Below are 56,988 nucleotides of genomic sequence, written 5' to 3'. Positions count from 1 at the left end.
CGAACCGGATCCGGCTGTTCACCAGCCTGCCACTGGACAGCCTGGACCGCATGAGCCTGCAGAACCGCCTAGAGGAAATAGGTCGAGAGATGGACGAGGCGGCGATAACCTGAGTCCTTTCCTGCCTGGAGGATCAGCGTACATGGAGCTGTTCACTTGCACGGGCAAATCTGTATGATGCCGCCCGCCTGACTGGTGCCCCGTTTGACCGGGGCGACGTCAGGAGGGAAGATCATGACAGACAGGAAGGACTGATGAACCGACGCAAGTTCCTGACATCCGCGGGCCTTGGTGCTGCGGCCAGCACGACCCTTGCCGCCCCCGCCATTGCCCAGAGCCGGCCGCAGATTCGCTGGCGCATGGCCTCCAGCTTTCCGCACAGCCTGAAGATTCTCTATCAGGGTGCGGAGCAGATGGCCCGGCGCGTCTCGGAGGCCACCGACGGCAATTTCGACATCCGTGTCTTCGGGGCCGGCGAGCTGGTGCCAGCCTTCGAGGTGCTGGATGCCGTCAGCAACGACACTGTCGAATGCGGCCATTCCGCGAGCTATTACTACGTGGGCAAGAACCTGGCCTTCGGTTTCGACTGCGCGGCCCCCTTCGGCCTGACCGCGCGCCAGCAGAACGCCTGGATGTACGAAGGCGGCGGCCTCGAACTGGTGCGCGAGGTGCTGTTCGACGACTACAACATCATCAACCTGCCCATGGGCAACACCGGGGCCCAGATGGGCGGCTGGTTCCGTCACGAAGTCGATTCGGTGGAGGATCTCAAAGGCCTGAAGATGCGCATCAGCGGCTTCGCCGGCGCCGTGCTGGAGAAGCTGGGTGTCGTGCCCCAGCAGATCCCCGGTGGGGATATCTATCCGGCGCTGGAGCGCGGCACGATCGACGCCTCGGAGCTGGTCGGGCCGTATGACGACGAGAGCGTCGGGCTGTACGAAGTTGCCGAGTACTACTACTACCCCGGCTGGTGGGAGGCCGGGCCGCAGACGACCCTCTACATCAACAGGGACGCCTGGAACGAGCTGACGCCCGAATACCAGTCGATCGTCCAGGCCGCTGCCGCCGAGGCCAACATAAGGATTACCGCGCGCTATGATGCCGAGAATCCGCCGGCCCTGCGCCGTCTGGTGTCCAAGGGCACGAAGCTGCGCGGTTTCAACCGCGAGATCCTGATGGCCTGCTACAAGGCGACGGAAGAGCTCTACGAGGAGCAGGTGGAGACCAACGACAAGTTCCGGGCCATCTACGAGGAGTGGCGCAAGTTCCGCGACGAGCAGTATCTCTGGTTCCGGGTCGCCGAGAACAGCTTCGACAACTTCGCCTTCACCGCCGACGCCCGCCTGGAGCAGCAGGAGGACAACTGAGGCTGCGCGTTGGCCGATACCCGTGCTGGACGGTCTCGATGCGGCGGGGCTGTCCCCCCGCTCTGCCGTGCCACGCATTTTCTCTATCCTGACAAAGCGCTTTGTGTATCATGCCCGCAAGGGTAGACCGGATTGCTCCGGATCTGCTCAAGCCACACAGGGAGGAAAACCCATGAATCGACGCAAGTTTCTGACATCCGCCGGTGTCGGCGCGGGAGCCGCGGCCGCGACCAGTTTTGCCGCCCCCGCCATCGCCCAGAGCCAACCCCAGGTGCGTTGGCGCCTGGCCTCCAGTTTCCCGCAGGCCCTGGACACCATTTACGGCACGGCCGAGATGATGGCCCAGCGCGTTTCGGACGCCACGAACGGCAACTTCGACATCCGTGTCTTCGCCGGCGGCGAGATCGTGCCGCCCTTCGAAGTCCTGGATGCGACCAGCGAGGGCACCGTGGAATGTGGCCATTCCGCGAGCTACTACTATGTCGGCAAGAACCTGGCCTTCGGTTTCGACTGTGCAGCCCCCTTCGGCCTGACGACGCGTCAGCAGAATGCCTGGATGTACGAAGGCGGCGGCATCGAGCTGGTGCGCGAGGTGCTGTTCGACGAATACAACATCATCAACTTCCCCATGGGCAACACCGGGGCCCAGATGGGCGGCTGGTTCCGCAACGAGATCAATTCCGTCGAAGACATCGACGGGTTGAAGATGCGCATCAGCGGCTTTGCCGGCGCGGTCATGGAGAAGCTGGGCCTGGTGCCGCAGCAGATTCCCGGCGGTGATGTCTATCCGGCGCTGGAGCGCGGCACGATCGACGCCACCGAGTGGGTGGGGCCCTACGACGACGAGAAGCTGGGCTTCCATCAGGTGGCCGAGTACTACTACTACCCCGGCTGGTGGGAAGCCGGCCCGCAGCTGACCCTCTATATCAACAAGGACGCCTGGAACGAGCTGACGCCCGAATACCAGTCGATCGTCCAGGCCGCCGCGGCGGAAGCGAACATCCGCATGACCGCCCGCTATGATACCCTCAATCCGGTTGCGCTCCGCAGCCTGATCTCCAAGGGCACGAAGCTGCGCGGTTTCAACCGCGAGATCCTGATGGCCTGCTACAAGGCGACGGAAGAGCTCTACGAGGAGCAGGTGGAGACCAACGACAAGTTCCGGGCCATCTACGAGGAGTGGCGCAAGTTCCGCGACGAGCAGTATCTCTGGTTCCGGGTCGCCGAGAACAGCTTCGACAACTTCGCCTTCACCGCCGACGCCCGCCTGGAGCAGCAGGAGGACAACTGAGCGTCAAGTCATCAGGCGATTGCGTTGAAAGGCCCCGCTTCGGCGGGGCCTTGCTTTTGTGGCTGCCCAATCAAAGGTGATAGGTGGTGGTTCATCGCCCCTATTGGTCCATAGGCGACGGCTGTGTGTCCGTCTTCAGGACAGCTCCGTGCGGAAAAGCTCCATCAGGTCTGCTTTGTCCTCGAATCCGATACCAGGATGCTCGGAAGTGCGGACCCGTCCATTCTCGATAGGTGTGGAATCAGCGAACCCGCCAAAAGGTGCGAACACACGCGGATAGGATTCGTTGCCGCCGAGCTTCAGGCCAGCAGCGATGTTCAGGGCGAACTGATGCCCGCCGTGTGGGATGCAGACGCGCGGCGAGATGCCGCGCAGGCGAAGCTCGTCGAGCATCCGCATATACTCGACCAGGCCATAGGAGAGAACCGGATCCATCTGGAGGATATCGCGATCAGGGCGGATTCCGCCGTAGCGTAGAAGATTGCGGACGTCCTGATGGGAAAAGAGGTTTTCGCCTGTCGCCATCGGCTCTGCATAGTTTTCAGCCAGAACGCGCTGAAGATCGTAGTCGAGTGGATCGCCTGCTTCCTCATACCAGCGCAGGCCGTAAGGGGACAGGCCGTGTGCGTACGCCAGCCCGGTCTCGAGGTCGAAGCGGCCATTGGCATCCACCGCCAGGCGGTCACCGCTGCCGCCGACCTCCAGTGCAGCCTCGACCCGGCGCAGATCCTTGTCCAGTGGCAAGCCGCCGATTTTCATCTTTGTCTCGGTATAGCCCGCGTCCAGATAACTGCGCATTTCGGCCTGCAATGTACTGAGATCAGAATCGGGATAGTAGTATCCGCCCGCGGCATAGACGGGGACGCTTTCATCGGGTGTGCCATCGCCGAAGCGTTCGGCGAGAAGTGTGGCGAGTGGCTTTTCCTCGACCTTTGCCACAATGTCCCAGATGGCCATATCGATCACGCCGACAGCAACCGATCGCTCCCCGTGTCCGCCGGGCTTTTCGTTGCGCATGAGCGTCTGCCAGATGCGGAACGGATCAAGATTGCTGCCCGAAGTGTCGACCAGGCTGGTCGGATCCGCTTCCATCAACCGCGGCAGGAAGCGGTGCTGCAAAAGGCCGCTGGGCGCATAGCGGCCATTGGAATTGAAGCCATAGCCCACGACAGGCTGCCCATCGACGATCGTGTCGGTGGTGATGGCCAGGATGGAGACATCCATGCCAGCGAAACTGATATAGGCGTTCTCAATGTCGGAAGCGATCGAGACGCGTCGCTCCTGAACGTCGGTGATCTTCATGACGGTTTGCTCCGGGGCTGGTTGGATCTTTTCGTGGCCGGAATGTTGCGCGATGTCAGCTTACGGGGTCAGTTGGGCGAGCATACGACCGGCGAAATGCCGGATCGAGACTGTACCGCCAAGTTCGGGTGCAAGTGTCTTCCCCTCGGCCGTAACGCGGATGCCACTCCAGTCAGGGGCAATCTTGTAGCTTATACTCGGACTCTCTTATGAGTATGTGATCCGGATATCACAACGGCTAGATGAACAGGCCGGTTGAGAGCCTGCTGTTGCGCAGCACATATACCCTCAGGATTTATCTTCGAAGCAATCAATCGAAGGTAATGGGTGGCGGCTCGTCGCCGTCCATCCCCATGTCGCTGGCAGGAATATCGATCTCCACGTCGGCCGGATCCACGGCCTGTTCGGCAGCGATGCCAGTGACCAGGTCAGGGAAGGCGATGATCAGGCCCACCATGATAAGCTGCAGCACCAGGAAGGGCAGGACCCCGAGATAGATGCGCTCGGTGGGAATGTACTTCACCAACCGTCCCGTGATCCGGTCGGTATAGTCCTCGCGCGGGGCGACGCTGCGCAGGTAGAACAACGCGAAGCCGAACGGCGGGGTCAGGAACGAGGTCTGCAGGTTCACAGCCAGAAGCACGCCGAACCAGACCAGGTCGATGCCCAGGACTTCGGCCACCGGGGCCACCAGGGGCACGATGATGAAGGCCAGCTCGAAGAAGTCCAGGAAGAAACCGAGCACGAAGATCAGCAGGTTGACCGCGATCAGGAATCCGAGCGGGCCGCCGGGCAGGCTGGTCAGCAGGTGCTCGACCCAGAGATCGCCGTCCACCGCCCAGAAGGTCAGGCTGAACACACTGGCGCCCACCAGGATGAAGATCACGAAGGAGGTCAGCTTGGCCGTGGAATCCATGGCCTGCTTCAGGATCGACAGGGTCAGGCGGCGCTTGACGATGGCCAGGCCCAATGCGCCGACGGCGCCCATGGCGCCCGCCTCGGTGGGGGTGGCCAGGCCCATCAGGATCGTGCCCAGGACCAGGAAGATGAGGGCCAGCGGCGGGATCAGCGAGATGAGGATCCGCTTGGCCAGCTCGAAGCCCCTCAGGGTGCGCGCCTCCGGCGGCAGGGCCGGCACGGCGTTGGGGCGCAGGATCGCGATGACCAGGACGTAGAGGGCGTAGAGTGTGATCAATCCCAGGCTTGGGACCAGGGCGCCGTGGTACATGTCGCCCACGGAGCGGCCGAGCTGGTCGGACAGGACGATCAGGACCAGGCTGGGCGGGATGATCTGGGCCAGTGTGCCCGAGGCCAGGATGGTGCCGGTGGCGATCTTCTGGTCATAGCCGTAGCGTTGCATGATCGGCAGCGAGATCAGGCCCATGGAAATCACCGAGGCGGCGGTGACGCCGGTGGTCGCCGCCAGGATGGCGCCGACGAAGACGACGGCGAAGCCCAGGCCGCCGCGAACCGGCCCGAAGAGCTGGCCCACCGTATGCAGCAGGTCCTCGGCCATGCGGCTGCGTTCCAGGATCAGGCCCATGAAGGTGAAGAAGGGAATCGCGAGCAGGGTGTCGTTGCTCATGATCCCGAAGATCCGGTTGGGCAGGGCCTGCAGCAGGGCCGTGGTCAGCATGCCCAGCTCGATGCCGACGAAGGCGAAGATCAGGCCCGTGATGGCGAGCGCGAACGCCAGCGGATAGCCGGACAGCAGGAAGACGACCAGGCCCGCGAACATGATGGGGGCCAGATAGCTTTGCAGGAGTTCGATCATGGCGGCTTACCCGGTTCCCTGTCAGACGTCGCGGATGACTTCGCTGTGCGTCTGCCCACGACCGGGATAGGGCGCACGTCCGGCGAGGTAGGCGATACGCTTGATGACTTCCGATACCCCCTGGAGGCTGAGCAGGAAGAAGCCCACGGGCATCAGCAACAGCACCGGCCAGCGGATCAGCCCGCCGGTGTTGCCCGACATCTCCATGCGCACGAAGGCGGTGTGAAACATGGGCCAGGACAGGACCATGATGAAAATGGTCACGGGCAGCAGGAAGAACAGCCCGCCGATGATGTCGACCCAGGCCTTGCGGCGTGGGGAGAGGCGCGCATAGAGCACGTCGATGCGGACGTGCTCGTTGTTCAGCAGGGTATAGCCGGCACCCAGCAGGAAGACGGCCGAGAAGAGATACCACTGGATCTCGAGCCAGGCATTGGAACTGAGGCTGAACAGGTAGCGCGAGATGGCATTGCCGGCCGAGATCAGAACGACGATCAGGATCAGCCAGTAGACGCAGCGCCCGACAAAGTCGTTTAGCCTGTCGATGGCGCGGCTCAGGCCCATCAGAAAACCCATCTTGTGCGCCCTCCCTATGGCGCCGGCTCACGCCTGTGTCTGCATCTTGTCTCCGGATAGATGCCGCGTTTGGACCGGCCCCTGAATGCGGCGCGAAGCTACAGGAAGCCGAATCCTTTCGCAACCGCTTTGCCGGGTGTTTCAGGGGGCGCACGGCAGGGTCCTGCCCAACGGGTCGGCATCAGGAACAGGCTGTTGCCGCCACCCGTTTCAGCTGTCTGGAGCCGGCCTCATGCTTGCGCAAGCAGAAGGGTATCTGTAGACAGAATCAAAGGGTTACCGTACGGTCCTTGCGGATAGTCCGTCAGGTTCGGGGGCATCGGCCACGCAGTCCCTGCATCAAGATAACACCGGCCGATACCAGGAGGGAGCATGTCGCGCACGATAGCCGAAACCGTCATCGATATACTGGCGGAGTCCGGGGTCAAGCGTCTCTACGGAGTCACGGGGGACAGTCTCAACCTGTTGAACGATGCCCTGCGCCGCGACGGGCGCATCGAGTGGGTGCATGTCCGCCACGAGGAAGCCGGGGCCTACGCCGCGATGGCCGAGGGCGTGTTGGGCGGCCTCGGTTGCTGCGCGGGCAGTTCCGGCCCGGGCCACGTGCACCTGATCAACGGGCTTTACGACGCACACCGCTGGGGCGCACCGGTCGTTGCCCTGCCGTCGACGATCAGCCGGGGCGACTACGGCATGGAGTCCTTCCAGGAAACCGACCTGCGCATGTTCGACGGCTGCAGCTGGTACAACCAGCTGGCCCAGACCCCGGAGCAGGCGCCGCGCATGCTGCAGCAGGCGATCCAGCATGCGCTCACCCGCAAGGGGGTGGGCATCTTCGGGTACGGCGGGGATCTGTTGCCGGAGACGCTGCCCGAGACGGCCATCGTCTCTCCGGTCTATCGGCCGGAGACAATCGTGCGCCCCGCCGATGGCGATCTCGAGGCGCTGGCCCGGATGCTGTCGGAGGCCGAGCGCCCCATGATCTACGGCGGCATGGGCTGTGACGGCGCGCACGAGCTGGTCACGGCCCTGGCGGAACGCCTGAAGGCGCCTGTGGGCTGGACCCTGAAGGGCAAGATGTTCCTGGAGCATGACAACGACCACGGCATCGGCATGACGGGGTTCATCGGCGGCAAGGCCTGTGCCGATGCCATCGCCCAGTGCGATGCCCTGCTGCTGCTGGGCACGGATTTCCCCTGGAAGGATTTCCTGCACACCAAGGCCCGGGTGGCGCAGGTGCTGACCCATGGCGAACGTCTCGGACGCCGGACCCACGTGGACATGGGCCTGATCGGCGACGTGCGCGCGACGCTGGAGGCCTTGCTGCCGCATGTTCGCGAGCGCGCCGACGACAGTTTCCTGAAGGATCGCCGCAAGGTCTACCACGCCGATCTCGACTCCTTGGCCCGCCACGAGGGCGAGCAGGGAAGCCGGGGGGCGATCGGTCCGGACTACCTGGCCGGCGTGGTAAATGCTCATGCCGATGACGACGCGATCTTCTGCACCGATACCGGAATGACCACCGTGTGGGCGGCCCGCCACCTGCGGAGCACGGGCAAGCGGAGCCTCATGGGCTCCTATTCCCACGGCTCCATGGCCAGTGCCATGCCCCAGGCCATCGGCGCGGCCTTTGCCGGCGAGGGCCGGCAGACCGTGGCGCTCTGCGGCGACGGCGGCCTGTCCATGCTGATGGGCGATCTCGCCACCATCGGCCAGTACCAGCTGCCGGTGAAGGCGATCGTCTTCAACAACGGCACGCTGGGCATGGTCGAGATCGAGATGCAGCTGGCCGGCATCCCGAACTACCAGACGGAACTCTACAATCCCGACTTCGCCAAGGTGGCAGAGGCCTGCGGCATCAAGGGTGTGACGGTGGAGGAGCCGGACAAGGTGGATGCCGCCGTCAAGCAGGCCATGGACCATGACGGGCCCGTCCTGCTCGACGTCAAGACGGACCGCCATGCCGTGGCCATGCCCCCGCACACCGCCCTGAAGCAGCTGGAAAGCTATGCCCTCAGCGAAGCCAAGATGGTCCTGGAGGGGCGCGGCGCCGAAGTTCTGAAGCAGGTCAAGGCGAACCTGAAGTACCTGCGCGATCTCTAGGCGCGCGAAGACACGGAAACGATCGCAAGACAAGGCGGGACAGACATCATGACGGACTCCGAAAATCTCCTGGCCGCCTTCCGGGGCCTCTCGGGCTATCGACGCGGCATCGTGCCAATCGTGGCCTTTGTGCTGGGGCTGCTGTTCCTCGGGCTCGGGCTGTTTGTCGAGGGGGCCTGGCTGTGGGGTCTCGTGCCCTGCCTGGCCGTTCTGGCCTTGGCGGCCCACGATGTGCGGCAGAGGGGCTATGCCATCCTGCGCAACTACCCCGCCGCCGGCTGGGCGCGCTATTGCTTCCAGGCGCTCAGGCCCTACCTGCGTTCCTACATCGTCGAGGGAAACCGGGAGGGACGTCCCTTCAACCGCGAGCAGCGCAAACTGGTCTATCAGCGTGCCCGCGATCAGGTGGACAACCACCCCTTTGGGACGGAACTGGATGTCTATTCCAGCGAATACCGCTGGGTGACCCACTCCATCGCGCCGGCGGAACCCGAGACACGGGATCCGCGCATCGAGATCGGCGGACCGGAGTGCAAGAGCCCCTACAACAGCTCGATCCTGAACATTTCGGCCATGAGCTTCGGAGCGCTGTCGGCGCGCGCCATCGAGGCGCTCAATACCGGGGCCCGGCTGGGTAACTTCGCCCATGATACGGGCGAGGGGGGAATCAGCCCCTATCACCGGAAAGGCGGCGGCGACCTGATCTGGGAGGTTGGTTCGGGGTATTTCGGCTGTCGTGACGACCAGGGACAGTTCGATCCCGGCCTGTTTCAGGAGGCTGCCAGTTCGGATCAGGTCCGGATGATCGAGATCAAGCTCAGCCAGGGGGCCAAGCCCGGGCATGGCGGCGTTCTCCCCGGCGCCAAGGTCACCCAGGAAATCGCCGATACCCGCAAGGTGCCCACCGGCGTGGACTGCGTGTCCCCGGCGGGGCACTCGGCCTTCTCGACGCCGCGCGAGATGCTCGAGTTCGCGGCCCGCCTGCGCGAGCTGTCGGGCGGCAAGCCCCTGGGAGTGAAGCTCTGTGTCGGCCATCCACACGAGGTCTTCGCCGTGGTCAAGGCGATGCTGGCCTCGGGCATCCATCTCGATTTCATCGTGGTGGACGGAGCCGAGGGCGGCACCGGCGCGGCGCCGATCGAGCTCAGCAACCATGTGGGCCTGCCGCTCAACGACGGGCTTGTGATCGTGCGCAACGCCCTGATCGGCGCCGGGTTGAAGGATCGCGTCAGGCTGGGAGCCAGTGGCAAGGTCCATTCCGGCTCGGGCATCACCCAGGCCATCGCCCTGGGCGCCGACTGGACCAACGCCGCGCGCGCCTTCATGTTCTCGGTGGGCTGCATCCAGTCGATGCGCTGCCATACCGACACCTGCCCCACTGGCGTGGCGACCCAGGACCCGGGGCGCCAGCGCGGCCTCGTCGTGGAGGACAAGGCCCAGCAGGTGGCGCGCTTTCACGAGAAGACAGTGGCGGCCGCGGTCCAGGTCGCCAGCTCGGCCGGCCTGACGCGGATTCACGACCTGGAGCCGCACCACATGTTCCATCGGATCAGCCCGACGGCCGCGCGCACGGCGGATGCGATCTATCCCTTCGTGGCTAGGAACCAGTTGATCGATGCGCCGGCAGAGACGCCCTATGCCCTGTGGTGGCAGGCGGCCGATCCCGACAGCTTCGCCATCTCCAGCGACATCGGCGATGCGCATCGCCAGCAGGCGCTGCGGGGCCTGGCCTGAACCCGGTCCAAGGGTGTGGCTTCACTGCTCCCCCTTGTTCAAAGCCGGCCTGTGTGGCGGTGCAGCGAAGCCGAAGATTGACACCGCCGGTCTTGGCGCTAACCTAAGGGCAGATGCCGATACGTTTCGTATGGGAGAGATCGGGACATTACGATGCCCCGGCGCCGAAGGAGCAACCGCCCCGGAAACTCTCAGGTATCCAGGACCGTACGGAACAGGCACCTCTGGAAAGCTGGAACGGGATCGGACAGGGTTCCCGATCACGTTTCACACCGATGGGGAAAGCCGTGCGCTGAGATTTCGCGCCGGCCAATCTCTCAGGTCCGAGGACAGAGGGGGCAATGTCGTCGAAAGGCGGCCGGGCTCACTGTCATGAAGGATCTGAAGTGACGGATAACAAGGACACCCTCGCCACAACTCCGCTCCACGCCCTGCACGTCGAACTGGGGGGCCGCATGGTGCCCTTCGCCGGTTATGACATGCCGGTGCAATATCCCGACGGCATCATGAGCGAACACCTGCACTGCCGCAGCGCGGCGGGCCTTTTCGACGTCTCGCACATGGGCCAGGTCCGGGTGAAGGGCAAGGACGTCCGCCAGGCCGTGGAGACGCTGCTGCCAGCCGACCTCGTCAACAGCGAGGCGGGGCGCATGCACTACAGCTTCCTGCTGAACGACAAGGGCGGCATCCTGGATGACCTGATGGTCACGCCCTTCGAGGATCATGTCTTCATGGTGCTGAATGCCGCCTGCAAGCAATCAGACATCGCCCACCTGAAGGCGCGATTGCCGGCCGGTTGCGAGGTCATCGAGGAGGACGACAAGGCGCTGCTGGCCCTGCAGGGCCCCGAAGCGGCCAACGTGCTCTCGGCCTTGGCGCCGGACGTGGCCGAGATGCGCTTCATGACCATGCGCGATCTGGACATCGCCGGCGTGCCCTGCCGCATCAGCCGCTCGGGCTACACCGGCGAGGACGGCTACGAGATTTCCGTGCCGGGCGCGCAGGCCGATGCCTTTGCCCGCAAGCTGCTGGCCGACGCGCGTGTGAAGCCGATCGGGCTGGGCGCACGCGACTCGCTGCGCCTGGAAGCCGGGCTGTGCCTCTACGGACACGATATCGACGAAACGACGACGCCGATCGAAGCGGCACTCACCTGGGCCGTGGCCAAGAGCAGGCGCGAAGCCGGTGGCTTTCCGGGTGACAGCATCATCCTGAAACAGATTGCCGAAAAGACGCCGCAGCGCCGTGTGGGCCTGATCGGCGAGGGACGGGCACCGGTGCGCGAGGGCGCAGAGCTGGTGAACGACGCCGGCGAGGTGATCGGCAAGGTGACCAGTGGCAGCTATGGCCCCTCGGCGGAGGCGCCGGTGGCCATGGGGTATCTGCCGCGTGAGCTGTCCGAGCCCGGCACGAAGGTGAAGGCCCTGGTCCGGGGCCGCGAACGCCCGATGACGGTGGCGAAGATGCCCTTCGTCGAACACCGCTACTATCGGGGCTGATTTCAACAACAGGGGAACTCCCGGGGAGACGTTACAATGAGCAAGACGTATTACAGCGACGAACATGAATGGATCGCCGTCGACGGCGACAAGGCCACCATCGGAATCACGAACTACGCCCAGGAACAGCTGGGCGACGTGGTCTTCGTGGAACTGCCGGAGGTCGGCAAGACCCTGTCCCAGGGTGACGAGGCTGCCGTGGTCGAATCCGTGAAGGCGGCCAGCGAGGTCTATGCCGCAGTGTCCGGCGAGGTGACCGAGGTGAACGGAGCCGTCGAGGAAGAGCCCAGCAAGGTCAACGAGGATCCGGAGAATGAAGGCTGGTTCTTCAAGCTGACGCTTTCCGACAGTTCCGAGCTGGACAAGCTGATGGATGCAGAAGCCTACAAGAAGTTTATCGAAGGGCTCGACTGAGCCGTTTGGGACTGTCCCCATCCGGCTGAGCGCCCCTCGGATCGGCCCACGGCAAACCAAAAGGCGAAAAGGCCGGGGCCGCGATCCCTATTGAAGAATGGCTAGCGCCTGCTCCGCCGATTGCCAGGCGGAACAGGCAGGCCACAGGAGAACTGGAATGACAGACACGCGCCCGACTCTGAGCGAGCTGGAAGCCGCAGACGACTTCGCAAATCGGCACATCGGTCCGGACGAAGCCGAAAGCATTGCCATGCTGAAGACACTCGGGCTGTCGTCGCTCGACGAACTGGTCGAGAAGACGGTCCCCGGAAAGATCCGTTCCGACCTGCCGGACCTGCCGGAGGCACGCAGCGAAGCCCAGGTGCTGGCCAAGCTGCGCGAACTGGCCGGGCGCAACCAGCCGCTCACCTCCCTGATCGGCCTGGGCTATCACGACTGCATCCTGCCACCGGTCATCCAGCGCAACCTGCTGGAAAATCCGGGCTGGTACACCGCCTATACCCCCTATCAGGCCGAGATTGCCCAGGGCCGCCTGGAAGCGCTGATCAATTTCCAGCAGATGGTCATCGACCTGACGGGCCTGGACCTGGCCAATGCCTCCATGCTGGACGAGGCGACGGCTGTGGCCGAGGCCATGACGCTGATGCGGCGTGTGGGCAAGAACAAGTCTGCGCGCTGCTTCGTCGCCGAGGACATGCATCCGCAGACGCTGGCCGTGCTGGAAACCCGGGCGAAGCCGCTGGGCATCGAGCTGGATTTCGGCGATCCGGCCAGCGATTTCGATGCCGCGCAGTACTTCGGGGTCATCCTGCAGTATCCGAACACCTACGGCAGCATCGACGATCATGCCAAGCTGGCGGAGCGTTGCCACGAGGGCGGGGCCCAGGTCACCGTGGCCAGCGACCTGCTGAGCCTGCTGAAGCTGACGCCGCCGGGCGAGTGGGGCGCCGACCTGGTGGTCGGCAGCGCCCAGCGCTTCGGCGTGCCCATGGCCTATGGCGGTCCGCATGCGGCCTTCTTCGCCACGCGCGATTCCTACAAGCGCTCGGTGCCGGGCCGCATCGTCGGCGTGTCCACCGACAGCAACGGCGACCCGGCCTTCCGCCTGGCGCTGCAGACGCGCGAACAGCATATCCGGCGCGAGAAGGCGACCAGCAACATCTGTACCGCGCAGGTGCTGCTGGCCGTGATCGCCGGCTTCTATGCCGTGTGGCACGGGCCGCAGGGGCTGAAGCGCATCGCCGATCGCGTGCACCGCTTTACCGGCATCCTGGCCCAGGGCCTGGGCAAGCTCGGCTACGAGGTGGTGAATGACAGCTGGTTCGACACCCTGACGGTCAAGGCCGGCCCCGAGGTCCTGAAGCGCGCCCGCGAAGCGGGGATCAACCTGCGCCAGGTGGACGAGGCCCATGTGGGCCTTGCGCTGGACGAGACGACGACGCGTGAGACTCTTCGGACGGTCCTGGCGGTCTTTGCCGGCAAGGAGGATCATGGCCTCGAGTTGCTGAAACTCGATGAGGAAGCGGCCAGCGGCATACCCAAGAGCCTGCAGCGCAAGAGCGACTATCTGACCCATCCGGTCTTCAACAGCTATCACTCGGAGACCGAGATGCTGCGCTACCTGCGTCGCCTGCGCGAGAAGGACGTTGCGCTCGACCGCTCGATGATTCCGCTCGGCTCCTGCACCATGAAGCTCAATGCAGCGGCCGAGATGATGGCCATCACCTTGCCCGGTTTCGCCGCCATGCATCCCTTCGCGCCCACCGACCAGGCACCGGGCTACATGGAGCTGATCGGCGACCTGGAGGACTGGCTGGCCCGCATCACCGGCTTCGACGCCATCTCGCTGCAGCCCAATGCCGGCAGCCAGGGCGAGTACGCCGGCCTCTTGGCCATCCGCGCCTATCACGACAGCCGCGGCGACGATCAGCGCACCGTCTGCCTGATTCCCAGTTCGGCTCACGGCACCAACCCGGCCAGCGCCATCATGGCCGGCATGGACGTGGTGGTCGTCGGCTGCGACGAGGAAGGCAACATCGACCTGGCCGACCTGGAGAAGAAGGCCGGCGACAAGGCCGACAGCCTGGCCGCGCTGATGGTCACCTATCCCTCGACCCACGGCGTGTTCGAGGAAGAGATTCGCCGTATCTGCGAGATCGTTCACGAGAACGGCGGCCAGGTCTACATGGACGGGGCCAACCTGAACGCCATGGTCGGCCTCTGCCAGCCGGGGCAGTTCGGTCCCGACGTGGCCCACCTGAACCTGCACAAGACCTTCTGCATCCCCCACGGCGGGGGCGGGCCGGGTGTTGGCCCCATCGGGGTGCGCGATCATCTGGCGCCCTTCCTGCCCAACCATCCGGTGGTCAAGGAATGCGGACCGGAAAGCGGTGTCGGGCCCGTGGCGGCCGCGCCCTGGGGGTCGGCCGGCATCCTGCCGATCACCTGGGCCTACCTGGCCCTGATGGGGCCGGAAGGCCTGAAGAAGGCCAGCCAGGTGGCGATCCTGAACGCCAACTACATGGCCAAGCGGTTGGAGGGGCACTACGACGTGCTCTACAAGGGGCGCAACGGCCTGGTTGCGCACGAGTGCATCCTGGATACCCGCGATTTCAAGGAGACGGCCGGGATCTCCGTGGACGACATCGCCAAGCGCCTGATGGACTTCGGCTACCACGCACCCACCATGTCCTGGCCGGTGGCCGGGACACTGATGGCCGAGCCGACGGAATCGGAGTCCCGGGCCGAACTTGACCGCTTCTGCCAGGCCATGATCACCATCCGCAAGGAGATCGCGGCCATCGAGAAGGGCGAAGCGGACAAGGAAGACAATCCCTTGCGCAACGCCCCGCATACCGCCGAGGCCGTGCTCGCGGACGACTGGAACCACGCCTACAGCCGGGATGAGGCGGCCTATCCGCTGAACAGCCTGCGCGAGGCCAAGTACTGGCCGCCGGTGGGTCGCATCGACAACGTGGCCGGCGACCGCAACCTGGTTTGCACCTGCCCGCCGCTCAGCGCCTACCAGGAGGCCGCCGAATAACACGGGCCACAAGTGCCACGTGTATCGCTGGCGGTTTCTTGTCGTTTGCAGACTGATGGATTACTCTGCGTTGCACCATGCCGCGGACGCACGGGGTTTGCGGCATGGTCCTCGCTCGGGCATGCAGGTGATCCATGGTCTACACCCCCTCGATCCAGAACAACCAGATGGTCTGGAAAGGCTCCCGTCAGGTCGAGGACCTGACGGACGCGGTGGCGCGGGAAATGAGCGCCGACCAGTGGATGACCCTGACGTACTGGTATCGGATGCTGCCGGCGGAGGGCCTGCCGGCGCGGAACCGATTCGATCCCCTGGAGGTCTGGTCTGCAGTTGCCAGAATCGTGCTCTTCGAGATCGTCGGACAGGGCGAGGACGTCATCTTTCGCCTCGTCGGTGAGGACTTCGAGATGCGCGCCGGCTCCGGTCTGCGCGGACAGCGGTTCAGCGAGATCGGAAATCCGGCCCAGGTGCCGCCGACGCTGGCCATAGTGGAAGAGATGTACCGGGATGGGCGACCCATCCTGAGTGCCGGGTCGCTGGCAACCCTGGATCGCGGCTATGTGGGGTACCGTCGCCTTGCCATGCCGTTCGCCGAAGAGGACGGCGGACCGGCACGCTATATTCTCTGCTGCTACGCTTTCGATCGCTGACCTGCGGCCCACTGCGGGCGCGGGCGCTGCCAGGAAGATACTGGCGTGGCCCCATTGATGGGGCCACGCCAGCTCGGCCGGTCATGGACAGGTCAGGCCTTCCGGTACTCCTCGGCCAGTTCCGCGGGCACGGGGCGGGTCAGCAGGCTGACCGCCACGAAGACCACGATGTTGCAGATCAGGCCGATGAAGCCCTCGTTCATGTCCAGCGGCGTGGAATCGGCGATCATCTGGTAGTAGTAGTTGACGGCAATGCCGACGATCAGGCCGGCAATGGCCCCGGCCTTGGTGGCTCGCCGCCAGATGAGGGCGCCGTAGACGGCCGGCACGAACTGGGAGATGGAGCCGTAGGCCCCGACCAGCAGCGCGATAATGCCCTCCGAGCCGAATATCGACAGCAGGTAGGCCGCCAGCCCGATGACGACCACGCCGATGCGCATGATCCAGATCTGGGCGCGATCGGAGAGGTCCGTCTTCAGCGGATAGATGACGTCGCGTCCCAGCGACACCGCACCGCCATGGGTGATGGCGTCGGACGACGACATGGCCGCGGCCAGCGCACCCGCGCCGATCAGGCCGTAGAGCAGGCCGCTTGCCCCCAACTCGTTGGTGATCATGTAGGGCAGCAGTTCGTCCGAGCTGTCCAGCGCCTCCGGATCGACCACGCCGATGCCGGAAAAGCCGATGAACAGCACCGGTACCATGAAGATCCCGAAAATCGGGAAGGCCAGGGTGGTCAGCTTGATGCGCTTTTCCGTCGTCGAGTAGGACTTGGTGAAAAGGTGCGGCCACATGAGGAAGCCCAGCGCCGAGATCAGGATCACGGTGGAATAGGCCATGGCCGACATCGAGGAGCCCTCGTGCCCGATGGTCAGGAGATCGGGATTCTCCCTGTTGATCTCCGTGAACATCTCACCCGGGCCGCCATGCAGGGCATAGACGAGATAGAACCCGATGGCCCAGGCCACGATCAGCATCATTGCCCCCTGGAGCACGTCACTCCAGGCAGCGCCACGCACGCCGGAAGTGGCCACATAGGCGAGCACGATGCCGTAGGCGAGCAAGGCGCCCAGCCAATAGGGGATAAAGCCCTCGGTCAGGATATTGAAGATGAAGGCCATGCCCTTGATCTGCAGTGTCAGGTACTGGATGAAGGCCAGCACGGCGATCACGCCCACGATGACGGTGAGGGCCTTGGATTGATAGCGGTCGCCCAGGAAATCCCCCATGGTGAAGAAGTTCTTGCGCGCACCGATGCGGCCCACCTTGGGGCCCAGCAGATACCAGGGCAGCATGCCCAGGGTGACGTAGGCGGGCACGAAGAAGGCCGCCGCCCCCTGGGAGAAGGCCATGCCCGGTCCGCCGAGGAACGAGAAGGCACTGAAGATGGTGCCGCCCATCATGAACCAGACGACGATCAGACCCAGGCCGCGGTCGGCGACCGCGAATTCGGAGACCGACCAGAAGGAATGCCGACGCCCGGCCAGGATGCCTATGAGAAAGGCAACCCCCAGGTAGACCAGCATGGTGACAAGGGCGAAGATCCAGTTACTCATGGGTCCCGTCCTCCTGCCTGTGCTCGATCAGGTAGAAGACGCAGAGGCCAAGGAACGCGATGACCTCGACCAGCGCGATCCAGAAGAGCCCGAAGGGCAGTCCCAGAACCAGCGGCATGACGCTGTTGGCGATGCCGTAGACCGGAAAGATCAGGGACAGAAAGAGTATGATCGTGAATATGATATAGGGTTTGGCGATTTTCTGCTCGTTGTCACCGGACATCCTCCTCCCTCCTTCCTTTCGGATGGAATGGATATATCTCCGGAGCCTTCAGAGCGGAGCTTCAGGTGTTCCTGTTCTGTTTGCCGAGCGATTCCAGGGCCAGACCCGTCAACAACTGCACGCCATAGGGAATGATCTTGTCGTTGAAGTCATAGCCGGGATTGTGCAGGCCGTGGGTATGCTCGTCGTCGCCGGCCCCCACATGCACGTAGGCACCGGGGCAGGCGGCCAGCATGTAGGAAAAATCCTCGCCACCCATGCTGGGCTTGTGGCCCTCGGCCAGGGCGTCTCCTCCGAAGGTCTCGCGGATCACCTTCGTCGCGGACTCCGTTGCACCCGCTTCATTGAAGGTGACATCGAACTTGTCCTCTATCTGCAGTTCGATTGTACAGCCGTAATAGGCCTCCAGGCTCTTGGCCAGGCGTTCCAGGGCCGCAACCATGACGTTGCGGGTGTCCTTGTCGAGGCTGCGCAACGTGCCGCTCATGCGTGCGGTGTCGGGAATGACGGCGAAGCCGCTGATGTCGCCGCTCTCAATGGCGCAGATACTGAGCACCGCCGGGTTCAGCGGATCGACCTCGCGCGAGATGATGGTGTGCGCACGGTTGATGAAGTCCGCGGCGATGCGCACGGGATCGATGCAGCCATGCGGATTCAGCCCGCCGTGGCCGCCCTTGCCGTGGATCGTGACATCGATGCGATCACCGCTGGCCATCAGCGGGCCGGGGATCAGGCCGAACGTGCCCACCGGCAAGCCTGGCCAGTTGTGCAGGCCATAGATCTCGTCCATGGGAAAACGCTCGAACAGGCCGTCGTCGACCATGGCCTTGCCACCACCGACGCCCTCCTCGGCCGGCTGGAAAACGAAATAGATCGTGCCGGCGAAATCGCGGTTTGCATGGAAATGCTCGACGGCTCCCAGCAACATGGTGGTGTGGCCGTCATGGCCGCAGGCATGCATGCAGCCCTTGTTCTTCGAGGAATAGTCGACGCCGCTGGTCTCCTCCAGCGGCAGGGCATCCATGTCGGCACGCAGGCCGACCGTACGATCGCTGCCCTCGCTTGTGCCCTTGATCCAGGCCACGACGCCGGTCTTGCCGATGCCCGAGACATAGTCGATGCCCAAGTCGTCCAGGTAGCCCTGGACCTTGCGTGAGGTCTCATGCTCGCAGAACCCCAGCTCCGGATGCTGGTGAATGTCGTGTCGGAACTGAACGAGTTTATCCAGGTTCTGCATTTCCATGACGATCTTCCTTCCACGTGACTAATTTATTTGGGCATTTTGAGCGGACAGTAAAGCAGCGCCGCGCAGAATGTAAAGCCAAGGCCTGTCCATGAAGCCAGACGCAAGAGGCTCTTGGTGAGAGGAAAGCGCAGCGAAAGGCCGATCATGGAAAGAGGAAAATTTCATTAAGGGCTTTTTCAGTATTGATATATAAAATACGAGACAAGTCTTGCGTTTCCAACTTCGGCGAGCGTTGCATGGACAGTCTTGAGAGCGAGTCTTCCTCCTCCCACAGCCAGCGCGTGGTCTGGTCGGGCCCGTCCCAGAGCGAGGGCGAAGCCGACGAACCCACCGGATTGCTGACCCAGCGCCAGCAGACCCTGCTGTCCTATTGGCAGGAACTGCTGCCTGAGGGCAAAAGCGGGAACCTGCCCCTTTGGGCGGACTTCGATCCGCTGCGCATCTGGACGAGCATCACGCGGCTGGTGGTCTATGAAGTGCTGGATGAGGGCAAGGATCTGTTCTTCCGGCTCGCCGGGGCGGAATTCGAACGGTATTTCGGACAGGGGGTCCGCGGTCGACGCTTCAGTGCGATTTCCTCGCCCGAGCGGACGCGGGCGGGGCTCAAGAGCGCGCGCCTGCTTTATGAAACACCGGTGCCGCAGCTGGTCCACGGCTGGATGGAGGCAGGCCGGCGCGATCATGTGACCTACAGCCGGCTCAGCGTCCCTTTCGCGCTGGAGCCGGGTCGGCGCCTGGGTATCATCCTGGCCTGCTATGAATTCGGTGCCAATGGCCCGCCGGCCGTCGCTCGGGTTGGCGGCGACTGATGACGGGTGCGCGGGAGTGCCATCCGGGGTTCAATATCGCACCCAGGATGCTACTCTTTCCCGCTCGTGCATGCAGGGCCTCCGGGAAGATGGTGCTTGCCCTGCACGCAAGACATCCGTGCCCAGGTCCTCGTCCTCAGAGGACCGCGATCCTTGCCCCGGCCATTTAGGCCGCTGCCTGTAGTCCAGTAAGGTTGCCTGCCGCCGTGACCCGCAGCTCCGTTCCCGATACGCAAGCACTGCCCCAGGAGCAGCCTCTCTCGCACACCACACTGCTGCTCAGCGGTCTGCAGCATCTCGCGATCATCGCCCCGATCGGCCTTGTCTTTCCGCTGCTGGTGCTGCGCGCCGCGGATGCCGGTGCTGTCCTGCAGGAGGCCATGATCACGGCGTCCCTGCTGGCGCTGGGCATCGGGAGCATCGTTCTCTGCCTGCGCCGGCGCGCCTTGGGCAGCGGGTTCCTCTGCCCGGCCGTCTTCACGGCCGCCTACCTGCCGGCTTCGCTGGCGGCGGCGCAGAACGGCGGCCTGGCGCTGGTGTTCGGCATGACCATGTTCGCAGGCGCTTGCGAGATCGCCTTTTCCTTTCTTCTCCGGCGCCTGCGCGCCTATCTGCCAGTGGAGATCGCGGGCCTGGCCGTGGTGATGATCGGCCTGATCCTGGGGCTGATCGGCTTTCGCCTTTTGCTGGGCCTGGACAGCCACGGCGAGTTCCAGGCGGGGGACCTGGAACCGGGCGCCCTGGAAGTCGGCCTCTTCGCGCTGGCCCTCGTGGTCGGACTCAATGTCTGGGGCAAGGGCAGGCTGCGGATCTTCTCGGTGCTGATCTGCGTTGCATTGGCCTATCCGCTGGCCTGGGGCCTCGGCCAGGTCGACCTGAGCGATTTCCAGGCAGCCCAACCGCAGCACCTCCTGGCGCTGCCGCACCTGCCGCTGCTTCTGCCCGCCTTCGACTGGACCTTGGCCATTCCGTTCGCGGCCGGCGCCCTGGCCTGCGCGCTGCGGGCAACGGGCGACATCACGACCTGCCAGAAGATCGCCGAGGCCGACTGGGTCCGTCCCGAGATGGGAAGCATCGAGCGCGGCGTACGCGCGGACGGTCTCGGAACCCTGCTGGCCGGGGCACTTGGCACGGTGGGCATGAACACCTTCTCGAGTTCCATCGGCCTTTCCCAGGCCACCGGCATCATCCAGCGCAGGGTGGGCTTTGCCATCGGCGGCCTGTTCATTGCGCTGGCCTTCTCGCCTTTCGTGGTCATGCTGACCATCGGCATGCCCGAGCCCCTGACCGGGGCCATCCTGATCTTCTCCTCGGCCTTCATCCTGGCCAACGGGCTCAGCATCATCGTGGCCCGCTTGCTGGATGCGCGCCGCATCCTGACCATCGGCATTGCGATTGTCTTCGGCATCAGTCACGACGTTTTTCCGCCATTCTATGATCATGTGCCGCTATGGCTGAAATCGATCACCGGGTCCGCCCTGGTCGTGGCCCTGGTCACGGCCCTGGCCCTCAACGCGCTCTTTCGGATCGGCGTGAGGCAGAGCGCCAGCCTGGATCGGCCTCTCAACAAGGAACTGCTTCCCGCACTGGTCGACTTCTGCCGCGAGAAGGGGGCTCTCTGGGGCGCGCGCCGGGATGTCATGGAGCGCGTGATAAGCGGCTTGACGGAGGCGGTGGAACTGGCTCTTGGACGCGGCGTATCCGACAGTCCGGTCCGCGTCCACCTTCACTACGACGAGTTCCGCATTCTCGCCACCGTGTCGTTCGAGGACGCCCCCGAACAGGCGCCGGTTCACAGTGAGGAGGAGACGGAAGAGGCGCCGGATACCAGTGAACTGGAATTCAGGCTGATGCGCCATTTCGCCGAGAAGGTGGCACTCTCCCATCAGCAGGGATATACCCGTCTCAAGCTGCTCTTCGACAGCTGAGCCTGGGTCAGGTCGAGATACCCCCCAGGCGGGCCAGCAGGCCAGCGACGTTGCGCACATCGAACTTGGCGAGCAGGCGGGCACGATAATCCTCGACCGTACGCGGCGAGATGGCGAGTTGCCGGCCGATTTCCTTGCTGGTCAGGCCGCGGGCCAGATGCTGCACCACCTGGCGTTCACGCGCGGTCAGGGAGATGGCGGGACGGACCTGCGACAGGTCGGCGAAGGTCAGGATCACCCGCTTCATGGGGTCCTCGGGATGGAAGGTGTGGACATGCACGCGGCACCAGAAATAGGACCCGTCGCGTCGCGGCATAACGCGCTCGTCGGTGTAGCGGCCGCTCTCGCGCAGCGCGTCGAAGCCGACGTCACGGATCGCCTCGAACTCGGCATGGCTGGCATAGAGCATGCGGAAAGAGCGGTTGAGAAGCTCCTCGCGCGGGTAGCCGAAAAGTTCGGCAAAGGTCCTGTTGCAGGTCCGGATCACGCGCTCCTCGGTCAGGACGATGCCGACAGGGGCAAAGTCGAAGGCAAGCCGGTCGAGGGCGTCCAGGGAGTCGCTTGTGGGATCGCTCATTGCTGCCAGGGCCGTCATTACCGTATTTTTACGGGCCGTAATTTCACCAGATTGCGATACTGCGTTGCGCTGTCGAATACTGCAAGACTGCTGCGTTCAACAGGGAGAGAATGAAATTATGGATCAAGGTATCGCAAAGGCGGACAGGCTCGGACGGGAAATCGAGGCGCGACGCGACGACCTGATCGAACTGACGCAGGCCCTGATCCGCATTCCCACGCTCAATCCGCCGGGCGACTGTTACCTGGAAATCTGCGAGTTCCTGGCCGAGCGCCTGAAACGCAGCGGCTTCGAAGTGGAATTCATCCGGGCCGAAGGCACGCCGGGTGACAGCGACAAGTACCCGCGCTGGAACGTGATCGCGCGCCGCGAGGGGAAGGGCAGTGGTGCTTGCGTGCACTTCAACTCGCACATCGACGTGGTGGAGATCGGCAAGGACTGGACCTTCGATCCCTTCGGCGGCGAGGTGAAGGACGGCAAGATCTATGGCCGTGGCAGCTGCGACATGAAAGGCGGCCTGGCGGCCTCGATCATCGCGGCGGAAACCTTCCTGGAGGTCTACCCAGACTTCGAGGGCGCCGTCGAGATATCCGGCACGGCCGACGAGGAAACCGGCGGCTACGGCGGCGTTGCCTACCTGGCCGAACAGGGCTACTTCGACCCCAAGCGGGTGCAGCACGTGATCATACCCGAGCCGCTCAACAAGGACCGGGTCTGCCTGGGCCACCGCGGCGTCTGGTGGGCGGAGATCGAGACCCACGGCCAGATCGCCCATGGCTCCATGCCGTTCCTGGGGGACTGCGCCGTGCGCCACATGGGGGCCGTCCTCAGCGAGATGGAGAAGAGCCTGTTCCCGGCGCTGGCCGGCCGGCATACCGAGATGCCGGTTGTTCCCGAAGGGGCGCGCCAGTCCACCATGAACATCAACTCCTTCCACGGCGGGCAGAAGGAGCCGGACGCGGACTTCACCGGCTTTCCCTCGGCCTGCGTGCCGGATTCCGCGCGCATGATCATCGATCGCCGCTACCTGATCGAGGAGAAGCCCGAGGACGTGCGTGGCGAGATCGTCGAGTTGCTGGAGCGGGTGAAGTCCAGCCGGGACAGTTTCCGGTACGACTTGAAGGAGCTTTGGCAGGTCAGCCCGACCATGACGGATCGCGAGGCGCCCGTGGTTCAGTCGGTCTCCAGGGCCATCGAGCAGGTCTTCAGCCGGGCGCCGGAATACGTGGTCTCGCCCGGCACCTATGACCAGAAGCATATTGATCGGATCGGGCGTCTGAAGGACTGTATCGCCTACGGACCCGGCATCCTCGACCTGGCGCACAAGCCGGACGAATATGTCGGCATCGAGGACATGCTTGATGCGGCCAAGGTCATGGCGCTTTCGCTGTGCAGCCTGCTGAAGGTCGAAGCGTAAGGCTGGGAAACAACAACGGCCGTGCGAGGCCGGTAAATAGGGAGTGTTATGAGATGACAATGACGGGCAGGATTCTTTCGGCGGCCGTGCTGGGAGCGGCCGTCGCCTTCGGCGGGCCGGCGCTGGCCCAGAAGGACACGATCACCCTGGGAATGGCGCTTGAGCCGCCCAACCTGGATCCCACCGCGGGGGCTGCCGCAGCCATCGACGAGGTGGTCTACGCCAATGTCTTCGAGGGGCTGACCCGCTTCGCCGAGGACGGCTCGATCCAGCCGGCCCTTGCCAAATCCTGGGAGATCTCGGACGACGGCCTGACCTACACCTTTCAGCTGCGTGAGGACGTGAGCTTCCACGACGGCACCGAGATGACGGCCGAGGACGTGAAGTTCTCGCTGGATCGGGCCCGGGCGGAAGACTCCACCAATGCGCAGAAGGTCCTGTTCGAGGATATCGAAACGGTCGAGGTCATCGATCCGCAGACCGTTGAGGTGACGCTGTCAAGCCGTGACGGGGCCTTTCTCACCAACATGGCCTGGGGCGACGCAGTGATCGTCGCCGAGGAAAGCGCGGCCGACAACGCGACCAATCCGGTCGGCACCGGCCCCTTCCAGTTCGAGGAGTGGCGTCAGGGCGACAGCGTGGTGCTGAGTCGCTATCCCGATTACTGGGGCGAACCGGTGGCGCTGGAGCAGGCCACCTTCAAGTTCATCTCGGACCCCACGGCGGCCTTCTCGGCCATGATGGCGGGAGACCTGGATGCCTTCCCGAGTTTCCCGGCGCCCGAGAACCTGGCCCAGTTCGAGGCGGATCCGCAGTTCAAGGTGATCGAGGGCTCGACCGAGGGCGAGATCATCATGGCCATGAACAATGCGCGTGAGCCCTTCGACGACATCCGTGTGCGCCAGGCCGTGGCCCATGCGATCGATCGCCAGGGGCTGATCGAAGGGGCCTATTTCGGCTACGGCACACCCATCGGCACGCACTTCGCGCCGCAGAATCCGGCCTATGTCGACCTGACCGATCAGTCGGCCTATGATCCGGAACGCTCCCGCGAGCTGCTGGCCGAGGCCGGTTACGAGGACGGATTCGAGACCACCCTCAAGCTTCCCCCGCCGTCCTATGCACGGCGTGGCGGCGAGATCCTGGCCTCGTATCTGCGCGATGTCGGGATCGAAACCGAGATCATCACCATCGAATGGGCGCAGTGGCTGCAGAGCGTGTTCGAGGACACCGACTACGACCTGACGGTCGTGGCCCATACGGAGCCGATGGATATCGGCATCTATGCCCGGGATGACTACTACTTCAACTACAGCTCCGAGGAGTTCAATGCCATCATGAAGGAGCTGGATGCCACCAGCGAGGCGGGCAAGCGCGTGGAGCTCCTGAAAGAGGCACAGCGCAAGCTGGCGGACGACTACGTCAACGCCTTCCTCTTCCAGCTGCCCAAGCTGGGCGTGGCCAAGGCGGACCTGATGGGCCTGTGGGAGGATCAGCCGACCCAGGCCAACGACCTGACGGGCGTCTACTGGGAAGAGTAATCTCCCGGACGTGAACCCTGATCGGCCGGGTGTAGTCGAGACGGCGCCCGGCCGGTCTTATTGAGGCCCATGCTTCTGACTGATCGATGCTGTCCTTCGTCCTGAAACGTTCCGTCTCGCTGGCGCTCAGCCTGTTGGCCGCGAGCCTGGTGATCTTTTTCGTCATCAACGTGGTGCCGGGGGATCCGGCGCGCTTCATGCTGGGCATGAATGCACAGCCCGAGGCCCTGGAAAGCCTGCGGCAACAGCTGGGCCTGGATCAGCCGCTGTTCGTGCAATATCTCGAGTGGATCCAGGGGCTGTTGGTCGGAGAATTCGGCACGAGCTATACCTACAAGGTGCCAGTGGCCGAGCTGATCGCCGATCGGCTCTGGGTCTCCCTGCCGCTGGCCGCCTATGCGCTGACCCTGTCGACTCTTCTTGCCTTTCCGGCCGGCATCCTGTCGGCCACCAAGCGCAACTCACCCACGGATCTCTCCATCATGGGACTGACGCAGCTGGGTATCGCGATCCCCAACTTCTGGTTCGCCATGCTGCTGGTCCTGCTCTTCTCGATCGTGCTGCAGTGGTTCTCCGCCGGCGGCTTCCCCGGGTGGGACAGCGGGTTCCTGGTGGCGATCCATGCCCTGACCCTGCCCGCCGTGGCGCTCGCCCTGCCGCAGGCCTCGATCCTGGCGCGGGTCATGCGCTCGTCGCTGCTGGAGACCCTGGGTGAGGACTTCGTGCGCACGGCGCGGGCCAAGGGACTGACGCGCAACCAGGCGCTCTGGCGCCATGCCCTGCGCAACGCGTTGATCCCCGTGCTGACCATCATCGGCCTGCAGTTCTCGTTCCTGCTGGCCGGGGCCATCATCATCGAGAATGTCTTCTTCCTGCCCGGCCTGGGGCGCCTGGCCTTCCAGGCGATCTCCCAGCGCGACCTGATCGTCGTGCAGAACGTCATCATGCTGCTGGTCTTTGCCGTCATCCTGATCACCTTCCTGGTCGACCTGGCCTATGCCGCCGTCGATCCGCGCCTGAGGAGCCAGCGGACATGAGCGAGCAGGTACGGGAGGCGAAGGTCGTGCGCCACAGCGGATTCCTGGCGACGGCGCTGCGGTCGCCCAACTTCATGGTGGGCGCCTTTCTCACGCTGGTCTTCTTCCTGGCGGCGGTCCTGTCCTTCGCCTGGACGCCCTACGAGGTTACGCAGCTCAATCCCACGGAGAAACTCCAGGTTCCCTCGCTGGCACACTGGCTGGGCACCGACAATCTGGGCCGCGACATCTTCTCCATGGTGATGGTGGGTGCTCGTGCCTCGATCGCGGTGGCCCTGATCGCGGTGGGCATCGGCATCCTGCTGGGCGTACCGCTGGGCCTGGCGGCGGCGTCGCGGCGTGGGTCGCTGCTGGACGAAGTCATCATGCGGACCAACGATCTGATCTTCGCCTTCCCCGCACTGCTGCTCGCGATCATGATCACCGCCGTCTTCGGCCCGGGGGCGGTCAATGCGATCATCGCCATCGGCATCTTCAACATTCCGGTCTTCGCACGCCTGTCGCGCGGAGCCGCCATGTCGCTGTGGACGCGCGACTACATCCTGGCGGCCCGGGTCAGCGGCAAGTCGCCCACCCGCATTTCGGCCGAGCATATCCTGCCCAATATCACCAACCTGCTGATTGTCCAGGGCACCATCCAGTTTTCGCTGGGCATCCTGGCCGAAGCGGGCCTGTCCTACGTGGGGCTGGGCACCCAGCCGCCTATGCCCAGCTGGGGGCGCATGCTGGCGGAGTCCCAGACCATGATCTCCTTCGCACCGCACCTGGCCATCTTCCCGGGCCTGGCCATCGTGCTGACGGTCCTGGGCCTGAACCTGATGGGCGACGGGCTGCGCGACATCCTTGACCCCCGCCTGAGGCGCGCGCGATGAACAAGGCAGGATCCCTCCTCCGCGTCGAAGACCTGACCCTCTCGATCCGCGACCTGCCGATCCTGAGGGATGTCAGCCTGGCCCTTCAGCCAGGCAAGGTGCTGGGCATCGTGGGCGAATCGGGCTCCGGCAAAAGCATGACGGCCAGTGCCATCATGCAGCTGCTGCCCGAAGGAACGCAGTGGTCCGGGCACATCGAGCTGAACGGCGAGGCCCTGGAGAAGAAGAGCGAAAAGGAGATGTGCGCCATTCGCGGCCACGACATCGGCATGGTGTTCCAGGAGCCGATGACGGCGCTGAATCCAGTGCAGACCATCGGCGAGCAGGTCTCCGAAACCATCCGCATCCACACCCGCAGCGGCCGCCGGGAGGCGGAACGCATCGCTCGCGATACCCTGAACCGCGTTGGCCTGCCCGAGGCGCAGTTCCCGCTGTCGCGCTATCCCCACGAGCTTTCGGGCGGCCAGCGCCAGCGCGTGGTCATCGCCATGGCCATTGCGCTGAGGCCCAAGCTATTGATCGCCGACGAGCCCAGCACGGCCCTGGACGTCACCACCCAGGCCCAGATCCTGGCCCTGCTGAAGCGCCTGGTGGCCGAGGATGGCATGGGGCTGGTCCTGATCACCCACGACCTGGCGGTGGTGGCCGAGATGGCCGACCACATCGTCATCATGCGCGAGGGCGAGGTGGTGGAGACGGGGAGAACCCTGGAGCTGTTCCGCAGGATGCAGCACCCCTATACCCGCAAGCTGTTCGCGGCCTCCTCGCACAATCCCAATCGGAACCAGACCTTCCATGGGCGCGATGGCACTCCCGTCCTGCAGGTCAGCCAGGCCGTGCGCGACTATCCGCTTCCGCGGCGTTTCCTGCTGGGACGCGCCCGTGCCTTCCGGGCCGTCGATCACGTCACGCTGGCCGTGCGACGGGGCGAGAATGTGGGCCTCGTCGGGGAGTCGGGCTGCGGAAAGTCGACCCTGACACGGGCCATCCTGGCGCTGGAGAATCTGCAGGGCGGCGAGATCGAGCTGGACGGCACCGCCTTCAATCGCCGCGGCTTCCGGCCACCCGCGGAGATGCGGCGCAAGGTCCAGGTGGTCTTCCAGGACCCCTATTCCTCCTTCAACCCGCGCCATCGTGTCGAACGCCTGGTGGCCGAGCCCTTCCACCTGGACCCGCAGGCGCCGAAGGGCCGGGAACGCCGGCGCCGGGCCGAGGATATCCTGGAAGCAGTGGGCCTGAGCGCTGGGGATGCAGACAAGTACATCCACGAGTTCTCCGGCGGCCAGCGCCAGCGCATTGCCATCGCCCGGGCGCTTATCATCGAGCCTTCGCTGATCATCCTGGACGAGGCGGTCTCGGCCCTGGACGTCTCCATCCGCGCGCAGATCCTGGACCTTCTGGCCGACCTCTCCGACCGGCTGTCGGTCTCCTATCTCTTCATCTCCCATGATCTCTCCGTGGTGCGCGCCATCACGGACCGGGTCCTGGTGATGAAGGCGGGACAGATCGTGGAAGAGGGGGCGACCGAAGAGGTCTTCACGAACCCACGGCACGATTACACCAAGACTCTGCTGGCTGCCACGCCCGACCTGGAACGGGCCCTGAAGGCGCGCGAGCAGGTTGCCTGATCAACGGAAGGAAGACGGATATGAGCAACATCCTGACCGCGTTCGGCTTCGACAGCCGTCACTGTTTCATCGCCGGGCACTGGGGTCCGGCCGCCTCGGGCGAGACGCTGGCCGCCGAGAACCCCTCGACCGGGGAGACCATGGGCGAGGTGGCCCGCGGGGGTGCAGCCGACATCGACCGCGCGGTGGAGTCGGCGCGCGGCGCCCTGAAAGGCGCGTGGGGGCGCATGACGGCCACCGAGCGCGGACGCGTTCTGACCCGCATCGGACAGCTGGTGCTGGAGCACACGGACCGTTTGGCCGAACTGGAAGCCCGCGACGTGGGCAAGCCGTTGACCCAGGCCCGTGCCGACGCGATTGCCCTGGCGCGTTACATGGAGTTCTACGGCGGCGCGGCCGACAAGGTCCATGGCGAGACCATTCCCTTCAATGACGGCTATACCGTCTATACTTTGCGCGAGCCGCACGGTGTGACGGGACACATCGTGCCCTGGAACTATCCCATGCAGATCATCGGCCGCTCTGTCGGTGCGGCGCTGGCCATGGGCAATGCCGCCGTGCTGAAGCCGGCCGAGGAGGCCAGCCTGACGGCGCTCGTCTTCACCGAGATCGCGCGCCAGGCCGGCCTGCCCGAAGGCGCGCTCAACACCGTGCCGGGCCTGGGCGAGGAGGCCGGTGCGGCGCTCTCGGGCCATGGCGGGGTCAACCACGTCTCCTTCACCGGGTCGGTGCAGGTGGGCAGCCTGATCCAGGCGGCGGCGGCCAGGAACGTGGTGCCGGTGACGCTGGAGCTGGGCGGCAAGTCCCCGCAGGTGGTCTTCGAGGATGCGGATATCGAGAAGGCGTTGCCCTTCCTGGTGCGCGCCGGGGTACAGAACGCAGGCCAGACCTGTTCGGCCTCCTCGCGCCTGCTGATCCAGCGTGGCCTCTACGACCGCCTGCTGGAGAAGCTGGCCGAGAGTTATGGTGCCTTGAAGGTCGGACCTGCCATATCCGACCTGAACGTCGGCCCCCTGATCTCCGCGCGGCAGAAGGAGATCGTCGGCGGCTTCCTGGACCTGGCCGACAGGGACGGCCTGCAGGTCGCGGCGCGCGGCGAGATCGTCTCCGACGCGCCGGCGGGCGGGCACTATGTGGCGCCGACGCTGCTCGCCGGCCTGGCTCCGGATCACAAGCTGGCGCAGGAGGAGATCTTCGGCCCGGTGCAGGTGGTTCTGCCCTTCGAGGACGAGGACGAAGCGGTGGCCATCGCCAATGGGACGGATTACGGCCTGGTGGCCGGTGTCTGGTCCAAGGACGGCGATCGACAGATGCGCATGGCGCGGAAACTGCACTGCGGCCAGGTGTTCCTGAACAACTACGGCGCAGCCGGCGGGGCCGAACTGCCCTTCGGCGGGGTCGGCAAGTCGGGGCACGGCCGCGAGAAGGGCTTCGAGGCGCTCTACGGCTTTTCCGCGCTGAAGACCGTGGCGGCGCATCACGGCTGATTTCACGACCGGACCACGAAGACAGGACGACAAGAGACCATGAGATTGCAGGACAAGACCGCCATCGTGACCGGCGGGGCCTCGGGATTCGGGGCCGGCATCGTGCGCAAGTTCCTGGCCGAAGGGGCCAGGGTCATGATCGCCGATATTAACGGCGAGGCCGCGGAAACTCTGGCCCGGGAACTGGGTGACACCGCCGTGGCGCAGACCGTGGACGTGGCCAGTAAGCAGTCCGTCGAGGCGATGGTCCAGGCGGCGCTTTCGGCCTTCGGTCAGGTGGACATCCTGGTGAACAACGCCGGCGTTACGCACCAGCCGGCGGCCATGGAGGAGGTCAGCGAGGAGGACTTCGACCGGGTGTTGGCAGTGAACACCAAGTCGGTCTACCTGACGGCGCGTGCCCTGCTGCCACACATGAAGGAGCGCGGGACCGGGGCCATCCTGAACGTGGCCTCCACCGGCGGGGTCAGTCCGCGCCCGCGCCTGTCCTGGTACAACGCGTCGAAGGGCTGGATGATCACGGCCACCAAGGCCATGGCCGTCGAGCTGGCGCCGGCCGGTGTGCGGGTCAACGCCATCAACCCGGTGGCCGGCGATACGCCGCTGCTCAAGTCCTTCATGGGCGAGGATACGCCCGAAGTCAGGGCCAAATTCCTCTCCACGATTCCCATCGGCCGTTTCTCGACGCCGGAGGACATGGGCAACACGGCGGCCTTCCTTTGTTCGGACGAAGCCTCCATGATCACCGGCGTGGCCATGGAAGTGGACGGCGGCCGCTGTATCTGAGCTAGGGGCATCCGAAACCAGAGGACAATGCAATGAAGCCCGGCGCGCGCAACCTGATCACCGATGTGCCCGGCCTCAAGGTCGGTAACGCTCAAGACGACCGGGTCAAGTCCGGGACCACGGTGGTGCTGGCCGACCAGCCGGCGGTGGCCTCTGTGGAGGTCATGGGTGGCGCACCCGGAAGCCGGGAGACCGACCTGCTGGCGCCCGACAAGACCGTCCAGGGAGTGGACGCCCTGGTGCTCTCGGGGGGGTCCGCTTTCGGCCTGGATGCGGCCTCGGGCGTGGCCGATGCCCTTCGCGCCGCAGGACGCGGCTTTGCCGTGGGCGATGTCCGCGTGCCCATCGTGCCCTCGGCCATCCTCTTCGACATGCTGAACGGCGGCGACAAGGACTGGGGCAGCAACCCTTACCGGGCGCTGGGCGCAGCGGCCCTGGAGACCGTCGGCGAAGACTTTGCCCTGGGCACTGTCGGGGCGGGCACAGGGGCTACCACCGCCGAGCTTAAGGGCGGACTGGGCTCTGCCTCCCTGGTCCTGGACTCCGGGCATACGGTGGGCGCACTGGTGGCCGTCAATGCTTTCGGCAGTGCCAACGTGCCCGGACATCCGCATTTCTGGGCAGCGCCCTTCGAGGTGGGCGAGGAGTTCGGCGGACTTGGACCCTGTCCCGAAGCGGTGCCGCTCACCCTGCCGAAGAACAGGACGCTGGAGGCCCTGAACGCCAAGGCCAATACGACGATTGCCATCGTCGCCACCGATGCCGTGCTGACCAAGCCCCAGGCCCAACGCATGGCCAGCGTGGCCCACGATGGCATGGCGCGCAGCCTCGTGCCCTCGCACACCCCGCTGGACGGGGACCTGGTCTTCTCGCTGGCCATCGGGGCGCGGCCGCTGGAGGACCCCGCCAGCGACCTCATGCTGCTGGGGCACGCCGGCGCAGTCTGCCTGGCGCGTGCCATTTCCCGGGGCGTCCATGCCGCTACGCCTATGGCGGGGGACACTTTGCCGACCTGGACGCAGGAATGGGCTTGAAGTGGTCCTTATTCGGACGTGACCCGGCTATCTCCCCGGTTTTGAGGAGCTGACTGATCCCTATCCCCGCTGGCTCAGACGGCGACCCAACAGGCCAGAGGCGATGTTGACCTTCTGGATATCGATGGTGCCGCCGGCGATCCCCCATCCCCAGCCATCGCGGAAACGCTGTTCCATGCCGTACTCGGTGGCATAGCCATAACCGCCCATGAGCTGCATGGCCTTGCCGCAGACATCTCGCACCATCTCGTTGGCGAAACACTTGGCCAGGGAGGCATCCTGGCCGGAAGGCATGGCCCGGTCCGCCTGGGCCGCCGCACGGTGGATCAGCAGGCGGCAGGCCTCCACCTGCATGGCCATCTCGGCCAGCTTCATCTGCACGGCCTGAAAGTCGGCAATCGGCTTGCCGAACTGCTGACGCTCCTCGACATAGGCCAGTACCTGCTCCAGCGCGCCCGCTGCGGTTCCCAGCGACATCGTGGCATTGCCCAGACGCTCCAGGTTGAAGGCCTCCATCAGCTGGCCGAAGCCGCCCGCCGGGACGAGGAGGTTCTCGGCTGGGACCCGGCAGTCCTCGAGAAACATGTCGGCGCTCGGCACGCCCCGGAATCCCATGAGCCGCTCGGTCTGACCGAAGGACAGGCCGGGTGTCTCCTTCTCGACATAGACCGCGCCGATGCCGCGTGCGCCGCGGTCTTCCGAGAGACGACAGAAGATGACATAGCCGCCCGAATGGCCCGCGCCGGAACACCAGCGCTTCGTGCCGTTCAGGACGAGGGACTCCCCGTCGACACGGACGTGGGTCTTGAGATCGGTGAGCGCTGTTCCAGCGTCGGGTTCCGACATCGAGATGGCGATCACCAGGTCGCCGGCCAGGACCCTGGGCAGGACGCGTTGTTTCAGGGCCTCATTCCCGTGCCGTTCGACGATGCGCACCGGACCGACGAGGCATTCGAACAGCGGGAAGGCCACCGCAACCGAGATCTTCGCGAATTCCTCCAGCACCACCAGGGCATCTAGGTGAGACAGTCCCATGCCGCCCCGGGACTCGGGGGTGTTGATGCCGAGGAAGCCCATCTCCGCGTAGCGCTGCAGCCATGAGGGTGGCACAGGCTCCGCCGTCTCCTCGATGCTGCGGGCAAGCTCGGGCAGTTCGTTCCGGGCGAAGCGGCGGGCGGCGTCCTGCAGCTCAAGCTGCTCCTCACTCAATGCGAAGCTCATGGTGTTTCCTCCCTACACGACGGGCGATCTCTGCTTTAAGCAGGAGGTGATAAATGAAATAAGAATACTGTATATCAAAATAGATTTTTTGTATTCTGGGAAAATAGACAGGAGCTGTCCCGGTTCCCTGCAGGCAGGCGAGCCGTGCGGCAACGGAACGGAGGGGTTCCCGATGGCGGAGACAGACAACAGCGACGATCCCGGAGATCTTCTGGCCGGCGTGCGCGTCCTTGATCTGTCGCGGGTGCTTGCGGGGCCCTGGTGCACCCAGACGCTGGCGGACCTGGGGGCCGACGTCCTGAAGATCGAGAAGCCGTCCGGCGGTGACGAGACACGTGCCTGGACGCCGCCGGAGATGGGCGGGGTCTCGGCCTACTTTGCCTGTGCCAATCGCAACAAGCGCAGCCTGGCGGTCGACTTGACGCACCCTGAGGGCGCGGCGTTGGTGCGCGAGCTGGCGCAGGAGGCGGACGTGCTCGTCGAGAACTTCCGGGCGGGGTCGCTGACACGTTTCGGGCTGGACTCCGAAAGCCTCATGGAGGTCAATCCCGGCCTCGTCTACTGCTCCGTCTCCGGTTACGGCCATACCGGCAGCCAGGCCAGGCGCCCCGGATACGACTTCGTGATCCAGGCGGAAAGCGGTCTCATGTCCATCACCGGCACCGCGGACGGCCCGCCCGTGAAAGTGGGGGTGGCCATCTCCGACCTGACCGCCTCGTTCTATGCCGGCCAGGCCGTCTTGGCCGCTCTCCTGGCACGCCAGCGGACGGGGCGCGGCCGTTTCATCGACGTTGCGCTGTTCGACTGCCAGGTGGCCGCCCTGGCCAATGTGACCTCGAACTACCTGGCCACGGAGACCTCTCCCTCGCGTTACGGCAATGCCCATGCCAACGTGGTCCCCTACGAGGTTTTCGAGGCAAGCGACGGTCCCTTTGTGCTTGCGGTGGGCAACGACGCCCAGTTCCGCCGGCTCTGCCGGGATATCCTTGGGGATGTCGATCTTGCAAAAAGCCCGGACTACGCCACCAACAGCGCCCGGGTTCGCAACAGAGAGGCCTTGGGACGCCATCTTGCCGAGGTCTTCTCGCACAAGCCGCGCGCGGACTGGCTGGAGCAGTTCGCCCAGGCCGACATTCCGGCCGGGGCCATCAACTCCGTTGCCGAGGCGATCGAAGGCCAGCAATCCGTTGATCACGAACTGATCGTCTCTCCGGAGGAGGGCGATGCGGCCTTCCGAATGGCGCGCCATCCCGTGGCCTATGACGGTGTGAGGCCTGCGCCGAGGACGGCCCCGCCACAGCTGGGCGAGGGCGGGGATGCCGCTTTGGCGGACTGGCTGGGCTTGGCGGACGAGAAGATTGCCGGCCTGCGCCGGAACAAGGCCATTCGATAGGCAGCGATGAGGATCCGCCACGCGTCTGAGGACTGCCAGTTGACTGAACCCGTCCGCACGGCGCGGCGCCCGCTCTTCGCGTAAACGAAAGACACAGCATGGCAAGACGGTCTTCCCCACTCACGCCCCCCGATGCCCCCGAGCGCGAGCCTCAGGGATCCCTGGCACGCGGACTGGCCGTACTGGACCACCTCCTCGATGCCTCCCAGCCGCAGGCGCTTCGCCAGATTGCCGGGGCCACGGGGCTGGACAGCAGCACCGTTCACCGGCTCCTCAAGGCACTCGAGGAAACCGGCCATGTGATCCGCACCGGCAACAGGAGTTACATGCCTTCGCCGAAAGCCGTGTCCCCGCTGCCCCTGATGCATCCGCTCAAGCAATTGCGTCGGGAGGCGCAACCGGTTCTCCAGGCCCTGGCCAACGAGATTGGCGAGACGGTCGTGCTGGTGCTCTACATGGATATCGAGCGGATGGTTGTGGAGATCGCCCAGACGCAGGGCTCGCTCACACCCTACTACGATACCTGGCTGCATGGCCCCCTGCATTGTTCCGGGGCCGGCAAGGCGCTGCTGCTGAAGCTCGAGCCCGAGCGCCGGCATGCCGTGCTGGGCCCTGATCCCTTTCGGGCCCTGACTCCCAGAACGCTGACCAGCCGGCAGGCGTTGGAGGAGAACCTTGAGCGTGCCGGGCAGCGGGGTTATGCGACGTCCCGTGATGAACACCACATGGGGCTGACCGCCATCAGCGCGAACATTCATGATTGGCATCACGCGGCGCTGGGATGCCTTGTCATGACCGGCCACAGCCGCGCTTTCGACGAGGCGCGGATCGAAAGCGTCGGCGAAACGCTGCGCCGCAGTGCGGAGCTGTTGCTTTTCCAGGCGCCCAGCCTGCGAAGCGCGGCCGAGTCACTCGGTCATTAGATCAGTGGCCTGCGCCATCGCCGGGTTCTGTCGAGTCTTCTCCTGAAGACAGTGTCTCAATATCTCGAGACGCTGTGCTTCAGGCCGTCTTCAGGCCCAGACCCTGAAGCTCGGCGATGAAGGCGTCGGCAGTCATGGCCCGGGCGTAGTGGCCGTCCATGGCTTCGATGGAGCGCTGGTGCCGGTCCTCGGTGTAGGTGGCGCAGGCGTCCTCGATCTCGGTGACCATGAAGCCGCGGTCGGCGGCGTCGCGCACGGCGGATTCGACGCACTGGTCGGTGATCACGCCGTACATCACCAGGTATTCGATGCCGAGGTTGCGCAGCACATACTCGATGTTGGTGCTGTTGAAGACGCCCGAGGCGGTCTTGGGGATGACGATCTCGTCGCCCACGGGTGCAACCTCGTCGATGACCGCCGCCTCCCAGGAGCCCTTGGCGGCATGCAGGCGGGAGATCTTGTGGTCCAGGCTGCGATCGCGCCCGTCCTGGGTCAGGCTTTCGATGACCGTGAAGATGACCTCGATGCCTGCCGCCCGCGCGGCCGCCTGCAGGCGCTGCTGAGCGGGGATGACCACGCTTTCCACACGCTCGAAGAAGTCGCGCTTCTTCCATTCCGCGGTGCCTTCCGTGCGGGCGCGCTCGCGCAGGGGCTTGCCGGCTTCCATGTTCTGCATGTCAATGGACAGCAGCGCCGTCTTGCCGGGTTCGATGGGGCGATAGCGATAGCTGCCGTCTTCCGCATCCACTGGGGGGATGGTGCTGAGGGTCTTGTTCATCGGGTCTTCGGGCTCCTGTTCCCGTTCAAGGCTGTAGTGTCACGTCGCAGCGGGCAGAGTCTTTCTGGACTTTCAGCTCGCCTGCTGCAAACGTAATCGACAGACAGGAAGGCTTTGTCAATCATTACAGGATTGCAAGGTATATCGCTATTTTGTAACGTATCATTCATTACGGCGCCGGTTTCGAAGGCGTACGAATAAATGTCCTGCGAAGGGTCTGAGATGGTCGAGACGCCAAATCCGCTGCTCCAGGGAGACAAGCTGACACGGAGATTCGGCGGTGTCGTGGCGCTGAGCGACTACAGTCTCACCCTGGGTGAAGGCGACCTGCTCGGCCTGATCGGGCCCAACGGCGCCGGCAAGACCACCGCCTTCAATCTTCTCTCCGGCGTCCTGCCGCCCTCGGCCGGCAGCATCACCCTGGCCGGCCGGAACCTGACCGGCGAACGGCCCGAGGTCTTCGCCCGCTCCGGCATTGCGCGCACCTTCCAGAACATACGCCTGTTCCGGGATCTTTCGGCCTGGGAGAACGTGGCCGCCGGCTATCACATGCGCCACGGGGCCAACTGGCTGTCCACTATCCTGGGCCTGCCGGCCGCCCGCACCAGCGAGCGTCGCATGCGCGACAAGGCCTGCAGCCTGATGGAGACGGTAGGGTTGGCGGATTTCATCGACCAGCGGGCCGGCGACATGCCCTATGGCCATCAACGCAAGCTGGAGATCGCGCGGGCGCTCGCCACCGAACCGCGCCTGTTGCTGCTGGACGAGCCGGCGGCGGGCATGAACGCCACGGAAACCGAAGAGCTCAAGCGGACCATCAAGTCGATCCACGAGGAACTCGGCCTGACCCTCGTGTTGGTGGAGCATGACATGCGCTTCGTCATGTCGCTTTGTCGCCGGGTCCAGGTCGTCAATCGCGGCGAGCTGATCGCCGACGGCACACCCGAGGAGGTGCAGGCGACGCCGGCCGTGGCCGAGGCCTATCTGGGCAAGGGCAGGGGGAAGAAGGTTGCCTGACGCACTGCTGGAAGTGGACTCCATCAATGTCTGGCGCGGCGCGTCACAGGTGCTGCATGACGTTTCCCTGTCCGTCGGAGAGGGGGAGATCGTGGCCCTGCTGGGCGGTAACGGTGCCGGCAAGACCTCGACCCTGGCCACGATCTCGGGCCTGCTGCACCCGAAAAGCGGGGATATTCGCTTTTCCACGGGCCAGGAGAGCATTTCCCTGCCCAGCCTGCGGCCCGATCGCATCGTCAGGCTGGGAATCGCCCACAGTCCCGAGGGGCGTCAGATCTTCGGCGGCCTCTCTGTGGTGGAGAACTTGCGCATGGGCGCCTTCCTGCGCCACGACAAGGAAATCGATGCCGATATCGAGCGTTTCTACGAGCTTTTCCCGATCCTGGGCGAACGCGCCGAGCTCAAGGCCGGCCAGCTGTCGGGCGGCGAGCAGATGATGCTGGGACTGGCCAGAGCCCTGATGTCACGTCCCAGGCTGCTGATGCTGGACGAGCCGTCATTGGGCCTGGCGCCCCAGGTCATCGACCAGATATTCGACCGCATCGAGGAAATTCGGGCCCAGGGTACGACGGTATTCCTGGTGGAACAGAATGCCGCCATGGCGCTGGAGGTGGCCGATCGGGCCTACGTGATCGAGAACGGCCGCATTGCCATTTCCGGCGAGGCCCGACAGCTGGCCGAGGATCCGTCGGTGCGAAAGGCCTATCTGGGGATCGAAATGTCGGAGGATGCGCCCGTGGAGACGACCTCATGAGCGCCTATGTGCTGCAACAGCTGGTGAACGGCCTGGTGCTGGGGTCCATGTATGCCCTGGTCGCCGTCGGCTTCTCGATGATCTACTCCATCGTGCGGCTGATCAACTTCGCTCACGGCGACGTGGCGATGATCGGGGCCTTCAGCGCCTTCCTGGTCTTCGCGACCGCCGGACTGCCGATCTGGGTGGTGGTGCCGGCCACGCTGGCCGTCGGAGCGGCGGTTGCGGCGGTGATCGAGTTCCTCGTCTTCCGGCCCCAGCGCCAGGCACCTCAGGTCAACGGTTTCATCACCTCGCTGGGCGTTTCGATCCTGATCCAGAATGTCGGTGTTCTGCTGTTGAGTGCGCAGCCGCGCTCGGTTCGCTTGCCGGATATGTTCCGGGTCAATCACGATATATTCGGGGCACGCATCTCCACTCTCGACGTCATGATCGTGGCCGTCACCCTGATCGCCCTGCTGGTGTTGACCCTGTTCGTGAGGCGCACCCGCCTGGGGATCGCCATGCGGGCCACGGCCGAGAATGTCTCGGCGGCCCAGCTGATGGGCATACCCGTCAATCGCGTCATCACGACGGCCTTCGCCGTGGGTGGCGCCCTGGCCGGGTTGGCCGGGCTGATGTGGGGTGGCCGCTATGGCCAGATTGACCCGCTCATGGGCTTCATACCGGGCCTCAAGGCCTTCGTCGCCGCGGTGATCGGCGGTGTCGGCAGCCTGTCCGGCGCCGTGCTCGGCGGCTATCTGCTGGGAATGGCCGAGATCCTTGTGGTGGGTCTGCTGCCCAGCGAATACGGCTCCTATCGCGATGCCTTCGTTTTCGGCCTGCTGATCCTGATCCTGTTGGTGATGCCCAACGGGCTGCTCGGCAAGGCTACGGAGGAACGCGCATGAGGGGGAGCGCGGGCATGATGGACAAACTGAAGAGTCCGGCCTGGATGGCACTGGGCGGCCTGCTGGTCCTGGCGCTCCTGGTGGGTGGCGCCGAGGCCTGGCTGACAGGTTTCGAACGCACCGTGATCGGTTTTGCCGGCATCAACATCATCCTGGCGGTCAGCCTGTCCTTCTCCAACGGCCTGACAGGCCTGTTTTCGCTGGGCCATCCCGCCTTCATGATGCTGGGCGGCTACACGGCGGCGATCCTGACCTTCCCGGCGGTGCGCAAGCCCACCATGCTGCCGGGTCTGCCGGAATTCATCGCCAATGCCGAACTCTCGCTCCTGCCGGCGACCCTGGCCGGCGGCGTTGTGGCGGCCTTGGCCGCCCTCGTGGCGGGGTTCCCCGTCCTGCGGCTGCGCGGGCATTACCTGGCCGTGGCGACGCTGGGCCTGATCGTGGTCGTGCAGGTGCTTATCAACAACATGGATTCCATCACACGCGGGGCGATCGGTCTGGCCGGTTTGCCGCGCCTGTCCAATCTCTGGTGGATCTACGGCTGGGCAGCGGTGACGCTCTTCGTGACCTGGCAGTTGAAGCACTCCTCGATCGGACGGGCCCTGATGTCGGTTCGCGAGAACGAGTTGGCCGCGGCCTCCATCGGCGTGCCGCGTGCCCGGCTGAAGCTGCTGGCCTTCACCCTGGGGGCTTTCTTCGCCGGCATTGCCGGAGCCCTCTGGGCCCACCTGGTCACCAACCTGACGCCCACTTCCTTCGGCATCGTCATGGCCTTCATGATCGTCGTCATGGTGGTGCTGGGCGGCAGCGGCAGCCTGATCGGCGCCGCGCTGGCAGCCATCGCGCTCAGCGTCATCAATGAGATAGCGCGCCCGATCGAGCGCGCCATCGATGCCTATGGACTTGTCCAGATCATCACTGCGGCGATTCTGATCGCCGTGCTGCTATTCCGGCCGCAGGGGCTGTTCGGCTCCGGCGAGCCGGTTGCCAGGCGTGCGCGAATGCCTGGCCAACCACCAAGTAAAACATCTCAAGAACACAGAGGAGGGTTTCCAAATGAAACGTCGTAATCTACTTACCGGTGTTGCCGCCGGCGCACTGGCCCTGAGTCTCGGAGTGGGGGCGACATCCGCACAGGATGACGAGCCCATCCGCATCGCCGCGCTCTATAACTTGACCGGAGGCATGTCCTCGATCGACGCTCCGGCCCTGGCCGCCGCCGAGTTGCGGGTGAAGCAGATCAACGAGGACGGCGGCCTGCTGGGCCGCGAGGTGGAGCTGATCTCCTACGATACCCGCACCGATCAGGGTGAGACGGCCACTGCTGCCCAGGAGGCGGTCTCCGAGGACGTCGTGGCCGGCATCGGATACGGTGATACCACCTTCGTGATGGCCGCTGCTCCGACCTTCCAGGAGAACGGCATTCCCTTCGTGACCTCCGGGGCCACCCATCCGGAGCTGCCGACCTGGGTCGGGGACTACATGTTCATGACCGCCTTCGGCGATGATGACCAGTCCTACGCGATTGCCGACTATGCCACGGAGGAGCTGGGGCTCGATAGGGTCATGGTCTGGACCGACGAATCCATGGACTTTACCAAGGCCCTGTCCAAGTTCTTCAAGGAGCGTTTCAAGGAGAACGGCGGCGAGATCGTCGAGGAAGTCAGCTTCATGATGGGCGACACCGACTTCTCCAGCCAGATTTCACGCATGGAATCCCTGGATCCCATGGTGGATGGCGTCTTCATCGCGGCCATCCCCAGCGAGGCCGGCCTGACGGTGCGCCAGATCCGCGAGGCCGGGATCGATATCCCGATCGTCTCCGGTGATGGCTTCGACACGCCACTGGTGGCGGAAACGCCGGGGCCGGAACTGGCCAACGACGTCTATTTCTCCAGCCACACCTACCGTGGCGATGATCGTCCGGAGGTGCAGCAGTTCATCGAGGACTACAAGGAGGAATACGACCGTCCTCCGGAGAACTCCTTCACGCCCCTGGGCTACGATGCCATCGGCCTGATCGCCAATGCCATCAGGAATGCCGAGTCCGCGGATCCCGCCGATATCCGGGATGCCCTGGAGCAGACCCGTGGCTACGAGGCGGTGACCGGCCCGATCTCCTATACGCGTGAGAACATGGTGCCGCCGAAGCCCATCTCGATCATCGAGGTGCAGGGCGGCGAGTTCAATGTCCTGGAGATCTGGCGTCCCGAGGAAGGCCTCGAGGGCGAACTGCAGCAGTAAGGACCTGTTCTTGCGGGCAGGAGGCGGTCTGATCCCGCCTCCTGCCCGTTTTCCAAGAACGACTGGGAGCGCGTTGGACATGGCATTTGAACCCGAACCCATTGTGACGGTCTGTACCTCGGACCTGGCCGGCCAGGTGCGCGGCAAGGGCTTTCCCGCCCGCGACCTGGACAAGCGCTGGCAGTTCGGTGTCGGCTGGACACCGACCAACAGCATGATCAACTGCTTCGGCCGCATCCGCGCGACCCCCTGGGGCGCGCTCGGCGATCTCATGCTGATTCCGGATCCCGAGGGCCAGGTGCGCCTGGACTACCCGGACGGACCGGGAGAGCATTTCATCCTGGGCGACATAACGACCATGGACAGGCAGCCCTGGAATTGCTGCCCGCGCAGTTTCCTGCGGCGCGCCCTGGCGGACCTGAAGGCCGAAACGGGCCTGAATCTGGTGGCCGCCTTCGAACATGAATTCCACTACGACGCCGCCGATGATCGGGTGGGCGATTCCTATTCCGTCGGCTCGCTGCGCGGGGTCGAGGAATTCATCAACGAGTTGATCGGTGCGCTGCGTGCCAACGGTATCCAGCCGGACACCTTCCTGCCGGAGTATGGTCCGCGCCAGTTCGAGGTGACCGTCGATCCCGCCGATGGCCTGACGGCCGCCGACCACGCCGTGAAGCTGCGCGAGATCACCCGCGCCCTGGGCCGCCGTCACGGCGGGCATGTCAGCTTCTCGCCTGTGGTCACCCAAGGTGTGGCGGGCAATGGCGTACATATCCATTTCAGCTTCACCGATGAACAGGGCCGGCCCGTAACCTACGATCCAGAAGGACCGGGAGGACTGAGCCGCCAGGCCGCGAGCTTCAGCGCGGGTCTCCTCAGGCACAGCCGGGCGCTCTGCGCAGTGGCGACGCCCAGCATGATTTCCTACGAGCGCCTGAAGCCGCATTCCTGGTCCGCCTACTGGACCAACCTGGGCCTGCGCGACCGTGAGGCGACCCTGCGCATCTGCCCGGTGCCCGAGGATCCGTCGGTAGACGTGGCCAAGCGCTATAACCTCGAGTACCGCGCTGCCGATGCGGCGGCCAGTCCCTACCTGCAGCTGGGCATGCTGGTCTATGCCGGCCTGGCCGGCATTCGCGAGGACCTGCCCGCGCCCGTCATCGGGCACGAGGATCCGGAAATGCTGTCCGCCGAGGAGCGCGCGGCACGCGGCATCGCAACCCTGCCGCAGAGCCTGGAGGAGGCGCTGCAGGCGCTGGAGGCGGACGAGGCCGCTTCTGGCTGGATGGGCGCGGAGCTCGCGGAGGCCTATGTCATGCACAAGCGGGGGGAAATCGGGATGCTCGCAGGCAAGAGCATCGATGAGATCTGTCAGCTTTATACCGAGGTTTACTGATGTCGGCCACTCTCGAGAAAGCCGCCCGCCGGCTCCTGACGCAAGGCGACCCCAATCCGGCGGGCGTCGTCAATCCGGAAGGTCCTTCGCCCTTCTTCCTGGTCTGCGACCATGCAGGAAACGCCGTGCCGGCCGCCCTGGACCGGCTGGGGCTGCCCGAGGAGGAGCTGAACCGGCACATCGCCATCGACATCGGTGCCCTGGAGATCGCCAAGCGCCTCTCCCGCCGCCTCGACGCCGCCTTGTACTACCAGCCCTACTCGCGCCTCGTGATCGACTCCAATCGCCAGACGCACGTGACGGATTCCGTGCCGGCCGTTTCCGACGGAACGGAAATTCCGGCCAATGCCGAGCTGTCGGACGGGGCTCGAGGGCAGCGGATCGAGGAGATCCTGATGCCCTATCACGATTCGATCGAGGCGGCCCTCCAGGCCCGCCAGGATGCTGGTCGCGAGACCATCCTGGTCTCGGTACACAGCTTCACCCCGGCACTGCGCGCCCGGGCGGAAGATCGCCCCTGGCATGTCTCGGTCATGTGGGCGGACAACGAGCGCTTCGGTCGCCCGGTCCTGGACGAGCTGCGCAAGGAAGCGGGCCTGAACGTGGGAATGAACGAACCCTATACCGTCGTCATGGACGGCGACTATTCGATTCCGCTGCATGCCGAGCGGCGCGGTATCGACTATGTGGAGTTCGAAATGCGCCAGGACCTGACAGCCACCGACAGCGATGCCGAGACCTGGGCCGAGCGCTTGGCGCGGGTGCTGCAGGCGGCCCGGGACCGCTATCGGAGCAAGGCGCTATGAGCCAGGCAGGTGCACCGGAGCGCAATGCCTCCCTGGACGCGGGGCGGACGGCAATCCTCGTGATCGATGTGCAGAAAGGGATCTTCCGCCCCGAGGCCGAGCGCGAACGCCCCTATTTCTTCCGCACGGCGCGTGACATGGCAATCCCCAACATGAGGCGTCTTGTCGAGAGCGGCCGGGCCGCTGGGGCGGAGGTGATCTATACGGTGATCCAGAGCCTGACGCGCGACGGCCGCGACCGCAGCCTGGATTACAAGCAGACAGGCTTCCACATCCCGCCCGGAAGCCACGAGGCACAGGTCATCGACGAGCTCACCCCGGCCGAGGACGAACTGGTGCTGCCGAAGACCTCGTCGAGCCTCTTCAATTCGACGATCTTCGAGTACCTGATGCGCAACATGGGGCTGGACACCGTGGTGACCACGGGCTTCCTGACCGACCAGTGCATCGATCATACGGTGCGTGACGGCGCGGATCGCGGCTTCCGCATGGTCTGTCCGGTGGATGCCTGCACAACGGACAGCGAGGAACGTCACCTGGCGGCGCTCAACGCCTTCAAGGGCTATTGCAGGCAGGTGCGGACCGAAGAGCTGCTGACCGAACTGGGCTGAGGACGCCTTCAGCTCCAGGGGAAGGGGCTGTTGGACGTCGGGTGCAGCTCCCCCTTCTCGAAGCGGTCGAAGCGGAAGGGCTTCAGCAGGTCCTGTTCCTCGCCCATCACTTCGTCGGCGACCAGTCGGCCGACACCGATCATCTTGTAGCCGTGATTGCTGTCCGCGATGATCGAGACGTTCTCGTTGAAGCGATCGAACACGGGGAAGGAATCCGGCGTGAAGCAGCCGATCCCGCCGGACGGCTCGCGGTGGTACTTGGGCATGGTGCCTTCAAAACGCTTGTTGCAGTGGGCCAGGGCGGAGACCCACATGTGCGCGAACTCCGGTCCGGAGACGAACTCGGGGCTGTCCGGGCCGTAGGGGTCGACCGCCACCTCCGCGGCACGCTTGTCGATCGGGTAGGGTGCGGCTCCGCCCTGGACCCCGCCGAAATGCCAGTCCGGCTTGTAGTAGATGCCCCACATCTCCTCGGTGATGACGGAGCCGTCGACGTCGGAGATGAGCGGCGCATCGGTGTCGACGTGAATGACCGGCGGCAGCTTGCCATCGTTGGTCAGCAGCGTGTTCGGGTCGACCTGCAGGACGCCTTCCTCGAGCTGCCAGTAGCGCCACATCTCGATCCCCTCGCGGAGCTCGCCGTCGCTGCCCTTGACGGTGATCTGCGACGGCAGGCCGAGCATGCTCCAGAAATCGCGCACCCAGGGGCCGGTGCCAATGATCAGTTGATCGCAACGGATGGTTCCGCGATCGGTTTCGATGGCCCGGATCGCCGACGAGCCATTGTCGCTGACCAGGGCCTTCACCTCGGTGCCCGTGATGATCCGCACGCCGAGGTCCTCGGCCTTCCGGGCGAGGCCATAGATCGACTTGGTGTTGTTGGCGTAGCCGCCGCGCTTCTCGTGCAGGACCGAGGTGATACCCTGGGCCTGCCAATCGTCGAAGAGGTCCCGCATGTAGCGGGTACTGGCCTCGGCGCCCTCGATGAAGGCGCTCTCGTAGCCGATGGCCTGCTGCTGCTGATGGATTTGCGCCACGTCATCGCGCATGCGTTCGCAGGAAATCTGCAGGTAGCCGACGGGATGGTAGCTGAAGGCCTCCGGATCGCTTTCCCAGACGCCCACGGAATGGGCCATCAGGTTGCGCATCGCCGGCTGAAAGTAGTTGTTGCGGACCACACCGCAGGCAATGCCCGAGGCACCGCTGGCGATGCCCGCCTTGTCGAGAACGACGATCCGGCCCGCGACCTCCTCGCCCTTGTCCCGCAAGCGCTCGGCGAGGCGCCAGGCCGTGGACAATCCGTGGATGCCCGCGCCGATGATCACGAACTCGCTGTGTTCGGGGAATGCCATGCTGAGTCTCCGTTCGTTGCTGCGCGGCCAGGTTTGCTCAACTGCCGCGGTTCAATGCGACTGCGACGTTCTTGGTGCGCACGTAGTTGTAGAGGGCTTCCAGCCCCTTCTCGCGGCCAAAGCCAGACCGGCCGACACCGCCGAAGGGCGTGGCAACGCCGCCGGCGAACCATTCGTTCACGAAGACTTGGCCCGCCCGCAGTTTCGCCGCGACCCGGTGGGCCCGGCTCAGGTCCTGGGTGAAAACGCCGGCCACGAGACCGAAGTCGGGGGCATTGGCCAGTTCTATGGCCTCGGTCTCGCTGTCGAAGGGGATCATGCAGAGGACCGGTCCGAAGACCTCCTCCTGCGCGATGCGGCTGGCCGGATCGACCTCGGCGAGGACCGTCGGCGCCATGAAATACCCCGGACCAGGCAGCCGGGTACCACCGCAGGCCACGCGAACTCCCTCCTGGGCCGCGGCCTGGACCCTCTCTTCGACGCGGGTGAGCTGCTGGGCGGAAATGAGCGGTGTCAGGTCGGGATTGTCGAGTCCGTGCCCAATGCTCAGCCCCTGCGAGAGGGCCACGGCACGCTCCACGGCCTGGGCGTAGATCGAGCGGTGCACGAGCAGGCGTGACATGGCCGAGCAGACCTGGCCCGCATTGAAGTAGACGCCGTTCTTCACGCTCGCCATCAGCCCATCGAGATCGGCATCCTCGAAGGCCACGGCGGCCGATTTGCCGCCGAGCTCCATGACGCTTGGCGTCACCGTCTCGGCGGCGGCGTGCAGGATCGACTGGCCTGTGGGCACGGAGCCCGTGAAGACGATCTGGTCGACCTCCGAGGAGGCGACGAGGCGTGCGCCGAGCTCCGCGCCGATGCCGCAGAGCAGGGAGACGCAGCCCTCGGGAACCCCGGCGCGTTCCAGCGCACTGCCCAGCATGGCGAGCCCGATCGGATCGAGTTCCGGCGACTTGACGACGACGGAGTTTCCGGCAGCGAGTGCCGGTGCCAGGGAACGCGCGGCGAGGGCGACCGGGAAGTTCCAGGGCACGACCTGGGCGGAGACGCCGTAGGGCTCGTACAGCGTGTAGTCGAGGTAGCCGGGGCCGAGCGGGATCGACTTCCCCTCGATCTTGTCCGCGACGCCGCCGTAATACGCGAAGTACTGGGCCGCTTCCTCGAACTCGCCCTGCGCTGCTTCCAGCGTCTTGCCGCTTTCGCGGCAGAGCATTTCGCCGGCCTCGCCGGCAATGGCGCGAATCTCGGCCGCGATCCTGTGCATGAGCGCGGCGCGCTCCGCCGGGGGCATGTCCGCTAGGCTGCCTCGTTCAACACCTGCGCGCGCGGCGTCCAGGGCACGGGCCACCGACGCCTCTCCGGCACAGGCGCAATTGGCGAGGTGTTCCTGCGTACCTGGATCCTCTATGGCGACGACCCCGCCTTCGTCGCCCTCTGCCCAGTGGCCGGCCACGAAGTTTTGCGCCAAGCCTGCCCTCGGGAAAGTGGTCATGGTGTGCGGCCTTTCTCAACCTGGAGTGCGACCCAGCGGTGGAAGTTGTACGTCGGCCCGTCCATGGCCGGAGAGAAGCAGCCGCCGTCGAAGAACTCTCCGTGCCGGCCCTTCTGCATACCTTCGACCACGAAGATGTCCTCCTCGAAGACGGTCTTCCACAACTCGGCATTCCTGCGGCGGAGATGGTCGAGCTCCGGCGTTTTTGCGGACTCGACCGCATAGTAAAGCTCGACCTGTTCGATCGTGCGCTCGCAGTCCACCGGGTCGAGCACGATGGCGAATGCGTGATCGCGCTGCACGCCGAAGAGGACGTTCGGATAGACGGCGATATACTCGCCGCCTTCGTCCCACGAGTCACTTAGACCTGCGAAGTCGGGCATGGCGGTTCCGTTCTCGTCCGTCAGCTGGCGATAGACGCGGGTTCCCTGCCCGGAACAATGCCCGTACCGGTCGATGTTGTAGTGATCCTCCAGCCTGGAATAGCTGTTCAGGCCGGGGTGCACCAAAGGCAGGTGATAGCTTTCGCAATAGTTCTCCACCGCCAGCTTCCAGTTGGCCCGGACATCGAGCTGGAGGGAGGAGGCCGCGCCTCCGTGGTGGAGTTCCTGGTCGAATTCGCTCCAGCGCTTGATTAGATCGGCGTGAACCTCCTCGAACGGTGGCGCGTGGCCGTCGATGTTGACGAAGATGACGTCGCGCCAGACATGGGAGCGTATCTGGATCAGGCCCAGGTCGGCCGTGTTCAGGTCCGGGTGGGTGTTCTGCCCGGGCCCACCGACATTCGGGGTCGTTCGAAGCTCGCCGTTCAGGCCATAGCACCAACTGTGGTAGGGGCAGCGGATGACGCCCCGGACCCTGGTGGGTTCAGGGACCAGGGTCATGCCGCGGTGACGGCAGGTGTTCTGGAAGACCCTGATGCTGCCGTCACGGTCGCGCACGATCAGCAGCGGCATGCCGAGGAAATCGACCGGTTTGGCATCGCCGGCGGCGGGAACGTCCTTGCCGAACCCGATGCCCGACCAGTTGGCGAACAGGACCGACCACTTCTCTTCGGCAAAGATACCGGGGTCGACGTAATGTTCGTTCGGCAGACCACGGGCGGCATCGAGCGTGGTCAACACGGATCCAAGCCGGGCATGTACGTTCATGGGTTCTCTCCCTTGACGCAGTCTTCCTCGATACTGGAAGCCGTATCTAGCCTGCTCAATATCAGAAGGACTCAACAGGGAGTGAGTTCAGGTAACCTGTAATGCTTCAGGGAAGGTCTGGGGAGGGAGAGCAGGGCAGTAGCTGCGTGTCTTCCCGTGGCTTGTATTACAAATTACAGGAAGGAAGTGGCCGATTCAATTTCAGTTCGGGTGGCCTCTTGTGCCTGCGTGTAGAGTGAGTGAGTTGAACTCACCTCCATTTGAGATTTTTCGACCTTGAAGACGGCTGGGGATTGGCCCGATGTATGCCTGAGATCGCGGAGGGTGACATGGTGGGCAAGCTGGCCAGATCCCGGCCCGACCCTTGGCGGGCGCAGACGGCAGACGTTTGCGACCCGGAAAAGCCGAGAGGAGGTGAAAGTGAACTCGCACCGTGCGCGACTGATTGAGAAGACCGATCTTAGCCGTGAGGTTGCAGGCTTGCGCTTTCAGGTCCTCGACGGCCAGTTGGATTGTCTCGAGCCTGGGGCCCATGTGGATATCGGCCTCGCGCCCGACCTTGTGCGGCAATATTCCCTGTGCAGCTGGGATACTGAGGGCCGGTGGTTCGACATCGCCGTCAAGCATGAGCCGGAGGGACGCGGCGGCTCGATTGCCATGCATGCGCTTCGCATTGGCGACGAAGTCGAGATCGGCGGCCCGCGCAACAATTTCGCGCTGGCGGAGACCCGCAAGCACATCACCCTGATTGCGGGCGGCATTGGCGTTACCCCGATCCTGCCCATGGTGCGGGAACTCCAGCTCTCCGGTGCAGACTTTCGCGTCTTCTATGTCGTCCGCTCACAGGACCACGCGGCCATGGACCCGCAGTTTCGCCAAATGGATCTGGGCGAACGCTACCATCTCCATTGCAGCGAGACTGACGGCCGCTTCGACATCGCCGCCGTGATGCAGACACTGCCGGTCGGCGGCGACGTCTACGTCTGCGGCCCCGAGCCGATGCTGGATGAGGTGCTGAACACCGGCAGCGAACTGCGTGGTGGGGCCATACGTTTCGAGCGTTTCGCGGCCGCGGCGACCTTCGCCCAGGCCCCGAACGACAGCTTCGAGGTCGAGCTCCAGGCGAGCGGGAAGGTCCTCACAATCGGTCCCGAGGAGAGCATTCTCGACGTGCTCCGCGAGCATGGGGTCCCGGTCGAGTTCGGGTGCCATGAAGGGCTCTGCGGGACCTGCATGGTCGATGTCGTCGACGGAGAGGTCGATCATCGCGACGGCGTGCTTTCCCCCGACGAGCAGGAGACGAACGCGTTCATGTGCGTGTGCGTTTCCCGCGCCAAATCCGAGCGGCTGGTCCTGCAGCTCTAGCCGTGGCTGGGGAGATGCATCCGGCCGCAGGGATCGCAGGGAAACTCAGCCTTCCCGCGCGTCCGGCTCGCTCAGAGCCTCGATGAGCCAATCGCGAAGACTGCGGGCGGCCTCGGAGAGTTCGCCCTCCGGCCGGGTCACGAGATAGAACCAATGCGGGGCCGGGACAGAGTAGTGGCTGACCACGGCCAACTCGCCGCGCCTGATCATCGGATCAACGAGACGTCGCCAGCCGAGTATCAATCCCAACCCGTCCATCGCGGCATACAGCCCGATCATGTAGTTGTTGACGCGAACGCCCTGCTTCTGGGGCAGCGTGCAGTTCAATGCCCCGAACCAGTCACTCCATCGGGTCCAGCTCTGGTCGGGGGAATCCAGGTAGATATGACGCTGGGCGGCAAGGGTTTCCAGCGAGGGTGCTTGCAACGACCTGGCCAGTTCCGGGCTGGCCAGGAGCACCAGCACGTCCCGATAGAGCGCATGCTGGTCCCAGGCCGTGTTCGGGTCACGGCCGTAGCGGATGAACATGTCCAGTTCCGGGGCGATGCCAAAGCTCGTGTCCGAGACAAGCTGGTCGACGGTGATGTCGGGATGTTCATGCCAGAAGCCGGCCAGCAGTTTGGCCGTCCAGAGGCTTGCCACGGCCGAACTCGCGCCGATTGTCACCCGTGTCTCCTCATTGCGCTGCCGAATCTCCCGTAGCCTCTGCGAGATCCGCACGAAGCTCTCAGCCAGCGTGGAGAACAGGCGATCGCCTTCCTCCGTCAGATCGACGCCGCGATGGCGGCGCACGAACAAGGAGGCTCCGAGCTCCTCCTCCAGGGCCCGGATCTGGTGGCTGACTGCGCCCGGCGTCACGTTCAGCTCCACGGCTGCATTCTTGAAGCTGAGATGGCGCGCCGCCGTTTCAAAGGCAGCCAGTGCCGTCAACGGCGGGAGATCATAGACTCGTCGGGACATCCAACCTCCTCCCGTTGCATGATTGTACAGGTGAAATCAGTTCATACCAAACTGGGTCCTGAATAAGTCAGAACAAAAGGTTTTAACCAGACTTGTTAGATTGGTTCATTTGAAAGATTTGCAGGAGTAATCGGGCCTCCCGCAGTTACCCGATATAGAGATCGCGCTTCCATCGCCGCCCGGATCACTCGAGCGAGCCTGTGCGGAGTGCGGTTTCCGCATGGTCTGCCGGCTGATGCCTGCACCACGGGCAGCGAAGAGTTCCAGAAGAGTTCCATATGGCAACACAATATTATGAAGGCGATAAATGTTGATTCGACCTCAAGCAGAGCCCGTTACGCCGAATTCAATCCTCCGCAAGCCCGAGCTCCCGACGTGTCTTCTTGGGTAAGCCCGAGGCCACGATCCGATGACTTTCGCGCAGGTAATCCCGCAGTGCAGCATCATCCATCGTTTCTGAAGTCAGTCTCTGGATCCATTTCAACCCGCGTGAAGCGAGATAGGGTGCGGGGCGCAGCCCGGGCTGTTCCCTTAGAATATCGTAGGACGCATCCGAGGTCTTGAATGTGACGCCAAGCGTATCGCGATCACCCCACCCCGCGATGGCAAAGACTTTACCGCCAACCTTCCAGACGTGGGCACCACCCCATTGCACCACGTGAGTGGTTTGCGGGAGGGACGCACAGAACGTGTTATAGTCGTCCAACAACACAACAGTACCTCCCAAATTTTCGTGTCAGGCCGCGTCTTCTACATCACAGGCTTGAGCGAAGGGTGTTCTCAGCTTGGTCATAATCCCTGACGGGTGACAGTGAATTCAGGCATGTCGAGGCCCACTAGGAGGTTTTCTGCTGGTGTGACAGCACCTTCTCTCCGCCTTCCGAAGTGGCTGGAGAGGAGCGCTCCTGTCCTTCATGGGCGAAGCGCGCCTGCTCGATCTCGGCGATTCTCTTGTGTCCCCTGGCTCCCAGGCGTTCGCCGAGACGGGCGATGATCGCCTCCATCTGCATGAGGCTGGCGATGGAGGAATCGAACAGTGAGGGCACGGCCACCGGGGCCGTGATCACGTAATCGGCCAGAGCGGCTGCCGGGGACATCCACTCGTCGGTGACAGCCACCACCGTTGCCTTGCGGGCCACGGCTTGCTCGGCAAAGCTCTTCACGTCTGCCTGGTAGCGTCGGTAGTCGAAGAGGATGAGAACCGAACGGCGATCCAGGTCCACCAGGTGATCCACCCAGGTCGACGGCTGGCCGTCCACAAGGTGCACGCGGGGCCGCATTTCACGCAGGAACTGATAGATCCACTGGGCGTTGGCCCGGCTGAAACGTCCGCCGATCAGGTAGACGGGCCGACGGTCATCGGCGAGCAGGGTGGTAATGGCCTCGACGGTATTTTCGTCCAGGAGTTCGAGTGCCTTGGTGATGTTCTCGATGATCCTGCTGCCGAACGCGCTGATCCGCACTTCGGCGCTGTCCTCCTGCTCTTCCCCGGCGCGCGAGCGGGTCAGCGGGGACTGGAGGACGGCCGTAATCTCCTCGCGCAGCTGCTGCTGGAACTCAGCGTAGCTACGAAAGCCGATCTTGCCGATGAAGCGCAGGATCGAGGGGCCGCTGGTCTCGGCCCGGGCCGCGAATTGCGCCACCGTCTCCAGGCCGGCCGCCGGGTAACTCGAGAGCAGGACATGAGCAATGCGCCGTTCGGTGCGCGTGAACTGGCTCATTTCTCGCCGGATGCGCTCGGTGATGTTCGCCATGGCCCCGTGGCTCCTGTGATCGGCAACTGTATGATCTGATCAGATTCACCGGAGAATAGCGTGTAGTGTATCATTTGTTACGTCAGTACAGCCAATCCTGTTTGCAAGGGCTGGATAATCTGGACAGATGCCACAGTCTTTGTTCTTGTGTTGCGCCATGTTGGAATCAGGACAGGAAGGACCTTGCGTGTGCGGGGACTGAAGTACTGGATTGCTGTTCTCGCCATTCTGGGTCTTACGATGAGCATGGTCAGTTGCCAGTCGATCATCGAAATCTACGACAGGCAGATGAACAAGCCGGCCCCGGGACTGGAAAAGGCCATCATGACCCCCGAGGATGCCGCGCTTCACGAATCCCTCTTCGTGGCCGACCTCCATGCCGATACCCTCAAATGGAACCGGGACCTGCTGACCCGTGCCTACGCCGGGCACGTGGATGTGCCGCGCCTGGTCGAGGGCAACGTGGCCCTCCAGGTCTTCACCATGGTAACCATGAGCCCGCTCAAGATGCCCTGGAGCGAGTCGGTGAGCAGCGACGGCCTCAACATGGCGGCCGTGCTGGCGGCCCTGCAGGGCCGGCCTGCCTTCAGTTCACGGGGGCGGGCCTTCTATCAGATCGATCGCTTCAAGGATGCCGTGGCACGCTCGCGCGAGGCCGAGGACACTGCCGAGCTAATGCATATCCAGACGGCCGAGGACCTGCGCCAGCTCATTCTGCGGCGCCAGCAGGGCGAAACCGTGGTGGGGGGTATCCTTGGCGTGGAAGGGGCGCACTGGATCGGTGGCGACGGCAAGACCAACGAGCAGGTGAAGGCCGAGGTTCGCGAGCTGTTCGAGGCGGGCGTACGCCTGTTCGCCCCGGTGCATCGCTTCGACAACAACCTTTCGGGCTCTAACGAGGGGGAGGAGCGTTATGGTCTGACCGAACATGGTCGGGTCGCTTTGCTGGAGGCCGAGCGCCTGGGCATGATGATCGACTTGGCGCACATCTCCCAGGACGGCCTGCGCGAGGCGGCCGACCTGTTGCACAGTCCCTTCGTCATTTCGCACACCGGTATCAAGGAGGGATGTGCGCCACCCTGCAACCCGGATCGCAATCTCAGTGACGAGGATATCCGTCACGTGTTGCGCAACAACGGTGTCATCGGCGTCGGTTTCTGGACACGCGCCGTTGGCGACAACCCCTGGCGCATCGCCGATGCCATGGCACATATCATGGAAATTGCTGAGGAGATGAATTTGCCGCCCTCGCAGAACATTGCCTATGGATCGGACTATGATGGTTCTGTCACGCCGCTGATCGGCGTGACAGAGCTGAACACCCTGACCGCCATCATGCGGCAACGCCCGGAGCCCTTCGAGGAGGACGTCATTCGCAATATCGCCGGACGCAATACCTGTCGCATCTTCCTCCAGAATCTGCCCGGGGGAGCAGCCGGCACGGCGGACACCGTCTGCGGCGAAGCCGTGGGGCCAGGCCTGGCTCCCCCGATTGTCGAGGAGCCTACTTCCTGATCGGCAGCCACTGCAGGTAGGTCAGGCAGCGCCAGAGCCACTCCCAGGGGCCGTAGCGGAACGGCCTGAGCCAGAGATGGCACAAGCCCAGAAGCCCGGCATAGACCAGGATGGAGATCCCCAGGACCCCCATCGTTCCCACTTCGCCGATCAGGTTGAATCCCCAGCCGTAGAAGATGATCTCGCCGGCCAGGCCGCTCATCAGATAGACAGTCAGTGCCATCTTGCCGGCCGGAGCGAAGAACCGGCGAACAGGTTCGGCCGAAGCCAGGTTGAGCAACAGGGCCGCTGCCGCAATGTAGCCCATGGCGAGCACGGGCGTGCCGGCCATGAAGGCGGCCTGGGGCGGGCTTTCCGGTGGGGCCAGGGCGCGCGAGAGTTCCATGAAGAGTCCCACGGGAATTGCCACGGCGGCCACTGAGATCAGAAACCGGCGATGCCGCGAGACGTCATGCAGCACGCCGGCCCGGCCGGTCCAGAGCCCCAGCAGGAACAGCCCCAGGATGTCCGTATAGCGCCACAGGCGGACCACGGACATCTCCTCCGACGGTCCGAAGAAGCGTTCCAGGTTATGCTCCACCGTTCTCCAGAAGGAGGGGTCGCTGTAGGCCGCAAGCGACTTCAGGCCTTCGTACATCATGCCGGGATCGGCCACCGGCATGTCGCTCAGGGCCATGACGGTCGGCAGAACCAGCAGCAGCACGAGGGAAAGCACGAGGACAGGCAGCTGGGGCAGGCGCAGGGCGATCAGCAGCAGCACGCCCAGAACCGCGTAGTTGATGAGGATGTCCCCCCAGTAGAAGAAGGCCGCGTTGATCAGGCCGAAGCACAGCAGCACGAAAAGTCGCCGCAGGTAGAGCGGCAGGAAGGGCCGCTCGCTTCTGAGACAGCTGTCGAGGAACAGGGTGAAGCTGAACCCGAAGAGAAACGAGAAGGCCGAAAGCGACTTGCCCTTGACCAGGACGGCCAGGGTGGTGGCGGCCAGGCGGTCCGCCCCGCCCTGGACCGTCGCCAGGGTTTCCGCGTTCAGGAAATCCAGGCCGCTGATGCTGCGAATGTTGATGATCAGGATACCCAGCAGGGCGATGGCGCGCAGCGCGTCCACGGTGACCAGTCGCCCACTGCTTTCGCTGACCGTCTGAGCGGTTTTTCGGCCAGGGGAGCTTGAGGCGTCCTGCATCTGAATTGACTGCTTTGTCCTTTATTCCGCACGTTCTGTACGCAAACTATCGTTGGCAAACGGACAAAGTCCAGCCGAAAGGCCCAATTTCAAATGGGTTGCCCCGAGAACCAGCTGTTTGCCGCGAGAGGCCGCATGGGCTCCTGATGGCGGCTCCGCTCGAGAGGCGGGGCATGGCTTTTCCGCTCTCGTGCATGAATCCTCTTGCGGGCAAGTGAGCTGTCGGGCGTTCCCGATAGCAGGACTCCCGGCCTCGGGATCCCCGTCAGCTTGACCGGGCGAGTCGCATCACGACAACCTAAACTCTTTCTGCCTATTGCGTTCCAATGATCACGTTTTCCGCCAAGGCTTGAACAGCACCGAAGTCAGGCCGTTGAGGTGCTTTTGCATCCACGACGATGTGAGAGATCTCGGAGACCGTGCAGTAGGCAAACCGGCTGAGCACGCCAATCTTGGAATGATCGGCCAATATGACAGTCTTGGATGCATTGGCGATCATGCTGCGGGCAACTTCCGCTTCGTGCGGATCAAAACTTGTTGCCCCCTTTCGCGAATCAAGACCGAAAGGTGAAAGCAGTGCCCAGTCCGCCTGATAGCGCCCGATCTCGTTGATTGTCACATCACCGAAGGTCGCTGGCGGATCTGAATTGAATTCGCCGCCAACGAGCACGGTCCTGTTGCCCAGGAGCGCTGTTCCCTCCCGCTCGGTCATGTTGCTGGCAACATTCAGGGAATTGGTGATGACGGTCAGTCCGCTGAGGCCGGAAAGGCGTTCCGACAAGATCGAGGTTGTACTTCCGGCGTCCAGGAACAGTGTCTGTCCGCTTTCAACCAACCGCGCGGCGCAGGCGGCGATCGCGCGCTTTTCCTTTACCCGCACGGAACTGCGCACGGTATAGGGGGCTTCTCGGTCTTCCTCGAGCGCAATTGCCCCACCGTGCATGCGTTTCAGCTCTCCGCGTGCCTCCATTTCCAGGAGGTCGCGCCGGATTGTCTCGCGTGAGACACCGAACTCGCTCGTTGCCTGGTCCACAGACACATGGCCAAAGGTGGAAAGGAGGGACCTTATCCTCTGGCGGCGTTCTTCCTGCCACATGGATTGCCTTGCTTCCTATTGCCGAACCCGCCGTATCCAGGTTTCCCCTGACTTCAATGGCTCAACATCTCCAGTGCGCTTGCGTGTAGTTCGGGGGTCGATGCCGCAATGACCCTTCCGTCCGAGTCCGCATCAATGTTGCGCCCCGACCAGTCCGTGATGACGCCGCCAGCCTCTTCCACCACGGGAACAGTGGCAAGGAAATCATAGGGCAGCAACTTGTTCTCGACGATCAGGTCGACATGCCCGCTCGCCAGCAGCCCGTAGATATAGCAATCGCCGCCAAAACGCGCCGTATGCGAGGCTTGCGCTATAGTCTCCACTTGTTGACGGGTCTCGCCTTCGAAAAAGAGCAGCGACGTGGTGTAGAACCGGGCATGGGAGAGCCCCCTGACACCACTCACTGCCGCGCGAGAGGCACGGCCTGAGGCATCCTGGAAAAGGACGCCGTGGCCGCGCAGGGCAATCCAGCGCTCGCAGAGAGCCGGCATTTCGATCACGCCGACTTCTGGCCTGCCGTTCTGCATCAGCGCCACCAATGTCCCCCAGATCGGCCAGCCGGTTATGAAGCTGCGCGTCCCGTCTATGGGGTCGACAACCCAGGTGAAATCCCTGTTCATCCCCGTTTGCCCGAATTCCTCGCCCAGGATGGCGTGTGCTGGGAAGCGTTCGCAGATCCCGGCCCGCAGCAGGCGCTCGACTTCACGGTCCGCCTTTGTCACCGGGCTGTCGTCGTCCTTGAGTTCAATCTCCAGCCTTTGACGGAAGTAATCCAGGGCAAGGTGCCCGGCCCTCTGTGCGAGGTCTGCCGCGAAATCCCTGATCTCGATCCAATGATCAGCATCCTTCTGCGGCAAATCCGGTGTCATTGATGGGTCCTCCTGTTACAGGCCGTGGATTCATATGGCAAATTTTTACACATTTCCACATCTTGCCACAATCACAGGGATGCGCTACCGTTTTCGGAAACGATCAATAACTCACACACAGGAGGCTACCTTCATGACGCTTCGATACTTGAAATGGATTGCCGGCGCTGCGACCGGGCTTGCCATGATCGGCTCGGCCCATGCCGGCACAATCACCGTCTATACGGCTTTGGAAGAAGAGGAAGTCGCTGCCTATCTGGAAGCGGCCAAGGAAGCCCTGCCCGACATCGAGGTGGAAGCGCTCCGCCTGTCGACAGGCGACCT

General features: G+C 64.3%; 50 protein-coding genes and 2 riboswitches (2 of these 52 cut by a window edge). Of the genes, 32 read left to right on the top strand and 18 right to left on the bottom strand.

Annotated elements, in window-relative coordinates; all coding sequences use genetic code 11:
- The 3 genes from ACFOW6_RS11820 to ACFOW6_RS11810 form a co-directional block, all read left to right on the top strand.
- Positions 1-113, top strand: the end of a protein-coding gene (locus ACFOW6_RS11820; RefSeq protein ID WP_382422574.1) for an arsenate reductase ArsC. The gene continues 403 nt to the left of window position 1, outside the view; 113 of the gene's 516 nt are visible here — the last part of the coding sequence; the start codon falls outside the window, past its left edge; it ends in the stop codon at positions 111-113.
- Between the two features lie 141 nt (positions 114-254).
- Complete coding sequence (locus tag ACFOW6_RS11815; protein WP_382422573.1) at positions 255-1,367, top strand: TRAP transporter substrate-binding protein; 1,113 nt, start codon at positions 255-257, stop codon at positions 1,365-1,367.
- A gap of 172 nt (positions 1,368-1,539) precedes the next feature.
- Entirely contained in the window at positions 1,540-2,658 is a 1,119-nt protein-coding gene (locus tag ACFOW6_RS11810; RefSeq protein ID WP_382422572.1) for a TRAP transporter substrate-binding protein, read from the top strand.
- A 135-nt stretch (positions 2,659-2,793) separates the two neighbouring features.
- On the opposite strand, the gene ACFOW6_RS11805 is transcribed toward ACFOW6_RS11810, so the two are convergent.
- From ACFOW6_RS11805 to ACFOW6_RS11795, 3 genes are all read right to left on the bottom strand, one after another.
- Positions 2,794-3,960 (bottom strand): mandelate racemase/muconate lactonizing enzyme family protein, encoded by a 1,167-nt coding sequence (locus ACFOW6_RS11805; RefSeq protein ID WP_382422571.1) that lies wholly within the window; start codon positions 3,958-3,960, stop codon positions 2,794-2,796.
- Positions 3,961-4,270: 310 nt separating this feature from the next.
- Positions 4,271-5,734 carry a TRAP transporter large permease gene (locus ACFOW6_RS11800; RefSeq protein ID WP_382422570.1) on the bottom strand — a complete coding sequence of 488 codons (1,464 nt, stop codon included), beginning with the start codon at positions 5,732-5,734 and terminating at the stop codon, positions 4,271-4,273.
- Positions 5,735-5,755: 21 nt separating this feature from the next.
- Positions 5,756-6,310: a TRAP transporter small permease subunit gene (locus ACFOW6_RS11795; RefSeq protein ID WP_382422569.1), complete on the bottom strand. Its 555-nt coding sequence runs from the start codon at positions 6,308-6,310 to the stop codon at positions 5,756-5,758.
- Positions 6,311-6,682: 372 nt separating this feature from the next.
- Between ACFOW6_RS11795 and ACFOW6_RS11790 the strand changes: the two genes are divergently transcribed.
- From ACFOW6_RS11790 to ACFOW6_RS11765, 6 genes are all read left to right on the top strand, one after another.
- Positions 6,683-8,413, top strand: a complete 1,731-nt coding sequence (locus ACFOW6_RS11790) for a thiamine pyrophosphate-dependent enzyme (RefSeq protein WP_382422568.1) — start codon at positions 6,683-6,685, stop codon at positions 8,411-8,413.
- A 48-nt stretch (positions 8,414-8,461) separates the two neighbouring features.
- Positions 8,462-10,147: an FMN-binding glutamate synthase family protein gene (locus ACFOW6_RS11785; protein WP_382422567.1), complete on the top strand. Its 1,686-nt coding sequence runs from the start codon at positions 8,462-8,464 to the stop codon at positions 10,145-10,147.
- 121 nt (positions 10,148-10,268) lie between these two features.
- Positions 10,269-10,365, top strand: a riboswitch (glycine riboswitch).
- Between the two features lies 1 nt (position 10,366).
- A riboswitch (glycine riboswitch) is annotated at positions 10,367-10,489 on the top strand.
- Between the two features lie 44 nt (positions 10,490-10,533).
- A complete protein-coding gene (gene gcvT, locus ACFOW6_RS11780) occupies positions 10,534-11,646 on the top strand; it encodes a glycine cleavage system aminomethyltransferase GcvT (protein WP_382422566.1) in 1,113 nt (370 codons plus the stop codon).
- Positions 11,647-11,682: 36 nt separating this feature from the next.
- Entirely contained in the window at positions 11,683-12,060 is a 378-nt protein-coding gene (gene gcvH / locus ACFOW6_RS11775) for a glycine cleavage system protein GcvH (protein WP_382422565.1), read from the top strand.
- 157 nt (positions 12,061-12,217) lie between these two features.
- Entirely contained in the window at positions 12,218-15,103 is a 2,886-nt protein-coding gene (gene gcvP / locus ACFOW6_RS11770) for an aminomethyl-transferring glycine dehydrogenase (RefSeq protein ID WP_382422564.1), read from the top strand.
- Between the two features lie 134 nt (positions 15,104-15,237).
- Positions 15,238-15,753 carry a PAS domain-containing protein gene (locus tag ACFOW6_RS11765; RefSeq protein WP_382422563.1) on the top strand — a complete coding sequence of 172 codons (516 nt, stop codon included), beginning with the start codon at positions 15,238-15,240 and terminating at the stop codon, positions 15,751-15,753.
- A 92-nt stretch (positions 15,754-15,845) separates the two neighbouring features.
- Here the strand turns inward: ACFOW6_RS11765 and ACFOW6_RS11760 are convergent, their stop codons facing one another.
- The 3 genes from ACFOW6_RS11760 to ACFOW6_RS11750 all read right to left on the bottom strand — a co-directional run bounded on the left by ACFOW6_RS11760 (position 15,846) and on the right by ACFOW6_RS11750 (position 18,775).
- Positions 15,846-17,309 (bottom strand): sodium:solute symporter family protein, encoded by a 1,464-nt coding sequence (locus tag ACFOW6_RS11760; RefSeq protein ID WP_382422562.1) that lies wholly within the window; start codon positions 17,307-17,309, stop codon positions 15,846-15,848.
- The gene (locus ACFOW6_RS11755) at positions 17,302-17,532 is read right to left on the bottom strand and encodes a hypothetical protein (protein WP_382422561.1); all 231 of its coding nucleotides are present in this window, start codon (positions 17,530-17,532) and stop codon (positions 17,302-17,304) included. Before ACFOW6_RS11755 ends, ACFOW6_RS11760 begins: the two co-directional genes overlap by 8 nt.
- 61 nt (positions 17,533-17,593) lie before the next feature.
- Positions 17,594-18,775 carry a M20 aminoacylase family protein gene (locus ACFOW6_RS11750; protein ID WP_382422560.1) on the bottom strand — a complete coding sequence of 394 codons (1,182 nt, stop codon included), beginning with the start codon at positions 18,773-18,775 and terminating at the stop codon, positions 17,594-17,596.
- Positions 18,776-19,014: 239 nt separating this feature from the next.
- Between ACFOW6_RS11750 and ACFOW6_RS11745 the strand changes: the two genes are divergently transcribed.
- Together ACFOW6_RS11745 and ACFOW6_RS11740 are read left to right on the top strand one after the other, a co-directional pair.
- Positions 19,015-19,587 carry a PAS domain-containing protein gene (locus tag ACFOW6_RS11745; protein WP_382422559.1) on the top strand — a complete coding sequence of 191 codons (573 nt, stop codon included), beginning with the start codon at positions 19,015-19,017 and terminating at the stop codon, positions 19,585-19,587.
- A 206-nt stretch (positions 19,588-19,793) separates the two neighbouring features.
- The gene (locus ACFOW6_RS11740) at positions 19,794-21,515 is read left to right on the top strand and encodes a uracil-xanthine permease family protein (protein ID WP_382422558.1); all 1,722 of its coding nucleotides are present in this window, start codon (positions 19,794-19,796) and stop codon (positions 21,513-21,515) included.
- 7 nt (positions 21,516-21,522) lie between these two features.
- On the opposite strand, the gene ACFOW6_RS11735 is transcribed toward ACFOW6_RS11740, so the two are convergent.
- A complete protein-coding gene (locus ACFOW6_RS11735; RefSeq protein ID WP_382422557.1) occupies positions 21,523-22,092 on the bottom strand; it encodes a LuxR C-terminal-related transcriptional regulator in 570 nt (189 codons plus the stop codon).
- Between the two features lie 118 nt (positions 22,093-22,210).
- Here ACFOW6_RS11735 and ACFOW6_RS11730 point away from each other — a divergent pair, with 118 nt between their 5' ends.
- The 8 genes from ACFOW6_RS11730 to ACFOW6_RS11695 all read left to right on the top strand — a co-directional run bounded on the left by ACFOW6_RS11730 (position 22,211) and on the right by ACFOW6_RS11695 (position 31,894).
- Positions 22,211-23,509 (top strand): acetylornithine deacetylase/succinyl-diaminopimelate desuccinylase family protein, encoded by a 1,299-nt coding sequence (locus ACFOW6_RS11730; protein WP_382422556.1) that lies wholly within the window; start codon positions 22,211-22,213, stop codon positions 23,507-23,509.
- Positions 23,510-23,568: 59 nt separating this feature from the next.
- A complete protein-coding gene (locus ACFOW6_RS11725; protein ID WP_382422555.1) occupies positions 23,569-25,050 on the top strand; it encodes an ABC transporter substrate-binding protein in 1,482 nt (493 codons plus the stop codon).
- A gap of 86 nt (positions 25,051-25,136) precedes the next feature.
- Positions 25,137-26,087, top strand: coding sequence for an ABC transporter permease (locus tag ACFOW6_RS11720; protein ID WP_382422554.1), 951 nt, complete (start codon positions 25,137-25,139; stop codon positions 26,085-26,087).
- Complete coding sequence (locus ACFOW6_RS11715) at positions 26,084-26,959, top strand: ABC transporter permease (protein WP_382422553.1); 876 nt, start codon at positions 26,084-26,086, stop codon at positions 26,957-26,959. The genes ACFOW6_RS11720 and ACFOW6_RS11715 overlap by 4 nt, the downstream gene beginning before the upstream one ends.
- Positions 26,956-28,587, top strand: coding sequence for an ABC transporter ATP-binding protein (locus ACFOW6_RS11710; RefSeq protein ID WP_382422552.1), 1,632 nt, complete (start codon positions 26,956-26,958; stop codon positions 28,585-28,587). Before ACFOW6_RS11715 ends, ACFOW6_RS11710 begins: the two co-directional genes overlap by 4 nt.
- A 20-nt stretch (positions 28,588-28,607) precedes the next feature.
- Positions 28,608-30,074 (top strand): aldehyde dehydrogenase family protein, encoded by a 1,467-nt coding sequence (locus tag ACFOW6_RS11705; RefSeq protein ID WP_382422551.1) that lies wholly within the window; start codon positions 28,608-28,610, stop codon positions 30,072-30,074.
- A gap of 39 nt (positions 30,075-30,113) precedes the next feature.
- The gene (locus ACFOW6_RS11700) at positions 30,114-30,860 is read left to right on the top strand and encodes an SDR family oxidoreductase (RefSeq protein ID WP_382422550.1); all 747 of its coding nucleotides are present in this window, start codon (positions 30,114-30,116) and stop codon (positions 30,858-30,860) included.
- A gap of 32 nt (positions 30,861-30,892) precedes the next feature.
- Complete coding sequence (locus ACFOW6_RS11695) at positions 30,893-31,894, top strand: P1 family peptidase (protein WP_382422549.1); 1,002 nt, start codon at positions 30,893-30,895, stop codon at positions 31,892-31,894.
- 60 nt (positions 31,895-31,954) lie between these two features.
- Here the strand turns inward: ACFOW6_RS11695 and ACFOW6_RS11690 are convergent, their stop codons facing one another.
- Positions 31,955-33,115, bottom strand: a complete 1,161-nt coding sequence (locus ACFOW6_RS11690; RefSeq protein WP_382422548.1) for an acyl-CoA dehydrogenase family protein — start codon at positions 33,113-33,115, stop codon at positions 31,955-31,957.
- Positions 33,116-33,287: 172 nt separating this feature from the next.
- Between ACFOW6_RS11690 and ACFOW6_RS11685 the strand changes: the two genes are divergently transcribed.
- The gene (locus ACFOW6_RS11685) at positions 33,288-34,508 is read left to right on the top strand and encodes a CaiB/BaiF CoA transferase family protein (RefSeq protein ID WP_382422547.1); all 1,221 of its coding nucleotides are present in this window, start codon (positions 33,288-33,290) and stop codon (positions 34,506-34,508) included.
- Positions 34,509-34,606: 98 nt separating this feature from the next.
- On the top strand, positions 34,607-35,431 hold the full coding sequence (locus tag ACFOW6_RS11680) for an IclR family transcriptional regulator (protein ID WP_382422546.1): 825 nt from the start codon (positions 34,607-34,609) through the stop codon (positions 35,429-35,431).
- Positions 35,432-35,510: 79 nt separating this feature from the next.
- Here the strand turns inward: ACFOW6_RS11680 and ACFOW6_RS11675 are convergent, their stop codons facing one another.
- Entirely contained in the window at positions 35,511-36,209 is a 699-nt protein-coding gene (locus ACFOW6_RS11675) for a cysteine hydrolase family protein (protein WP_382422545.1), read from the bottom strand.
- Between the two features lie 222 nt (positions 36,210-36,431).
- Between ACFOW6_RS11675 and ACFOW6_RS11670 the strand changes: the two genes are divergently transcribed.
- From ACFOW6_RS11670 to ACFOW6_RS11635, 8 genes are all read left to right on the top strand, one after another.
- Entirely contained in the window at positions 36,432-37,226 is a 795-nt protein-coding gene (locus ACFOW6_RS11670) for an ABC transporter ATP-binding protein (protein WP_382422544.1), read from the top strand.
- Positions 37,219-37,980 (top strand): ABC transporter ATP-binding protein, encoded by a 762-nt coding sequence (locus ACFOW6_RS11665; RefSeq protein ID WP_382422543.1) that lies wholly within the window; start codon positions 37,219-37,221, stop codon positions 37,978-37,980. Before ACFOW6_RS11670 ends, ACFOW6_RS11665 begins: the two co-directional genes overlap by 8 nt.
- A complete protein-coding gene (locus ACFOW6_RS11660; protein WP_382422542.1) occupies positions 37,977-38,870 on the top strand; it encodes a branched-chain amino acid ABC transporter permease in 894 nt (297 codons plus the stop codon). Before ACFOW6_RS11665 ends, ACFOW6_RS11660 begins: the two co-directional genes overlap by 4 nt.
- Positions 38,871-38,884: 14 nt before the next feature.
- Entirely contained in the window at positions 38,885-39,940 is a 1,056-nt protein-coding gene (locus tag ACFOW6_RS11655) for a branched-chain amino acid ABC transporter permease (RefSeq protein WP_382422541.1), read from the top strand.
- Positions 39,927-41,114, top strand: coding sequence for an ABC transporter substrate-binding protein (locus tag ACFOW6_RS11650; RefSeq protein WP_382422540.1), 1,188 nt, complete (start codon positions 39,927-39,929; stop codon positions 41,112-41,114). The genes ACFOW6_RS11655 and ACFOW6_RS11650 overlap by 14 nt, the downstream gene beginning before the upstream one ends.
- Positions 41,115-41,193: 79 nt before the next feature.
- Positions 41,194-42,510 carry a glutamine synthetase family protein gene (locus tag ACFOW6_RS11645; protein ID WP_382422539.1) on the top strand — a complete coding sequence of 439 codons (1,317 nt, stop codon included), beginning with the start codon at positions 41,194-41,196 and terminating at the stop codon, positions 42,508-42,510.
- Positions 42,510-43,316 (top strand): N-formylglutamate amidohydrolase, encoded by an 807-nt coding sequence (locus tag ACFOW6_RS11640; protein ID WP_382422538.1) that lies wholly within the window; start codon positions 42,510-42,512, stop codon positions 43,314-43,316. The genes ACFOW6_RS11645 and ACFOW6_RS11640 overlap by 1 nt, the downstream gene beginning before the upstream one ends.
- Positions 43,313-43,927 carry an isochorismatase family cysteine hydrolase gene (locus ACFOW6_RS11635; RefSeq protein WP_382422537.1) on the top strand — a complete coding sequence of 205 codons (615 nt, stop codon included), beginning with the start codon at positions 43,313-43,315 and terminating at the stop codon, positions 43,925-43,927. Before ACFOW6_RS11640 ends, ACFOW6_RS11635 begins: the two co-directional genes overlap by 4 nt.
- 8 nt (positions 43,928-43,935) lie before the next feature.
- On the opposite strand, the gene ACFOW6_RS11630 is transcribed toward ACFOW6_RS11635, so the two are convergent.
- Genes ACFOW6_RS11630 through ACFOW6_RS11620 form a run of 3 tightly spaced genes read right to left on the bottom strand, consistent with a single transcriptional unit; the run spans position 43,936 to position 47,925 of the window.
- Complete coding sequence (locus tag ACFOW6_RS11630) at positions 43,936-45,279, bottom strand: NAD(P)/FAD-dependent oxidoreductase (protein ID WP_382422536.1); 1,344 nt, start codon at positions 45,277-45,279, stop codon at positions 43,936-43,938.
- Positions 45,280-45,316: 37 nt separating this feature from the next.
- Complete coding sequence (locus ACFOW6_RS11625; protein ID WP_382422535.1) at positions 45,317-46,774, bottom strand: aldehyde dehydrogenase family protein; 1,458 nt, start codon at positions 46,772-46,774, stop codon at positions 45,317-45,319.
- Positions 46,771-47,925, bottom strand: coding sequence for an aromatic ring-hydroxylating oxygenase subunit alpha (locus ACFOW6_RS11620; protein ID WP_382422534.1), 1,155 nt, complete (start codon positions 47,923-47,925; stop codon positions 46,771-46,773). The genes ACFOW6_RS11625 and ACFOW6_RS11620 overlap by 4 nt, the downstream gene beginning before the upstream one ends.
- 420 nt (positions 47,926-48,345) lie before the next feature.
- Here ACFOW6_RS11620 and ACFOW6_RS11615 point away from each other — a divergent pair, with 420 nt between their 5' ends.
- A complete protein-coding gene (locus ACFOW6_RS11615; RefSeq protein WP_382422533.1) occupies positions 48,346-49,290 on the top strand; it encodes a PDR/VanB family oxidoreductase in 945 nt (314 codons plus the stop codon).
- A gap of 45 nt (positions 49,291-49,335) precedes the next feature.
- On the opposite strand, the gene ACFOW6_RS11610 is transcribed toward ACFOW6_RS11615, so the two are convergent.
- The 3 genes from ACFOW6_RS11610 to ACFOW6_RS11600 all read right to left on the bottom strand — a co-directional run bounded on the left by ACFOW6_RS11610 (position 49,336) and on the right by ACFOW6_RS11600 (position 52,004).
- Positions 49,336-50,250, bottom strand: coding sequence for a LysR substrate-binding domain-containing protein (locus ACFOW6_RS11610; protein WP_382422532.1), 915 nt, complete (start codon positions 50,248-50,250; stop codon positions 49,336-49,338).
- A 346-nt stretch (positions 50,251-50,596) separates the two neighbouring features.
- Complete coding sequence (locus tag ACFOW6_RS11605) at positions 50,597-50,962, bottom strand: MmcQ/YjbR family DNA-binding protein (RefSeq protein ID WP_382422531.1); 366 nt, start codon at positions 50,960-50,962, stop codon at positions 50,597-50,599.
- Positions 50,963-51,086: 124 nt separating this feature from the next.
- Positions 51,087-52,004, bottom strand: coding sequence for a MurR/RpiR family transcriptional regulator (locus ACFOW6_RS11600; RefSeq protein WP_382422530.1), 918 nt, complete (start codon positions 52,002-52,004; stop codon positions 51,087-51,089).
- A 189-nt stretch (positions 52,005-52,193) separates the two neighbouring features.
- On the opposite strand from ACFOW6_RS11600, the gene ACFOW6_RS11595 reads away from it, so the two are divergent.
- Positions 52,194-53,519, top strand: coding sequence for a dipeptidase (locus tag ACFOW6_RS11595; RefSeq protein WP_382422529.1), 1,326 nt, complete (start codon positions 52,194-52,196; stop codon positions 53,517-53,519).
- Here the strand turns inward: ACFOW6_RS11595 and ACFOW6_RS11590 are convergent.
- The 3 genes from ACFOW6_RS11590 to hisN all read right to left on the bottom strand — a co-directional run bounded on the left by ACFOW6_RS11590 (position 53,509) and on the right by hisN (position 56,664).
- Positions 53,509-54,699 (bottom strand): DUF418 domain-containing protein, encoded by a 1,191-nt coding sequence (locus ACFOW6_RS11590; RefSeq protein WP_382422528.1) that lies wholly within the window; start codon positions 54,697-54,699, stop codon positions 53,509-53,511. The genes ACFOW6_RS11595 and ACFOW6_RS11590 overlap by 11 nt on opposite strands.
- Positions 54,700-55,012: 313 nt before the next feature.
- Positions 55,013-55,795 (bottom strand): DeoR/GlpR family DNA-binding transcription regulator, encoded by a 783-nt coding sequence (locus ACFOW6_RS11585; RefSeq protein ID WP_382422527.1) that lies wholly within the window; start codon positions 55,793-55,795, stop codon positions 55,013-55,015.
- A 53-nt stretch (positions 55,796-55,848) separates the two neighbouring features.
- Positions 55,849-56,664, bottom strand: coding sequence for a histidinol-phosphatase (gene hisN / locus ACFOW6_RS11580; protein ID WP_382422526.1), 816 nt, complete (start codon positions 56,662-56,664; stop codon positions 55,849-55,851).
- Between the two features lie 133 nt (positions 56,665-56,797).
- Between hisN and ACFOW6_RS11575 the strand changes: the two genes are divergently transcribed.
- Positions 56,798-56,988: the start of an ABC transporter substrate-binding protein gene (locus ACFOW6_RS11575; protein WP_382422525.1), read on the top strand. It continues 820 nt past the right edge of the window; the window shows 191 of its 1,011 coding nt (coding positions 1-191); it begins with the start codon at positions 56,798-56,800; its stop codon lies beyond the right edge, outside the window.

Source organism: Fodinicurvata halophila, assembly GCF_042651425.1.
Taxonomy (GTDB): domain Bacteria; phylum Pseudomonadota; class Alphaproteobacteria; order Kiloniellales; family DSM-21159; genus Fodinicurvata; species Fodinicurvata halophila.
The sequence above is the reverse complement of the archived record's forward strand: the minus strand, read 5'-3'. Positions and strand labels throughout refer to the sequence as shown.

Coding starts and splice junctions, on each gene's coding strand:
- ACFOW6_RS11705 (WP_382422551.1), top strand. CDS start 28,608: ATGAGCAACATCCTGACCGCGTTCGGCTTCGACAGCCGTCACTGTTTC.
- ACFOW6_RS11805 (WP_382422571.1), bottom strand. CDS start 3,960: ATGAAGATCACCGACGTTCAGGAGCGACGCGTCTCGATCGCTTCCGAC.
- ACFOW6_RS11660 (WP_382422542.1), top strand. CDS start 37,977: ATGAGCGCCTATGTGCTGCAACAGCTGGTGAACGGCCTGGTGCTGGGG.
- ACFOW6_RS11655 (WP_382422541.1), top strand. CDS start 38,885: ATGATGGACAAACTGAAGAGTCCGGCCTGGATGGCACTGGGCGGCCTG.
- ACFOW6_RS11680 (WP_382422546.1), top strand. CDS start 34,607: ATGGCAAGACGGTCTTCCCCACTCACGCCCCCCGATGCCCCCGAGCGC.
- ACFOW6_RS11785 (WP_382422567.1), top strand. CDS start 8,462: ATGACGGACTCCGAAAATCTCCTGGCCGCCTTCCGGGGCCTCTCGGGC.
- ACFOW6_RS11700 (WP_382422550.1), top strand. CDS start 30,114: ATGAGATTGCAGGACAAGACCGCCATCGTGACCGGCGGGGCCTCGGGA.
- ACFOW6_RS11625 (WP_382422535.1), bottom strand. CDS start 46,774: ATGACCACTTTCCCGAGGGCAGGCTTGGCGCAAAACTTCGTGGCCGGC.
- ACFOW6_RS11765 (WP_382422563.1), top strand. CDS start 15,238: ATGGTCTACACCCCCTCGATCCAGAACAACCAGATGGTCTGGAAAGGC.
- ACFOW6_RS11635 (WP_382422537.1), top strand. CDS start 43,313: ATGAGCCAGGCAGGTGCACCGGAGCGCAATGCCTCCCTGGACGCGGGG.
- ACFOW6_RS11585 (WP_382422527.1), bottom strand. CDS start 55,795: ATGTGGCAGGAAGAACGCCGCCAGAGGATAAGGTCCCTCCTTTCCACC.
- ACFOW6_RS11670 (WP_382422544.1), top strand. CDS start 36,432: ATGGTCGAGACGCCAAATCCGCTGCTCCAGGGAGACAAGCTGACACGG.
- ACFOW6_RS11790 (WP_382422568.1), top strand. CDS start 6,683: ATGTCGCGCACGATAGCCGAAACCGTCATCGATATACTGGCGGAGTCC.
- ACFOW6_RS11815 (WP_382422573.1), top strand. CDS start 255: ATGAACCGACGCAAGTTCCTGACATCCGCGGGCCTTGGTGCTGCGGCC.
- ACFOW6_RS11750 (WP_382422560.1), bottom strand. CDS start 18,775: ATGGAAATGCAGAACCTGGATAAACTCGTTCAGTTCCGACACGACATT.
- ACFOW6_RS11675 (WP_382422545.1), bottom strand. CDS start 36,209: ATGAACAAGACCCTCAGCACCATCCCCCCAGTGGATGCGGAAGACGGC.
- ACFOW6_RS11690 (WP_382422548.1), bottom strand. CDS start 33,115: ATGAGCTTCGCATTGAGTGAGGAGCAGCTTGAGCTGCAGGACGCCGCC.
- ACFOW6_RS11745 (WP_382422559.1), top strand. CDS start 19,015: ATGGACAGTCTTGAGAGCGAGTCTTCCTCCTCCCACAGCCAGCGCGTG.
- gcvH (WP_382422565.1), top strand. CDS start 11,683: ATGAGCAAGACGTATTACAGCGACGAACATGAATGGATCGCCGTCGAC.
- ACFOW6_RS11695 (WP_382422549.1), top strand. CDS start 30,893: ATGAAGCCCGGCGCGCGCAACCTGATCACCGATGTGCCCGGCCTCAAG.
- ACFOW6_RS11685 (WP_382422547.1), top strand. CDS start 33,288: ATGGCGGAGACAGACAACAGCGACGATCCCGGAGATCTTCTGGCCGGC.
- ACFOW6_RS11645 (WP_382422539.1), top strand. CDS start 41,194: ATGGCATTTGAACCCGAACCCATTGTGACGGTCTGTACCTCGGACCTG.
- ACFOW6_RS11725 (WP_382422555.1), top strand. CDS start 23,569: ATGACGGGCAGGATTCTTTCGGCGGCCGTGCTGGGAGCGGCCGTCGCC.
- ACFOW6_RS11760 (WP_382422562.1), bottom strand. CDS start 17,309: ATGAGTAACTGGATCTTCGCCCTTGTCACCATGCTGGTCTACCTGGGG.
- ACFOW6_RS11720 (WP_382422554.1), top strand. CDS start 25,137: ATGCTGTCCTTCGTCCTGAAACGTTCCGTCTCGCTGGCGCTCAGCCTG.
- ACFOW6_RS11590 (WP_382422528.1), bottom strand. CDS start 54,699: ATGCAGGACGCCTCAAGCTCCCCTGGCCGAAAAACCGCTCAGACGGTC.
- ACFOW6_RS11710 (WP_382422552.1), top strand. CDS start 26,956: ATGAACAAGGCAGGATCCCTCCTCCGCGTCGAAGACCTGACCCTCTCG.
- gcvP (WP_382422564.1), top strand. CDS start 12,218: ATGACAGACACGCGCCCGACTCTGAGCGAGCTGGAAGCCGCAGACGAC.
- ACFOW6_RS11610 (WP_382422532.1), bottom strand. CDS start 50,250: ATGTCCCGACGAGTCTATGATCTCCCGCCGTTGACGGCACTGGCTGCC.
- ACFOW6_RS11715 (WP_382422553.1), top strand. CDS start 26,084: ATGAGCGAGCAGGTACGGGAGGCGAAGGTCGTGCGCCACAGCGGATTC.
- ACFOW6_RS11800 (WP_382422570.1), bottom strand. CDS start 5,734: ATGATCGAACTCCTGCAAAGCTATCTGGCCCCCATCATGTTCGCGGGC.
- ACFOW6_RS11755 (WP_382422561.1), bottom strand. CDS start 17,532: ATGTCCGGTGACAACGAGCAGAAAATCGCCAAACCCTATATCATATTC.
- ACFOW6_RS11730 (WP_382422556.1), top strand. CDS start 22,211: ATGGATCAAGGTATCGCAAAGGCGGACAGGCTCGGACGGGAAATCGAG.
- ACFOW6_RS11795 (WP_382422569.1), bottom strand. CDS start 6,310: ATGGGTTTTCTGATGGGCCTGAGCCGCGCCATCGACAGGCTAAACGAC.
- ACFOW6_RS11620 (WP_382422534.1), bottom strand. CDS start 47,925: ATGAACGTACATGCCCGGCTTGGATCCGTGTTGACCACGCTCGATGCC.
- ACFOW6_RS11735 (WP_382422557.1), bottom strand. CDS start 22,092: ATGAGCGATCCCACAAGCGACTCCCTGGACGCCCTCGACCGGCTTGCC.
- hisN (WP_382422526.1), bottom strand. CDS start 56,664: ATGACACCGGATTTGCCGCAGAAGGATGCTGATCATTGGATCGAGATC.
- ACFOW6_RS11630 (WP_382422536.1), bottom strand. CDS start 45,279: ATGGCATTCCCCGAACACAGCGAGTTCGTGATCATCGGCGCGGGCATC.
- ACFOW6_RS11650 (WP_382422540.1), top strand. CDS start 39,927: ATGAAACGTCGTAATCTACTTACCGGTGTTGCCGCCGGCGCACTGGCC.
- ACFOW6_RS11600 (WP_382422530.1), bottom strand. CDS start 52,004: ATGGCGAACATCACCGAGCGCATCCGGCGAGAAATGAGCCAGTTCACG.
- ACFOW6_RS11810 (WP_382422572.1), top strand. CDS start 1,540: ATGAATCGACGCAAGTTTCTGACATCCGCCGGTGTCGGCGCGGGAGCC.
- ACFOW6_RS11640 (WP_382422538.1), top strand. CDS start 42,510: ATGTCGGCCACTCTCGAGAAAGCCGCCCGCCGGCTCCTGACGCAAGGC.